Raw genomic sequence first — 57,671 nt, forward strand, 5'->3', positions numbered from 1 at the left:
TTTCATGTCAGGGCCCAGGCTTTTACCGGGAGAGTAAGTGAGGAGGCGGTATTTTCCTTTGTGGTCCTTCCGCCTTGGTATGCCACCTGGTGGGCGTATCTGATCTATGCCCTGTTAATCTTTGCGGTGATTACTGCCATCGTGAAGTGGCGCTCCCGAAAGCTGAAAGCGGAAAACCGCATCCTGGAAGAGCGTGTAAACGAACGCACGGCTGCTCTGGAAAAATCCATTGAAGATCTCAAATCCACCCAAGCCCAACTGATCCAATCCGAAAAGATGGCTTCACTCGGTGAACTTACAGCAGGCATCGCCCACGAGATCCAGAATCCGCTGAATTTTGTGAATAACTTCTCCGAACTCAGTGCTGAATTGATCGACGAGATGACTGAGGAAATCGAAAATGGGGATCTGCAGGAAGTAAAGGCAATAGCCGCAGATCTAAAAGATAACCTCATCAAAATCAACCACCATGGCAACCGGGCCGGCTCCATCGTCAAAGGAATGCTCGCTCACAGTAGGAAAAACACTTCCGAAAAAGAAGAAACCGATGTCAATGCACTTGCGGATGAATGCCTGAGGCTCAGCTATCACGGACTTCGGGCAAAGGACAAATCCTTTACTGCAGAATTTAGGACAGATTTGGACCCTGCACTCCCTAAAGTCATGTTGGTATCTCAGGACATGGGAAGAGTTTTGCTGAACCTGATCAATAATGCCTTCTATGCGGTAAGCGATAAGTCAAAAAATACCGGATCGGATTACACGCCCACCGTCGTGGTGGCTACAGAATCTTCCTCAGAAGGAATTATAATATCCGTCCAAGACAACGGCTCGGGAATTCCCGAATCTATCCGGGAAAAAATCTTCCAGCCCTTCTTCACGACCAAGCCAGCCGGCTCGGGAACGGGATTAGGTTTGAGTATGAGCTATGATATTGTAAAAGCGCATGGAGGAGAGCTAAAGGTTGATTCAGAAGTCGGAAAAGGGACCACTTTTCGAATTCACCTTCCGGCATAAATGACCTGCGTCTTAATTCCGGTTTAAACTCCCGAAAAATCAATTTTAAGGAATAGGAATTTCAATTCCATTTTCTCAACTTGAGACAATAGAATTAACCCTAAACCCTAAACCTATGAAAAATAACCGTCGCGAATTTTTACAAAAAATCGGACTAGGCACTGCCGGACTCGCCGCGGTACCCTTTGCCGGAAATGCAAGCTCAATTCCCACTCAGAAAACCGATGCTGATGAGGATCAATTTCTCCAGATTGGAGATGACGTTGCCATTGCACAAACTGCCTATGGAAAAATCCAAGGCTATATCCTGAATGGAGTCTACACCTTCTTGGGAGTCCCCTATGGAGCAGACACTGCCGGAAAAAATAGATTTATGCCTCCACAAAAACCAAGCCCTTGGACAGATATAAAACCAACGCTCTGGTGGGGAAATACGGCTCCTCAAATCATGGATAATCGGTATGCAAATCCACATTATTCCTTTGCTGATCACTGGAACTATGACGATGTCAGCGAAGACTGCCTCAAGCTCAATGTGTGGACCAATGGTTTGGCAGACGGGAAAAAGCGGCCTGTCTTGGTTTGGCTACACGGTGGCGGATTTACCAATGGCAACGGAATCGAACAGGATGGCTACCATGGAGAGAATTTTGCAAAAAGTAAAGACGTAGTTTTTGTCTCCATCAATCATCGACTTGGTCCGATCGGATTTACAGACCTGTCAGGAGTGGGTGGGGCCAAGTATGCTTCCTCCGGCAATGTCAGCCAACTGGATATCATCGCTTCCCTAGAATGGGTCCGCGACAACATCGCCAACTTCGGTGGAGATCCCGGCAATGTCACCATCATGGGTCAATCCGGTGGCGGAGCTAAAGTCACTTGCACCATGGCAATGCCCGCTTCCAAAGGCCTGGTTCACAAAGGCGTGGCACTCAGCGGAACCATGCTGAAAGCAAATGATCAGAAGTATAGCCGAAAGCTCGGTCAATATGTCCTTGAAACAGCCGGACTGACTCCTGCTGAGGTGGACAAACTCCAGGAAATCCCCTGGAGAGCGTACATTGATATCGCCAACAAGGCCTTGGATCGTTTGCGAAAGGAAAATCCTCAACCCGGATTCAGAGGCGGTTTTGGACCTGTTGCCGATGGGGTACATGTACCAAAAGGGGAGTTTTTCAGCGATCCAAATGACCATACTGCAGAAATGCCGCTGATGATCTGCACCACCTTCCATGAGTGGGGTGCGACTCGCGCCAATCCACAGCTGGACGCTGCCGGAGAAGCTGAAATCATCGAAGCGATGAAACAGCGATTTGGGGATAAAGCAGGAGAAGTCTATCGTGCCTATGCTGCCAGTTTCCCCGGAAAAAAACCGGCTGAAATCATGACACTAGCAGCATCCAACCGGGCAAATGCCGTCGCCTGCGGCAATGCCAAAGCCAAACAAAAAGCCCCGGTTTACATGGCTTGGTTTGGCTGGGAGCCCAATCTTTACAATGGAAGAATGCGGGCATTCCACTGCCTCGACATTTGCTTTTGGTACGACAATACCGACCGTATGTACACGCACACCGGTGGAGGGAAGCGGCCTCGGGTTCTTTCTGAAAAAATGTCTTCCTCGCTTTTGGCATTTATGAAAACCGGAAATCCAAATGCCGGAACTCTTCCATCCTGGCCTGAATTCACTGCCGAAAATGGTGAAGTTATGGTCCTAACCGATACGCCAGCGGTCAAAAATGATCCGGACAGAGCCGCACGAAAGGCACTTGGATAGATCCAAAAACGGTAACCCACGCACATTTAATCCGTTTGGAATTTGGAAAAGTCAGTGAGCTTTAGCTTTTTGACATTCGAATTCCAAACTGATTATTTATGATCCAAAAGAAACATTTGCCTTCAATTGCACTTGGATTTGTGGTCGGAGCGATCGGCTATTGGACGGCTGATTTTTCTGAAAAGGGTGAATTTTCAAGAGTGATCTATTCTATTTTGGGTCCCGGAGCATTTATTTGCTCTGTTATTTCATTTTCCCTTCGAAAAAAGTCTCCCGGATTTATTGCCCTTTTGATCAGTTTTGGAATCTTATTGGGTATGCTTTCCAAAATTCTCTTTGACATAGTTCGAGATTCTTCCTCGCACAATTTACTGCCATTTGAGCTATTGCTTGGGTTGGTGATTGTCCTTCCTGCTGCGTTTTTGGGATCTTTTTTGGTTTGGGGGATTTTTCAGATTGCTGGAAAAAATTAGTGTTCCCCTTTTTCCATTTTTCGTTTTAAGTAAGACTTATCTGAGCATTTGGTTAACTTATCGCTCTCAAAATTTCAAACTATGACCGACTTTAGAAACTATAAAGTTCCCTATGAACTTGCGTCTGAATACTCAAAATCTGTGGCTTACTTCTCTATGGAATTCGCTATACATCAACCGCTAAAAATCTACAGTGGCGGATTAGGCTTCCTATCCGGATCACATTTGCGGAGCGCCTTTGAGCTCAGACAAAATCTGATCGGGATCGGAATTCTCTGGAAATACGGGTATTACGATCAGGGAAGAAATCAAGATCAAACGCTAAAACCCGAATGGTATGAAAAAACCTACAGCTTCCTCGAAGACACCGGTATCAAGTTTACGGTTCCAGTCCATGATCAGCCAGTTTGGGTAAAAGCCTGGTACCTACCTCCGACTACATTCAAAAGTGCCCCGCTTTTCCTCTTGAGTACAGACCTGCCTGAAAATGACTACCTCAGTCAGACCATTACCCATCGTCTCTACGACGCAGATACGGCTGCCAAGATCGCACAATCGATGATTCTCGGTTTGGGAGGAGCCAAACTGATTGACGAGCTCAATTTCAACCCTGATGTCTATCATCTCAATGAAGCTCATGGAGTGAGCAGTGTGTTCTACTTAATGAAAAAATTTGGCAGCAAAGCCGAGGTTCAAAAACGACTCGTCTTCACCACGCACACTCCTGAGGAAGCCGGCAATGAGAAGCACGACTATAACCTGCTCAACAAAATGAGCTTTTTCTACGGGCATTCCATTTCAGAAGTGCAAAAATTAACAGAAATGGATGGCGCTACTTTCAATCACAGTCTGGCAGCACTGCGATTTGCCAGAAAAGCAAACGGCGTGAGTAAACTTCACGGCGAAGTCAGTCGAAAAATGTGGGGTAGCTATCCAAACATCCCTGAAATTCGCTCGATCACCAATGCTCAAAACTGGAATTATTGGGCAGATAAGAAGCTCTTTAGATTCATGGAGGAGGCAGATAATCTCGGGTTTGATGATCGCAAGCGCTACCTGAAAAAACGGGCTTTTGAAATTGTTGCCGATCAAACCGGTAAGCTGCTTGATCCGGATGTCTTGACCATTGTCTGGGCACGAAGATTTGCAGCATACAAAAGGCCGGAGCTGATCACCCGGAACCTGAGAAGATTTGACGCACTCATGCGAAATGCGGATCAGCCGATACAGATTATCTGGGCAGGTAAGCCGTATCCCATGGACTATGGCGCGATCAGTGTCTTCAACCAACTGGTGCATTTGAGCAAAAACTACAAGAACGTCGCGGTCTGTGTGGATTATGAACTGACCTTAAGCAAGAGATTAAAACAAGCTTCAGACGTTTGGTTAAACAATCCCCGGGTACCTCGCGAAGCCTCAGGCACCAGCGGGATGACTGCTTCGATGAACGGCGCTGTCAACTTCAGTACCTATGATGGATGGATTTGTGAGTTTGCCCGCCATGGAGAAAATTGCTTTATCATTCCTCAGGTGGATTATCAGAATCTGAGCGTCCAGGATCAAGATGAGGAGGATTTGGAACACCTGTATGATATCCTTGAAAATCAGATCATCCCAATGTACTATGATAACAAGCGCAAGTGGAGAGATATGGTACAGGCCGGAATGCACGACGTTCGCTTCGAATTTGAAAGCAATCGAATGGCGAAGGAATATTATAAATTGATGTATTCTGAGTAAATGCGTTCTTTCTGAAAAATAGAAGTCCGGGCTGATAACCTGGACTTTTCTGCTTTTGGCTAGTTAGAAAAAGCCTGCCACTGTTCTTTTAAACCTTCCGAATTAAATAGTAATAAGGCGTCATCAGTAATGTCTGATATCAATGCCATGAAAACTTCTTTGTAAGTCAACCCTTTCCACGGGGTCTTTACCCCATCAAATTCAATTCGGATATTTCCTACTTCAGACATTTCCCAAAAAATTTCAGTTTCAGAATCTGGAGTCCTAAATAATCCCTGCCCATCATGGTGAAAGTAAAAATAAGGAAGCTCCTCTCCTTCATTTCCAAAAAGAAACCAAATATTCGAACAAAGAATTGATTCCGAAACCGGTGTGCCATAATTAATCAATAGATCTAAAAGCTCATGATGTTGTTCTTTCATAGACTTGCTACTAATCCTCAATCCTGTAAATTTTTCCCTCCGTTTTACTCATCATGTAGACATTCTTTTCTGCATCGATCCCAAACTTCAAATCCACGCGGTCATGATTGACCAAGGTCTGCAGGGAGACTTCTTGGCCTTCAAAAGTAACCCCCCAAGTCTTAGCCACCGGACTGGAAGATTCATTAAGATCTGCAAAAAATAACCTTCCTGAAGGAATATCTCCAAATATGAATTTTCCTTTGAGTGGTCCCTCCGGCATGATATATCCCCCAATGATCGCTACCGTTTCGTCATGCTCGAGTTGGATGAGCGGATAGCTGGCTCCGTATTTAGAATCATCAACAGGTAAGGGATAGAGGGTTCGGAAACTACCAAAAGGATTGATACTGAAAGTCCCCTCCCGGATAGGCCAACCGTAGAATTTTCCGGGTTCGATTCGGTTGATTTCTTCAATGCTATGCTGACCTATGTCTGTGGCGTGAAGCTGTCCCTTTTCATCCCAAAAGATCCGATTGGGGTTTCTGAATCCATAAGCCATGATTTCTCCGGCTTTACCCGGAATTCCGGCAAATGGATTGATTTTCGGGATACCGTATTGGCCATTCACCCCATCTTTTCCCGCGGGGTCAATTCTCAGAATACTACTGTAAATTCCTGCGCCTTGATGATTGGAAATAGCCGCAAAGCGCTTTTCTGCCGTTCCTCCATCTCCATAACCGATGTAAAGTAATCCATAATCAGGGTCTCCCTTTTGAGAAAATGGATTGAAGGTAAGTTCCTGCATGCCATGGGCCTGAGAGGCATTGTCTATGCGAAGCACTTCCCGATCTGTACCTTGGAAGACGGCAGCACTTGGATTTTCCGCTTTCCACTCAGTCAAAACCCACTGCATAAACACGCCCAAACTATCCGTATAGCCAAAGTCAGAAGGGGCCGTGCCTCCCGGTTCGGTATGCGAAGTATAAAAAAGACCGTTGGTTTCAAAATCCGGATGAAAGGCAAAATTTCCTACCCCAGTCGCCCATCCGGGCTTGCTGACCATTGCCGGCCTTTTTTCCAAGACATTCAGGTACAAAACCGGCTTTTGGTTTTCAATTTCGTAAAGTCCGATTCGCTGATCGTTGATAAAAAGACGCTGAGTACCGGGAATAGGCTCCATTTTGGTCATTTTGGCCAAAGGTGGAACTGTGTCAGAAGCCGGAAGCTGAGCATACAATTCCAGTTCAAGCCGGATGCCCGAGTCTTTAATTTTCTCCGGAATCAAATTGGAAGTGGTGTCTCCACTGATGGGAATAGGCACCGTCTCAAACGTGTGCATGTAGCTCAACAATGCCTCGATATCCTGATCGGTCAAGGCTGGAAATCCGGGCATTTGGGTTTTATACTTTGCCAGAAGATCTACAGCCCTTGAATCTTTGTTTTCGATAGCTGCTGCCGGGTTTTTGATAAATTCCCGAATCCATTGGGTCTCGATCTGCCGGGTAAGTCCACTTAGATTGGGACCAATCGCATCCTCATTGAAGTTGTGACAGGTGGAGCATTGTTGCTCAAAGAGGGTTTTTCCTTTCAGGATTTGGCTGGCGTCAGTGGAAATGTCCAATCCAAACTCCTTTTTATCAGGTGAGCAGGAGAAGATCAAAAAAAGAGCGAATGAGCAGGTTGCAAGTGTATAATTCATCTCTACTAAATTGGGCCTTTTGTCGATTGTAAAAAACTTAATTGGGCGGAATTAAGTCAAAATCCTTCATTTTTTGCGAAATGGATTTCGAACTCATAAAAAAGCCTCCAATTGAAAATACAATCAGAGGCTAGAAAAGCTGTTAATCGGTTGTTTAGAAAGGATACTTCCCTTCGGCGATCATGTAATCCGCCACCTGTCTTCTCAGCTCTTTGGTATTGACCAGTTCAGCTTTAGTATAGCGCTTCAATCCCATCAGCATTACTTTTTGCTCGTCTCCTTTGGTAAAGGAAGCGATGGCCTCTTTAGCTGCGTCATTAATTTTATTCACGGCTTCAGAAAGGTAAACTTTAGCCATTGCAATCTGATTGGCGCAAGCGGCCTCTCCCTTGATGCTGACCAGTTTTTCGGTTCGGAGAATGGCTGATTCCGCAGCATAGATTTCGATCATCAAATCCGCCAGGTTCATCATGATCTCCTGCTCGTCTTCGATGCGATCCTGAAGGGCCATGGCCGCTTTTCCACCTACCATTAGGAAGATTTTTTTCAGGTTTTTTAAAACTGCCTTTTCACCTGCTAAAAGTTCAGAAGTATCAATAGTTTCGAAAGAAGGAACAGAAGTCAATTCTGCCGACACAGCCATTGCCGGTTCGAATAGGTTGACTTCACCTTTCATCGCCCGCTTCAATAGCATACCAACCATCAGCATTCGGTTGATTTCGTTGGTCCCTTCATAGATTCGGGAAATTCGGGCATCCCGGTAGGCTCTTTCCATGGGAGCTTCAGCGGAATAGCCCATTCCTCCATAGATTTGCACACCTTGATCAACCACATAATCAAGCACTTCCGAACCATGGATTTTGGCAATTGCACATTCCATTGCAAATGCTTCCACGCCTTTCAATTTCGCCTCTGCATCATCCATTCCCTCAGAAATCAAAGCGTTGATTCGGTCCTCGATGTCCTGCCCGGCGCGATAACAAAGCGACTCTGTAACGTAAGTTCGAATCGCCATTTCGGCCAGTTTGGATTTGATGGCTCCAAAGGTATTGATGCTTACTCCAAACTGCTTTCGGGTCGTGGAATAGTCAATGCAAAGCGAAATGACGCCTCTCACACCACCCAAGACTCCGGCACCAAGTTTAATACGGCCGATATTCAGGATATTTACTGCAATCTTGAAGCCATTTTGGCGATCAGAGAGCATATTTTCCACAGGGACAGGGCAGTCATTGAAAAAAACTTGTCGGGTAGAAGACCCTTTGATTCCCATCTTTTTTTCCTCTTCATTCATCGTGATTCCCCCGAAGGTCTTTTCTACGATAAAAGCAGTGAGGTTTTTGTCATCTTCGATCTTTGCGAATACGATAAAAAGATCTGCAAATCCTGCGTTGGAAATCCACATTTTCTGCCCATTGAGCAGGTAGAATTTACCATCGGCAGAAAGGGTCGCCTTGGTTTTTCCGCTGTTGGCATCCGATCCGGCATCCGGTTCGGTGAGGCAATAACATGCTGCCCATTCGCCTGTGGCAAGTTTTGGTAGGTATTTTCGTTTTTGTTCCTCTGTGCCGTAATACAAAATTGGTAAAGTTCCAATTCCTGTATGAGCTCCATATGTTGTGGAAAAAGAGCCCGCCGAACCGATAATATCGGCAATCAACATGGAAGTATTGAAACTCATGCCCATTCCACCGTATTCCTCGGGTACGGAAATTCCCAACAGTCCCAGCTCTCCTGCTTTCTTGAAAATCGAAGGAACCAAGTTTGGATTCTTCATGCTGTCGATTTCTTCGATATTGGGAAGAATCTCCGTATCGATGAAATCCTGGCAGGCCTGAGCCATCATTTTTTGCTCTTCTGTAAACTGCTCAGGGATAAAAATATCCTGCGCCGGAGTCTCCCTGATGAGGAATTCGCCTCCTTGGATTGCTTTTGATATAGTGTTCATATGGTTTTATTATTCTAAGTCTTCATTATTCTTAGTTCTACATTCTGCGTTCGATATTTTTAATAATGAATATCGAATGATGAACATCGAACGCCGAAGTAGTATTATTTCAACAACTCATAAATCCCCGCAACTCCCTGACCGCCGCCAACGCATGCGGTTACCAAGCCATACTTTTTATTCTGACGTCGTAGTTCGTTAAAAATCTGAACTGACAACTTCGCGCCTGTACATCCCAATGGATGTCCCAAAGCGACCGCCCCGCCGTTTACATTTACCATATCAGGGTTCAAGTCCAGTGCCTTCATCACTGCCAAACCTTGAGCCGCAAAGGCTTCATTCAACTCGATCAGATCGATGTCATTTAAGGTTAATCCTGCCTGCTTCAAAGCTTTAGGAACCGCCTCTTTTGGACCAATTCCCATAATTCGAGGATCCACTCCCGCAACGGAATAAGACATCAATCTCGCAACCGGCTCCAGGCCAAGCGACTTCATCAGTCTTTCAGACATTACTACGACAAAAGCTGCTCCATCAGAAGTCTGGGAAGAGTTACCTGCAGTGACCTGCCCGCCATTCTTGAAGGCAGGCTTCAAACCGGCCAATGCTTCCATGGTGGTACCTGCCCTTGGACCTTCGTCTGTATCGACGGTGAACTTTCGGGTTTTCTTTTTTCCTTTTTCATCCAGGTAGGTTTCTTCTACTTCCACCGGAACGATTTCTTCCTTGAATTTGCCGGCTGTTATTGCTGCCAAGGCCTTTTCATGGGATCGAACCGAAAAAGCATCCGCTTCCTCGCGTGTGATGCTGTACTCGCGCGCCAATTCCTCAGCGGTCAGACCCATACTGATGTAATAGGATGGATGTTGGGTTGCAATTTTGTAGTTAAGCACAGTTTTATAGCCCATCATGGGGACCAGGGACATTGACTCTGTCCCACCTGCAATGATGCAATCGGCCATTCCGGCTTTGATTTTACCCACAGCCAATGCAATCGCCTCAAGACCTGAGCCGCAATATCTGTTAATGATAAAACCGGGATTTTCTATTCCCAAGGCTAAAAGTGAGATCATTCGACCCATTTGCATGCCCTGCTCGGCTTCCGGCACGGCATTGCCGACGATGAGGTCGTCGACTAGTTTGGTCTCCAAGCCGGGTGTATTTGCCACCAAGTGCTTAATGACATCTGCGGCCAGGTCATCCGGTCGGTAAAACCGAAAGCCTCCCTTTTTTGCTTTTCCTACTGCTGATCTATATCCGTTGATTATGAATGCTTCCATTTGTGTTTCGTTATTTGTTTTGGGTTATTGGTTTAGAGTATCAAGTAGCTAGAATCAAGTATCAAGATTTTGCCTCTAGTGAAGTTTTTAGCCCCATTATCATACGCTGTATTTCAGAAAGATCTGTTTCCATTTCTTTTCCAATTTCAGGATCAAGAATTCCTACCCTTTCAGAAATTATCAGTTGGGTTTCAAATTCAAAGCTTTCGTCCAAACTCACTTTGAGAGAATTGACAAATGATTTTGAGGAGGTTTTAGCACAACCTTCCGCTATGTTTGAAGAAATCGAAACACCTGCTCTTCTCATCTGAGAAAAGAGCCCGAATTTTTCCTTTACAGGAAACGATTTGGTGACGGTGTAAATCTTAACAGCTAAATCAACAGCTTTCTGCCATACTTTTAATTCCTTGAAGTTGTGCATAACCAGTGTGTTTAATGTCTTGATACTTATGTCTTGATACTTGATACTATTCCTTAGTTTCTAAGCGGTTTTCCTTTGAACAAAATGCTGTGAATACGCTCCAGGGTCTTTTTCTCACCCGTCAAGCTCAAGAAAGCCTCCCGCTCCAAGTCAAGTAAATATTGCTCTGTGACCTCAGTGGGTGAAGACAAATCTCCCCCTGACATGACCCAAGCCAATTTTCTGGCGATTTTGGCATCGTGCTCAGAGATGTAAGCTCCATACTGCATTCCGGTGATTCCCGCTTCGAAAAGTGCCAAGGAAGTTTTACCCAATACCCTTACATTAGTTTGCTGCAGCGGCTGGGTATAGCCTGCTTCATGAATTCTCAAAACATGGGACTTTGCATCCGCCAATTGACGTTTTCTATTCAGGGAAATTCCGTCACTTACTCTCAGATACCCAAGTCCTCGGGCCTCTTGAGCTGAGGTAGAAACTTTCGCAGTAGCGATATTCATGAAATATTCCTGTAGCTGATTGAGCTCCACATCGCCATTGATGACACCATTGGAAAATCTAAGAGTCATTTCCTTGGTTCCCCCACCGGCAGGGATTAATCCCACACCCACTTCCACCAAGCCCATGTACAGTTCGGCATGGGCCTGAATGTGATCGGAATGAAGTGAAAGCTCACAGCCACCTCCCAAGGCCATATTGTGCGGTGCCACCACCACCGGAATCGAAGAATATCTCGCCCGCATCATCGTATTCTGAAACTGGGCGATCATCATATTGATCTCATCAAAGTCCTGATCACCGGCAAACATGAAAAGCATTCCCAGATTTGCTCCGGCTGAGAAATTCGCTCCTTCATTACCAATGACTAGACCTTTGTAAGACTTTTCGGCCATACCGATTGCTGTGTTAATTCCTTCGATTACTTCGGCTCCCATGGAGTTCATTTTGGTATGAAATTCCAGGCCGATCACCTCATCGCCCATGTCATAAACAGAGGTACCGGTATTTCCCCAAATTTTCTTCCCCGCAGATTTCAGCGTATCCAGAATGATAAAATCTCCGATTCCTGGGATTTCGAGGTAGGATTTGCTAGGAATGTCGTAGTAGCATTTTTTGCCTCCCTCTACTTTATAAAAGTTTTCATGACCTGCCGAAAGCATCTCATGAACCCAAGCGGCAGCTTTTTCACCAGCTGCTTCCATTTTTTCAACCGTTTCCTTTACACCTAGGATATCCCAAGTTTCAAAAGGGCCCAATTCCCACCCAAATCCTGCCGAAACAGCCTGATCAATCCGATACAATTCGTCAGATATCTCAGGTATCCGGTTGGAGCAATATTTGAAAAGGTCGTAGAATGAAGTGCGATAAAATTCACCGGCACGATCGTCAAAATTGACCAAAAACTTGATTCGCTTCTTTAGATCCTCGATTTCCTTGGATGCTTCCAATGCCTTGAACTTTGGCTTTTCTACATCTTTGTATTCGAAAGTTTTCAGGTCAAGCTCCTTCAGTTCTTTGGTTCCGTCTTTATGACGGATCATTTTAAAATAGCCTTGGCCGGTTTTGTCTCCAAACCATTTGTTGTTGTAGAGCACCTCGACGATCTGTGGCAATTTGAATTTGTCCCGGGATTCGTCGTGTGAAAGGGCTTTGTAAAGGTTATTTGCCACATTTACGGTGGTATCAAGTCCCACCACATCCATGGTACGGAAAGTTGCGGACTTTGCACGACCGATAATTGGTCCAGTCAATTTATCCACTTCAGAGACTGACAATCCCATCTTTTCGATGGCATGCATTCCTGAAATGATCGCATAAACTCCAATTCTATTTGCAATAAAAGCCGGCGTGTCTTTACAAAGTACCGTCTCTTTGCCCAAGAATTTATCTCCATAATTCATCAGGAAGTCGATGATGTCCGGATTGGTCTTGGGGCCCGGAATGATCTCTAACAATCTCAAATAACGAGGCGGATTGAAAAAGTGCGTTCCGGCAAAATGGACCTGAAAATCTTCACTTCTTCCCTCGCACATCAGGTGCATCGGAATTCCGGAAGTATTGGAGGTAATCAGTGTGCCGGGTTTCCTGTATTTTTCTACTTTTTCAAAAAGCGATTGTTTGATATCCAATCGCTCCACGACCACTTCCATCACCCAGTCGCAGTCTTTGATTTTTGGAAGGTCATCGTCAAAGTTTCCTGTCGTAATTCTGGAAGCAAAAGACTTATCGTAAATCACGGACGGATTTGACTTCAGCGTATTTTGTAGAGCTGAATTGACAATCCGATTTCGGACAGCAGGATGTTCCTTGGTGAGTCCTTTTTTCTGCTCTTCGTCGTTAAGCTCAAAAGGTACAATGTCCAATAAAAGTACCTGCACGCCAATATTGGCAAAATGGCAGGCAATACGTGATCCCATCACTCCTGAACCTAAAATGGCTACTTTTTTAATGGTTCTGTTCATTTTTTTGGGTTTTTGGTAGTCTATTCCGACTGGCGGAAAATCAGTTTATAATTCAAATATGGGTTTGTTGACTTCGCTTCCATTGACTTGCTCGATGACGAGCTGGATCTTGGCAAATACTCCGAAAAAAATATCCAACTCCTCTTCGCTTACTACTTCACGGACCTGTCGATTGAAATCCATGATGGTATGGATTGATCTTTCTTTCTTTTCCTTCCCTTCATCAGTCAGGAAAATCCTTACTGACCGCTTGTCCACCGGATCTGCTTTCTTATAAATCAGACCTTTTTCTTCCATAGTCTTTAGCATTCTGGTAAGACTTCGCGTTTCCAAGCCGATCAAAGGAGCAATCTTGGTGGCAGGGGTTCCTTCCTTCGAATTGATGTTGATCAGCACAAATCCAATAGCAGTAGTAAACCCCTCTTCAGCAGCTTGCTGATTGTACATGCGCGAGATAGCATGCCATGCGCTTTTGATGTGATAGTCTACGGTTTCTTCTCTTGTCATGGTGCTCAAATGCAGGATTTGAAGTCACCTAAGGTAAAAAAAATTTTGTATGCATGCCTACTATTATTTTTAAAGAGTTATGCATGCATCACAAATAATTCATAGATAATTCACTTTTAATCAAAATTAAATATTAAAATAGAATCATTAAATAATATTTAAAAGAATTAAATATGGTAAAAGCAATCTTGGCCAACAATAATTTTGAGGTGTAATTGTTATCATTTTTTGATTAAAGACAAAAAAACCAGGCGGTTAAGCCTGGTATATCGATTCAATTTCATTTTCAAATTTTTGATGGATGACTTTCCGTTTCAATTTCATGGTCGGAGTCAGCTCACCGGTGTCGATTCCCCATGGCTTATCCAAAAGTTTAAATCGCTTGATTTGTTCCCATTTTCCAAAATATTTGTTTAAGCCGTCAATTTCTTCCTGATATTTTTCAAGGATTTTTGGATTAGCGATCATTTCCGAATCAGACAAATAGGGGATATCTTTTCGTTTGCAATATTCTTTCAATCCTTCAAAACTGGGAACGATTAGCGCAGCTGCATAATTTTTGCCGTCTCCCACCACCATCAACTGCTCGATCAATGCAGATTCTTTGAATTTGTTCTCTATGACTTGGGGCGCGATGTATTTTCCACCGGAGGTTTTGAACATCTCTTTTTTGCGATCGGTGATCTTAAGGTATTCGCCATCAAGTTCACCGATGTCTCCGGTATAAAACCAGCCGTTTTGAAGTACCGCTGCGGTCATTTCAGGTTCCTTGTAGTATCCTTGCATCACATTGGGTCCTTTGACCAAAATTTCGCCGTCTTCTGCGATTTTGACCTGGACGTTTTTAACCACCTTTCCAACATATCCTATTCTAATGCCATCTCGCGTACCTACAGAAGCCGAAACTACCGGAGAAGTCTCCGTTAAGCCGTATCCTTCGCAAACCTTGATGCCTGCTGCCCAAAAAACTCTGGCCAGCCTCGGTTGCAATGCGGAGGCTCCCGAATTAATCTGCATTACATTTCCTCCCAAGGCTTCTCTCCACTTCGAGAAAATAATTTTATTGGCAAGTTTCAGTTGGAAATCGTACCATTTCCCCATCTGAGTAGCAGGATCAAACCGCAATCCCAGATCGAGTGCCCAAAAGAAAAGGTTCTTTTTAATTCCGGTAAGTTCATATCCCTTTGCAACGATTTTGTCATAAACCTTTTCCAGAAGTCTGGGAACAGTATTAAAAATATGTGGCTGAACTTCCTTAAGATTTTCACCGATTTTCTCCATGTTTTCGGCATAATAAATAGAAAACCCGAGGTAAATGAAGCAAAATGAGCCTGTTCGCTCATAAATATGACAGAGTGGTAGAAAGCTGAGAACTTTGGATACTCCAGGAGGTGGAGTCATTGTATTTGCAACAGACAAGACATTTGAAAGTACATTGGAGTGCGTAAGCATTACGCCTTTTGGCTTACCTGTAGTGCCCGAGGTATAAATTATTGTAAAAAGATCCTCTGATTTAACTTGACTTTTTGATTCTTCGAGTTTTGCAAAGTCTCCTGATTCGCCCTTTTTCTCCAAAATTGACCAATGGGCAACTCCCTCCAGCTGATCAAAAGAATAAATGACCCGGTCGCCGGCTACCTCAGAGGCTTTGGTATAAATCTCCTGATCTCCGACGAAAATCATTTTCACTTCAGCGTGTTCGAAAATATAGGCATAATCACCAGACGTAATCGTGGGATACATAGGAACTGAAATGGCGCCAATTTGCTGGAGTGCAAAATCGACAAAATTCCATTCAGGACGATTTTCTGAAATTATGGCCACCTTGTCCCCTGTAGCAATTCCAGCCGAAAGAAATGCCAGACTCAAATTATCAACAATGCGCTTTAGGTCTTTTGAACTGTAAGTTTTCCAGATTCCATCTTCTTTTTTTGAAAGTGCGATTGCTTTATCATAATTGGAAATCTGATGAGGAATCAAATCAAATACCCTAGAGAGGTTCATATTTTTTTGGGTTTATCAAGCTAATATTACCCAAATCAAAAGGAATCACAAAAGCTTTCCACACATTTCTCTTTTTAATAATTATATTATATTATTTAAATAAATAAATTATTAAGGTTATTAAGGCTGTGGATTTGTTAATAAGCCTCTATGAAAAAGTTGACCACAAACTTGAGATACAATCTTTTGCTTTTTTGACAAGTTACCAACGAGTTATCAACTTATAAATACTTGAATTTCTATTCTTTAGTAAAATATACAAGATTTGGTGGATTACCTTAGAAAAGATAAATGTGGGGAAGTGTGGTGTGGATAGCTGTTTCTGCTGTTGTGGATAAAAGCTAAGTTATCACCAAACTGATATCAGCAATTTAAATTTTCTTGTTTTTTGATGATAACTGTACCTTTTTCCAAATGTAAGTGACTTGTTTTCCACCGATTAATCCTTGTTATCCACAGGGATTTTATTTATTCCTGTTTGGGTAATTGCCTGGATATTTTGTTCACTTAGAGACCAACCACTTCTGATGACTAAATCCTCTTTATTTTCATTGTTGACAAAATAAAAGACTCGTTCCGCATTTCTTTTTTCAAAGAAATTCGCCGGATCCCATCGTTTGTTTCCATTGGAATCTTCGATTACGCGAATTTTGAATGTGCCTGCTTCCAATAATTGGAATGAATAAGAATCTGAGTTTGTTAGGAATTGCTCAGCTACCAGTTCACCTTTTGTGTTTAAAAGTTGAATTATAAAGGGAGGTTTTGCTCCAATTATTCTTCCTGAGATTTCGTCTGCCAGATTTTCCCGCTTTAGCTTCCGGTAGTTTGCCGATAATTCTGACTCATTATACTGTCCTTCTACATCATAAAATGTGGAATCACTGGCCTTTATGGTGAATATGTCCTGCTTGAGTGAATCCGGTAATGATATTTTGATTTTTAGAAGATCCATTTTCGTTGAATCCTCAAATAGCAACATGGAAGGTGTTATCGGTATTCTTGACGCTGTGTCGTAAGTGATATATAAGGAGTCAAAATTGATGTCTTTAATGGGTTTGTTGAATTTTAATTCGATTTCCAGGTTATTTAAAAAACTTTTACCTGAGTTTGCGGTAATTTGAAGCTTATCGGGTTTTCGATCTGAGTCTGCAAATTTTGCCCATATCAACGAATCTTGTGTAAATCCAACTGAATCCTGTAAGCTTATCTGGAATGGAATGCTATCTTCTTTGGTCTTGGTAGTATAGATTCTTAGTCTATTTTCTGAAAAGGTATAAAAAAATTCTTTGCCAAGTTCTGGGCTTTCGAGGGTGATTTCTGTTGGATCTCGGTTTAATATGATATCAAAGTTTTTTCCAAATTGGCTGGTCCTTAAGATGCGAATGGGGGTTAAATCAGCTTTTGACAGATTAAATCTTACATTTTCAATATTTTTTTCTATCACTAAAGTGTCCAAAATAAAATCATATTCCTCAGATTTGAATTCTGCCTTGAGTGTTCCGTTGAGGTCTTTCCATGCATATGCTAAGTAATTCCCACTTTTGATGTTAGTGATGTTGAAATTACCTGTGGTATCTGGCTGACTTAGATAATACGGAGGAGCTGTGAAAACGTCTGTGGTATCTCCCAGAGGATAGATTCCCACAATGATATTGGAGAAATCCGGTTTTGAGGGAGGAAAATAGTATCCAACCGTACCTGATATGCCAAGACTGTCAATTGAATTTCCTGTAGAAAAGACCAGTTTGAGATTTTCTGCCGGATTTTCTTCGGATATGTCTACAATTGATTTTTGGAAGTTAAAAACATAGGTGGTGCTGTCTTCCAATTCCTGATTTAGTTTGATGGTCACTATATTTTTTAATGCAGAGAATTCAACTTCATCGTTGTTAATTCTTGGGGTTATGACGATGCCTTTGGATGGATTTTCAAGTTTTACATATTCATCAAATGTCAAAGTAATTTCTTCGGGTTTTACATTTAATGATTGAGTGACAGGGCTTGATTCCAAGAGAACCGGTGGATCTTCGTCCCTTGGACCTCCCATTGGCGTACTCTGTTTTGCACAAGAAGTGAGAAACAGGAGGGATAGGATATATAGTTGTAGTTTTGGATAAGTCACTTCTTTTGAAAAACGAAAATATTGCTGGAATATTCGCCGGATTTTCTGGCAAGTTTATTTGATTTTAGGCCGGAATGGAATGCTTTCCAATACTTGGTCAATAATGAAGTTTGTTTGTCAAGGTATCCTTCTGAAAGTAATGAAACATAAAAACTATCTAATTTCATCGGCTTTACCGAACACAATTCCAGATCAAATTCATTTTTGAAGCTTTCTATTGCAGCAGTATTAAAGTGATAAAGGTGTCTTGGTACATCCCACCCTGCCCAATATTTTCCGTATTTTTTTGCATCATGACTTTCGTAATTTGGCACAGCTATAATAAGGTAACCATCTGATTTTAAATGATTTAATAGTTTTTTAATCGTTTTTCTTAAATCGTGAATATGCTCTAAGACATGGTAAAGCGTGATGATATCAAAGCTTGCTTCCTTTTTTATTTCTTCTAAGGAATATTTTACTTTGTCTTTAAGCTTAAGTCTGGCTTGGTTTCTCGCTTTTTCATTGGGTTCTATACCAGCTATTTTCCAACCTCTACTTTTAGCTTCTTTCAAAAATTCGCCTGTTCCGCATCCATAATCCAAGAGTTTCCCTTTTTTCTTGAATTGTTGTATAAAGTCAACCTTTTTGGAAATGTTGTAATTTCTTGTTTTTTGATAAATCCACTGAGTAAGGTTTTTCGCTTTGTCGGCGTGTGAAAAGTATTCAGGGAAATTATAGTAAGGACCAATTTGAGTTGTACTTGGTCTGGGATTAGTGAACAGTAGTTGGCAGTCTGAGCATTTGCATAGGATAAAGGTTTCCCTGGTCACCGCATGGTCAGTGATTTCTGTATAATTAAGAAAACGCCCACTTTTACAAAGTGGGCATTTACTAAGTCTTTCTAACATTTACCTTCCTAAGTATACGGTTAAGATGGATAGATCGGCAGGTGATACTCCACTTATTCTGGAAGCTTGTCCCAGAGTTTGAGGTCGGATCTTGTTTAATTTTTGTTTGCCTTCGTTTGATAATGCGGTGATAGCGAGAAAATCAAATTGCGATGGGATTTGGTAGTTTTCCATATTCGAGAGTTTAGCTACCAATTGTTGCTCTTTATCGATATAGCTATCGTATTTGATTTGTATTTCTGCTTGTTCCTGGACTTCTTTCGGGTATTTAATTAGATAAGTTTTTAAATCTTCATCAAATAAAGAAAGTTCCTTCATTCCAATATGAGGCCTTTTCAGTAATTTTTCGATGCTTATCTTTTCCTGAATCGGTGCGGTTCCCAATTTTTCTAATTCGGGATTTATAGATTCTGGATTAAGTTTTTTCTGTTTTAAGTCATTGATGAGCTTTGCTGTGAGTGACTTTTTGTTGAGCATTTTTTCCAACCGTTCGTTTGAGGCCAGACCCATGTCATGACCGAGTTGTGTCAATCTCAAATCAGCATTGTCTTGTCTAAGCAACAATCTAAATTCTGCCCTTGAGGTAAACATCCGATAAGGTTCCTCGGTACCTTTGTTGATCAGATCATCTACAAGTACACCTATGTAAGCTTCGGATCTTTTCAGAACGAATGGATCTTTTTCCTGCACTTTTAGGCTCGCATTGATACCCGCTACCAATCCTTGGGATGCGGCTTCTTCATATCCGGTAGTGCCGTTAATTTGGCCTGCGAAATAAAGATTTTCGAGTAATTTGGTTTCTAAAGTATCCTTCAGTTGGGTTGGTGGAAAGAAATCGTATTCAATCGCATATCCTGGACGGAACATTTTCGCATTTTCAAATCCCGGAATTAATCTCAGTGCTTTATATTGTACTTCTTCGGGTAGGGAAGTTGAAAATCCGTTCACATAGATTTCTACGGTGTTCCATCCTTCTGGCTCGACAAATATTTGGTGCCTTTCCCGCTCAGCAAAGCGGTTTATTTTATCTTCTATGCTTGGACAATATCTCGGTCCCAGGCCTTTAATCCTTCCATTAAACATCGGAGAACGGTCAAAACCGGTTTCCAATGACTGATGAACCTCCCTGTTTGTGTAAGTTATCCAACAGGATTTTTGTGTAGTAAGTGGACTTGTAGTGTCCAGATAGGAGAATTTTTCAGGTATTTCGTCTCCCAGCTGTTCTTCCATTTTTGAATAATTCAAGCTTCTTCCATCTACTCTTGGTGGAGTGCCTGTTTTCATTCTTCCTGCTTCGAATCCCAAGGACACCAGTTGTTCTGTGATTCCTTTTGCCGCAGACTCCCCTGTTCTTCCACCGCCAAACTGTTTTTCGCCAATATGAATTATTCCATTCAGGAATGTTCCATTAGTCAAAACAACTGATTTAGCATTGATTTCTATTCCAATTGCTGTTCTTACTCCTGTTACTCTGCCGTTTTTTACTAGAATGCCGGAAATCATTTCTTGCCAAAAATCCACGTTTGGAGTTTGTTCAAGTGCAAGTCGCCACTCTTCGGCAAATCTCATTCTGTCGTTTTGAGATCTGGGAGACCACATCGCGGGACCTTTTGATTTGTTTAGCATCCTAAACTGTATCATTGATTTATCAGAAATAATTCCTGATAGTCCTCCGAGCGCATCAATCTCACGTACTATTTGCCCTTTTGCTACACCTCCCATGGCTGGGTTGCATGACATTTGAGCAATGGTATTCATGTTCATCGTACAAAGAAGCACCTTTGATCCCATGCTTGCTGCAGCATGAGCTGCTTCACAACCGGCGTGCCCCGCCCCTACTACTATTACATCATAAATTGGAAACATGATAATTTATTTGATGTTTCACGTGAAACATAACAGGCAAAACCTGAATTTTTCACGAAGTGTTTCACGTGAAACAGTTATACAGTTTGGAATAGTTCGATCGCAAATTCTTCTTTTGCGCGCATCGTAACTGATTGGCTTTTTGATTTGTCTTTGTAGCCCATCAAATGGAAAAGACCATGACTGATTACCCGACTTAATTCAGTTTCTTCAGAGACATCATGCAACAGTGCGTTTTCTCTCACGCGATCAATGCTGATGAAAATATCTCCCTCAATTTTTGCCTTTTCCTCCGAATTATCGAAGGTAATGATATCAGTGTAGGTATGATGTGCCAGATATTCCACATTCATTTGATACAAGTGTTCGTCAGAGCAAAATATGTAATTTAGCTCCTTGATTTTAAAATTTTCCGAATCGGCAATTTGATTCAGCCAATTTTTTCTTTTAAGTTTTTGGGGAAGCTGAAATGTAATTTCTTCCGAGAAAAAATTAATCGCCATATCTCAATCTAAATAGAAAGACAGGATAGTCTTTTTCCCCCCAGCTTCGAATTTGACATCGTCACTTAAGTGTCTTATTAGGAATATCCCCCTCCCTCCCGGCTTTTGAATGTTTTCAGGAGCGGTTGGATCCTGTAGTGATTCGAGATCAAATCCTTCCCCTTCATCCTCAATAATGAAATTTAACTGATTTCCATCCATGTTTAATTCCAGGTGTACCAATTTGTTCTTATCATTTTGGTTTCCGTGAATTATAGCGTTACTGATGCACTCAGTAACCGAGATCATAATATTTCCATAGATGTCATCATTTATTTCGAAATTATCTTTAGCATTATCGATAAAACTCTCGATGATTTTAATATTCTCTATTAGAGATGGGATTGAAATTTTGATAGACTTCATCTTGGAAATATTCTATAATTCAGAGCTATTTGTTATTTTCTTATTCAATTTCAAGAACTATCGGACAATGATCCGAGTGTTTTATCTCCTGCAAAATTACAGCACTTTTCAGTCTGTTTTGCAATTCCCTGCTAGCCATGTGATAATCTATTCTCCACCCCAGATTTTTGGACCGGGAGTTGGCTCTAAAGCTCCACCAAGAATATTGATGTGGGCTTGAATTGAAGTGCCTGAAGGTATCAATGAATCCATTCTCTGTAAATTTGTCCATCCAGGCCCTTTCTTCAGGAAGAAAGCCTGAGGAATTTTTATTTGAAATTGGATTATGGATATCAATTGGTTTATGGCAAATGTTGTAATCGCCACTGATAATTAAATTAGGATTGGACTGCTTCAAATCCTGTACATATCCATAGAGATCATCGAGAAACTCGTACTTGAATTGCTGTCGAAAATCTCCGGTCGTCCCTGATGGGAAATAGGAAGAAATGAACGAAAAGTCGTCAAAATCAGCCTGCAATACCCTACCCTCATCGTCATATTTGGTGAGACCCATGCCATATTTAATGGCCTTAGGCTTAACCTTGGTAAAAATTGCTACCCCACTGTATCCCTTTTTTACTGCAGGATTCCAGAATAATTCATATCCAAGGTCTTGGAAAATGGAACGGTCAAGGTCCTTTTCCTGTGCTTTAATCTCCTGTAAACCAATGATATCCGGATTTTCTTCCTTAAGCCAATCCACAAATCCTTTGTTGATTGCAGACCGGATTCCGTTTACATTATACGATATAAGCTTCATTTAAATTTCTATTTGATATTCTTTCTCAAAATATTCCAAGACTTGAATTTTAAGTAGTTTTTCCTGGTCCAGAAGATCAAAATGAGGTAATTCTTTAATCAACTTCCAATGGGGCCAACCTTCCTGATCGACAAAATCCAATTCATAAAATCCGGCGTAGCTGAGTACTTTGCACACGGCGATATGCATTAGATCCTGTTTTTGTTCTTTCGAGAAGGTCTTGGTTCCCTTTCCCAGTTCTTGAACACCTATCAGAAAGAGTACGCCATTCAGATCGTTTGGTTTTTTTCCAATCGTATCTTTCAGTCCATCCAATAATTTAGACCAGCGTTTTTCAAGATCCAGATCCCGTTTAAAAATAGTTAAGTTGTTGATTAGTAAGTTCTTCCCAGTATTCTACGGCCCTTCTCAAGTGAGGGATCACAATCGATCCACCGATCACTAGTGCGATGGAAAAAACTTCAAAAATCTCTTCTTTTTTCAATCCGGCGTCATAGCTTTTTCCCAAATGATACTTTATGCAATCATCGCAACGCAATACCATTGAACAGGCCAATCCAATCATTTCTTTCGTTTTTACGTCCAGTTCACCGGAAGCGTAGGTATTGGTATCAAGGTTGAAAAACCGCTTGATTACTTTGTTGTCTTCGCCCAGGATTTTATCATTCATCTTGGCACGGTAAGCATTGAATTCTTCTATTAGATTCATTAACTTAAGGATTAAAGTAAGTCGAAAGGGTAAATATATGTCATATTATACCTCAAGCAGTAAAAACAGAACTTTTTAGCCATGCGTTTGGATTTTTGGAAAGATTTTTTGGATCTCATTTTCCCAAGAAACTGTCCACAATGTGGTCGGACCCTCTTTGATTTCGAGCCTTGCCTATGCACAATCTGTCAGGGAAGCTTGCCTGTGGCAAATTTTCATCTGAGACCCCTTGACAACGAACTGACATCCAAAATCCGCGGCTTAACCCAAGTCAATCGGGCAATGGCGTACCTGAGATTTTCAAAAAAAGGAAAAAGCCAAAAGCTACTTCACCTACTCAAATACAAAAACAAACCGGAAATAGGTGAAGAAATGGGAAGGTTGTATGGCCTGCTTTTAGCCCAAAATGGCTATTTGAATGAATGGGATGTCATAGTACCGGTACCCTTGCATCCCATGAAGCAAAAAAGAAGGGGCTATAATCAAAGCGAGAAATTTGCGGATGGCCTCTCAAAGTCATTGAGCATCAGGGTTCAAAATCTTTTGGAACGGAGGAAATTTACAGAAACGCAAACAAAGAAAACGCGATTGCAGCGGTTGGAGAATGTGGACGAGGTTTTTGATCTGAAAAAAGGTGAATCGGTCACAGGACAACGAATAGTTCTGGTTGATGATGTGATTACCACAGGAGCGACTCTCTGTGCTTGTGCAAATGTGCTCTTGGCCAATGGCGCAAAACACGTAGATTTGGTTACTATCGCCGCAGGAGGCTAATACATTTATGAACATTGACATAGAATTTCTAAAATACCCTATCGGAAAATTCAAACTTCCCGAACTGGTATCGCCGGCAATGATTGATGAGGCCATTGTCCAAATCAAATCTTTTCCTTCCCATTTATTTAAAGCGGTGAGTCCGCGTTCTATCGGTCAGCTGGATACGCCCTATCGACCGGGTGGATGGACAGTCCGCCAACTTATTCATCATTGTGCCGACAGCCACATGAATGCGTTTATCCGTTATAAACTAGCCTTGACGGAGGAAAATCCCACGATAAAACCCTACGATGAAGCAGCCTGGGCCAATTTATCAGATGCAACCCTTCCCATCGAGTCCTCTCTTGCCATAATTCAGGCAATTCATTTCAAATGGGGAATTTTACTTGACTCCATGAAACCGGAGGACTTCAAAAAGACTTATTTTCACCCAGAGAAAAACCGAAATCAAGAACTGGAAGAAGTCACGCTCATGTACGCCTGGCATTCTCAGCACCATTTAGCCCACATCCTGCATTTAGGAATGCGGGAAAAGTGGTAACCTTTGTCCCTTATTCATGAACATTTCCCTAGTAAATCAGCGGATCCTCGTAACAGGTGCCTCCCGAGGAATCGGAAGAGCCATAGCAAGGCAGCTTTCAGATTCAGGTGCTGAGGTGATCATTCATTATAATTCCAATAAGGCAGAAGCGGAAAGTCTTCAAAATCAGCTCAAAAATCCCGCGCACATCGAGGCCTGTGACCTTGCCCAAGCTGCTGAAGTAGTAGGATTTATACCCAAATTGGCACAAAAATACGGCCCATTGACTGCTTTGGTCAATAACGCTGGGATTTCTCCCCCGGCAGCCGACACCTTGCCAACTGCCGAATGGCTTGATATCTGGAACAAAGTCATGGCAGTGAATGCAACTGCGGTTGGCATTCTTACAAAGGAATTTGTGGATCAGGCAAAAGTTCAAGAAAACGGCCGCATTGTTATGATTTCTTCCCGAGCAGCATTCCGGGGAGATACACCTGACTATTTGGCCTATGCCGCATCCAAGGGTGCGTTGGTGAGCTTGACCCGATCGATAGCAAGGCACTATGGCAAAATCGGAATCAAAGCCTTTTTAATTGCTCCTGGATTTACCCGGACAGCTATGGCTAAAGGCATTTTGGCCGAGTATGGAGAAGATTTTGCGCTCAAGGATATCGCGCTCAAGGAATTGACCCTCCCAGAGGATATCGCTCCTATGGTGACGCTGCTATGTTCAGGATTGGCAGATCATGCTACAGGTACCTCTATTGACATGAATGCCGGTTCTTATGTAAGGTGATTCGTAAATTTCCCTTTGCAAAACCCTTGCTTGCATTTGGGTGTTTTAAAGGGGAAGTTTCCTTGATGAAAAATGACCAAAAGAGATCCTATCCTTACTCCAGAGTTGGTTAAAATTCTGAAGATCTTTATTTTTTCTTCCTTGGGATTGGTTTTGGTTTTTTCATTTTTCAATGGCTATCGGGCAAATAATTCGGGAGATGACCGCACCTTTCGGATAAATGACTCCAATCGGCTCTATTTTTTGAATGTCAGATCGATTCATTATGACAAGGAAATTCGCAGAGATGCAGGCATGAATTTGTATCGGCATGGAAAGCGGCTGGTAAATGATTCTGAACCGACTTTGGATCTGGTAATCCTATTGAACTCCGCAAAAGAGGAAGCTTACATCTATTTTGAACTGAAAAACGCGGATTGGCCCATCCGAATTTCAGCCAAATCAGCCGAGGAATCCCAAACCTTTGAATTTGCAAATGGAAATAACCTGGAGCATTTCGCCATGATTCAAAGGCTCAGATACTTGATTGAGGAAAATGCCGAATTTGAGCTTATTGTCAATGAAAAACCTTTTCCACTCTGGTCCAATGATAGGGAGAAAGAAGCTGTAAAATCCGTTTTAGAGGACTATTTTAGGCTTCTGAATCAAACCAACTAAAAATGAGCGATAGTAAAAATACAGGATTAGAATTTTTTAAAACTCAACTGGGGAAAACATTGGATAAAACCCCCTCTGCTGCTGGAAATTGGCTTGGAGGCACACTTTTGGAAATAGACTTACACTACATCAAGGTGTCCTATGTGGTCCGGCCAGATATGTGTAATCCCGGTCAAATTCTCCATGGAGGCATCGCTTCGCTTATGCTGGACGATGTGATTGGGATGGGAAATTTTGTTGCGGGATCGGAATACCTGATGACGAGTATCAATCTGAATGTGGATTTTCTCTCAGCAGCACAAATAGGAGAGAAACTTGAAGTAACGGCAAAACTAATTCGATCCGGATCAAACCTAAATCATTGGGAAGCCGTAATCAAAAAAGAATCAGGGAAATTTGTTGCCAAAGCAAGCTCTAATCTCATTAAAACGCATGTGAAGCTCAGTGAACTTGGTTTTTAATTTTTATCCAACTAAACCTTCAAAAAATGAAAAAAATTCTTTTTTTAGCCTTTTTTGGCTTGATTTCCACCGCTTCATTTGCACAATGGACCGTTTCCTATCATCAAAGTAATCTTCCCTTTTTAGGTGTGAATAAGCAATTGGGAGAAAAATGGCTCCCGGAATTCCGTGTGGGAACTGACAATTTCATTGATAATGTTTCACTGGAATTGGTGATTAATCACATTTTCTACAAAAATGACCGCATCGATTTCTATGGAGGACTTGGAGGTCGAATTCAAAGTTTCGAAGGATTGGTTATTCCTGTTGGTTTAAATATTTACCCATTCGAGCGTAAGGATTTTGGATTACATATCGAAGCTGCCCAATTTATCGGAGAAGGAAATATTTTCCGGGGTTCATTCGGAATTAGATATCGATTTCTCAAAGAATAGGTGAAAAACTACAATGCATGGATTAATTAGTTCATGCATTTTTTTCTTAAAATCGCTCCAGTTTTACCATTAAATCCCACACGGCAATGCCCAATGTCACCGAAATATTGAGTGAATGTTTTGTGCCAAGTTGGGGGATTTCCAGCACCTGATCGCAGGATTTTAATACTTCCTCTTCTACTCCAAACACCTCATTTCCAAATATCAGGGCATATTTTATCTCCTTTTCCGGTGAAAAATCATTGAGCTTTACCGAGTTTTCTACCTGCTCTAATGCACAAAGTAGGTAATCAGAGGCCTTCAGCTTTTCAATGGCTTGCAGGGTGTTTGGGCAGTATTCCCATTCGACAGATTCAGTGGCTCCCAGGGCGGTTTTTTGAATGTCCCGATGAGGAGGAGTGCCGGTGATTCCGCAAAGAAAAATTTTCTCGATTCGAAACGCATCAGCTGTTCGAAAAGCCGAACCCACGTTGTTCAGACTACGGACATTATCCAAAACCAACACAATGGGTGACTTCTCGGTTAGCTTAAATTCCTCAATCGAAAGGCGATCGAGTTCTTCCATGCTTAATTTCTTCATCTTTTTTGATCTCCTTACCTAATCGGCTATTTTCAGGCTTTCTTTCCGATTCAAAAGTACTACAATTCCCTTTTTATCCCCATGAGTAAATCCAAAGACGGGCAGGAAACTCCCCTGATGAAGCAATACAATGCGATCAAAGCCAAGCATCCCGGGGCGTTGTTGCTTTTTAGGGTTGGGGATTTCTATGAGACATTTGGGGAAGATGCGATCGTTGCCAGTAAAGTTTTGGACATCGTGTTGACCAAGCGGGCCAACGGAGCCGCTTCACACATTGAGTTGGCAGGGTTTCCCCATCACTCCCTGGACCATTACCTTCCAAAGCTGGTGAGAGCAGGCAATAGGGTGGCAATCTGTGATCAGCTGGAGGATCCAAAGTCTGTCAAAGGGATTGTGAAGCGGGGAGTTACTGAACTGGTCACACCTGGATTATCCTACAATGATCAAGTCCTTGACACGCGCAAAAACAATTACCTTGCCTCCATTCATTTTGGAAAGGACATCCATGGGATTGCTTTTTTGGACGTTTCCACGGGAGAGTTTATGTGTGCTCAGGGCAATTCCTCTTACTTGGAAAAGTTGCTGCAAAGCTTTGCACCATCAGAGGTCATTTTTTCGAAAGCTGCCAAAAAAATTGCTGCCGAAATCATCAAAAATGAATACATCACTTTTTATTGCGAGGATTGGGTTTTTCAATATGATTTCACCTACGAAAAGTTAAAGAGTCACTTCGGCACGGCTAATTTGAAGGGTTTTGGAATCGAAGAATTGGAATTCGGGATCGTAGCGGCAGGAGGAATCCTCTATTACCTCGAGGAGACAGAGCATCGGGAAGTACAGCATATTTCTTCCATTTCCAGAATAGCTGAGGAGAAGTACGTATGGCTGGACAAATTCACCATCCGCAATCTTGAACTGGTATTTCCTCAGCATGATGGAGGTGTGCCATTGATTCAGATTCTTGATCAGACCGTTACTCCGATGGGCTCCAGGATGATGAAAAAGTGGATGGTACTGCCGCTTAAGGAAAAAGAACCGATCGAAGAGCGACTGAATGTGGTCGATTTTTTCTACCAAAATTCTGCCCTGATTGAGGAAATCCTTGCCTCTTTGCGCCTGATTGGGGACTTGGAGCGTTTGATTTCAAAGGTCGTCGTGGGTCGGGCTAATCCACGGGAGATGAACCAGATCAAGCGTGCGTTGAAGTTCACGCTTCCAATCAAGGAACTGTTGAAAGTGCAGAAAAATCCTTCGCTCAAACGTCTTTCGGATCAGATTCATCCCTGCGAATATTTATTGGATAAAATTGAGCGGGAACTCAAAGAAGATGCGCCCATGCTGATTCATCAAGGGGGAGTCATCAAGGATGGTGTGGATCCGGAGTTGGACGAATACCGAGGATTGGCAAATTCAGGGAAGGACTTTTTGGTAAAAATTCAACAGCGAGAAGTACAGAATACAGGAATTTCCTCACTGAAAATCAGCTATAACAAGGTTTTTGGATATTATCTTGAAGTGACGCATGCGCACCGGGACAAAGTACCACCGCAATGGATCCGAAAACAGACCTTGGTCAATGCAGAACGGTATATCACCCCAGAGCTAAAAGATTATGAGGAAAAAATCCTTCATGCAGAGGACAGGATGCAGGGAATAGAGCAGCGGTATTTTGTGGCGTTGATTCAGGAAGCGGCTCAGTTTGTTACCCAGATCCAACAAAATGCGCGGATTTTGGGAACCTTGGATGCGTTGCTTTCCTTTGCGCAGGTAGCATTAACCAACAGCTACTCTCGTCCCAAGATCTCCGATACGGAAACGCTCGAAATCAAGGACGGCCGTCATCCGGTGATCGAAAGGCAGCTTCCTCCCGGAGAAAATTATGTTCCTAATGATATTTATCTTGATCATGACAGTCAGCAGATTATGATTATCACCGGACCGAATATGGCCGGGAAGTCAGCGCTGTTGAGGCAGACCGCACTGATTGTTTTGATGGCACAGATGGGAAGCTTTGTTCCGGCATCATTTGCACGGATTGGAATTATTGACAAAGTATTTACCCGAGTGGGTGCTTCAGACAATCTATCCAAAGGGGAATCCACTTTTATGGTGGAGATGACCGAGACGGCCAGTATCCTGAACAACCTCTCGGACCGCAGTCTGGTCTTGATGGATGAGATTGGGAGGGGTACGTCCACCTATGATGGAATTTCAATCGCCTGGTCGATAGTGGAGTTTCTCCATAACCATCCCACATTCAAAGCAAAGACCCTTTTTGCTACGCATTACCACGAGCTCAATCAGCTTTCGGGGGATTTTGCACGGATCAAAAATTTCAATGTGTCGGTCAAAGAAGTGGGAAACAAAGTCATTTTCATGAGAAAACTAAAAGAAGGAGGCAGTGAGCATAGCTTTGGTATTCATGTGGCCCAGATGGCCGGTATGCCAAATCCTGTGGTACTTCGTGCAGCAGAAATAATGGGTCACCTTGAGAAGGATAAAGCCTTAAAAGAGAAAAAGGATCATTTCAAATCTATCCCTAAAAATAATTTTCAGCTCAGTTTGTTTGAAATGGATCCTAAATTCACAGAGGCCAAACAACTTCTTGATCAAATTGATATTAATGCAATCTCCCCGATTGAAGCGCTATTGAAGCTTCATGAAATAAAAAAGAAATTGGATTGATTGGATTGGATTTGTATATTTTATTCTGATTGAAACTAACACGCACTTTTAAAAAATGGATAAGGTATTACTCAAGGACCTTAAAAAACAGGAAAAGTATACCAAGTTTTTCAAAGATTGGAAAGACCAGGAGTTTAAAGGTGAAATCGATGAGCAAAAGCTCAAAGATGAGTTGGCCTCTATCAGTAAGACTATTGGAATGCAGGAAAGTCTTGTCATTGCCTGTTTTGACTATCGAAACTTAAATCTTGCTTTTTTTACAGGAAATGTGGAAAAACTGACGGGTTATCCTGAATCCATGTTTCGAAATAAAGGAATGGAGACCTCCTTTACCATGATTCACCCGGAAGACCGACCGGAGCTTTTCCGATTCCAAAAGATCGTTTTTGATGCATTTCATAGCCTTTCGATTCCGGAGAGGCACACATTTGAGTTTTCTTATACTACGCGTTGGGTGCATCGGACTACAGGAGAAGTCATTTGGATGACTTCGAAAGTCCGACCTTATGTTATTGACGAGGCGGGCAATTTCATTATGGACTTGCACATTATCATACAGCTTTTTACTCCTCCCAAGTTAAAAAGCTACGATTGGAGTTATACTTACACCAAAGATGACGGGACAAAAATTTTTGTAAGTAAAAATTCTCCCAAGGATAAAGCCGTCAAACTGACTAACAAAGAGCGTGAGATTGTCAAGCTGGTGTTGGAGGGAAAAGAATCCAAAGTAATCAGCGAAATATTAAACATTTCAATTTTTACGGTGGCAACTCACCGGAAAAATATTCTCCGAAAGCTGGGGGCAAGAAATGTGGGCGAAATGGTAAAGATATTGGCTTCTTACGATTTTTGAAATCATTGTAAATCAGCTGTAAATGAACATTTGGCTCAGGAAAGAAAAAAAATTATCGCATTCTGCCTTGTAAAATTATTTTGTGGGCTTACCTTTGCATCCACAATCGCTCAAAGAACGTTTTGAGCAATGACAATAAGCGAGAGTAGCTCAGCTGGTAGAGCACGACCTTGCCAAGGTCGGGGTCGCGAGTTCGAATCTCGTCTCCCGCTCCATGAAGCCCTTGAAAAAGGGCTTTGTCATTTCAGGGCATTTTAATAGAATGTGACTGAGGCTCTACAGAAGAGTAGAGTAAGCCGGGATGGTGGAATAGGTAGACACGCAAGACTTAAAATCTTGTGAGAGCAATCTCGTACGGGTTCGATTCCCGTTCCTGGTACGAAAGCCTCGCCTCGATACCCATCGGGGTGGGGCTTTTTGCTTTTTAAACAAAAAAACCAGGTTAATCACTCAAATCGGTTCTGCTTCGTCCTAAGGTTGGTCTTTTATTTTTCCAATATCCCTTTTAAATCCGCGGGAGAGTAGCCGACAGATTTTAGCGTCTTATGATCCCCTTCTCGGAATACTAAGTACAAATCTCCTTCTTTTTCATAAAAACAGGGAGTCCCCTTACTCTCGTAATGCTTGACTGTGGCCGTTGCTTCTTCCTCGGAAGTGCAGGCCTTGCTCATATTGGATCGCTGAACTTCATCAAAAAGTGCTTTGAATTTCTCACCCAGTCCAAATTCCAAGATCGCTCCGGATAGTACATATTGCAGGTCGCATAGGGCATCTGCGATTTCGACAAGATCCTTGTTCTCGATAGCATCCTCCAGTTCTTTCAGTTCTTCGGCCAAAAGTGAAATCCGAAGGTTACATCTTGTTTCTGAGGGGATTGTGGGTGTTGGTAATACCGGGTGCTTAAACGTCTCATGAAATAATGCAACTGAGGTAAGCGACTTAGGATCCTGCATAGCAATAGTGATTCTGAATTTAAACCTGAAATAAATGAAAAAGGCCGGATTTTCCGGCCTTTTGGAGTTCAATATTCGCAATATTACCTTTTTCGAAGACTCACTGCAGTTTCTAGGTTTGACTCTATTTTTGAAAAAATTGCAGCGTTCCCATCAGGACTGTTGGGACTGATTTCTATTCTTCCATCATTATTGGAATCGAGAGCGCTTGAGAAGTCTACTCCTGCAAATAGTTTGTCCATTTCAAATACCAGAACGATCTCTGTGTTCTGATCCACCTCTACACCAGTGGAAGTGGAAGATGCTGCGCGAATTACTTTTTCTGATTCGGTCCAGAACTGAGTAATTTTTCCATCAATTTCACCCGCAATCAAAATGGATTTTTGAGACATCGGATCATTTGCATTTGCAGCTGTGTTTTTATACAGCCTGAAAGTCGCTTCAGTGTAATTTCCCTCCGGAGTATTTCCTTCACCAATCAAACTAAATTTTGATTCACCTCCACTGATGAGTACGTTGGATTTCTTGGCGGAGGCTGAATTCTGAAGACCTGCATTCAGGATTGTTTTTAGCGTGAGGTTTCCCAGACTGATTCCGGCTGACAAGTCAGCTTTGGCATAATACTTCATTTCGACGTCCTGTGTGCCTACTGTTAATTGTGAGACAGTAAATGCCCCAACTGTTACTCTTGCATTGGAGAGTGATTCTGATGAATTGGAGGCGGTGGCGGATAGTTTGGCTTGGGTTTGTGGATCTGTGATGATTTCTTCTTCTTTTTCTGAACACGAACTCAAGTAAATTCCTGCTGTCAATGCCAAACTCATTGCAATGACATTTTTCCATACTTTTTTCATAAAACTTCTATTTGGTTTTGCTATAGGTGTTCAATAGCGGTGCCATAAGCCAAAACGGGATTAGAAGTTGAAATTCCATGATGAAAAATAGTAGAAGGGATGTGAACAGTAAAAAAGCGGTAGTTTCAAAGGCAACAAAAAAAACAGGGAATCGACGGATCCCCTGCTTTCCTTATAAAGCGCTGAAAATTAAGAGTTATACTAGTTTTTCATACCGGTCCGACACCGCTTTCCAGTTTACAACATTCCAAAAGGCCGAAACATAATCAGGTCTTCTGTTCTGGTAATTTAAATAATATGCATGTTCCCATACGTCTAATCCCAGGATCGGAGTTCCTTTTACTTCCGCCACATCCATCAAGGGATTGTCCTGATTTGGGGTAGAACTTACCACCAACTTGTTGCTAGAGTCAACAACCAACCAAGCCCAGCCTGAACCGAATCGGGTTTTTGCTGCATTTTCAAATTGGGTCACAAAAGCTTCATAGCTCCCAAAAGAAGCAACAATAGCCGTTAATAACTTTCCTTCAGGTTTTCCTCCCCCTGTTGGTGACATGATGCTCCAGAACAGTTCGTGGTTGTAATGTCCTCCACCGTTGTTTCGCATTTTGACGGAGTATTTTGATATGGAAGATAAAACATCCTCAAGCGGCTTTGAAGTATCCACTCCTTCTTCTTTTGCAGCATCGGCTAGATTGGATGCGTAAGCGGCCGCATGCTTGGTGTAGTGAATTTCCATAGTTTTGGCATCAATAGTTGGTGCCAATGCCGAAAAGGGGTACGGTAAGGGACTTTGGCCAAATCCGGTTGACGAAGAAAACGCAGCAAGATTTCTTGTGTTTTTTGCAAGAAGTTCAGTTACTGAAGCGCCGACTATTCCCATCGTCAAGCCAGCTTTTGCAGTCTGAGCAATGAATGTTCGTCTAGTTAAATTGTAGTTTTTCATCTTTTATAATTTGTTTTCCAGTGGTCACATCTCGCAGCACTTATAAGTATGTGAGGTTTTCCCCCGTGCTCGATTTCATCATTTATAGTTTGTTATCAAATGGTCAGACCTGATGGCTGTCAGGTAGTAGGATTGCTTATGAAATCAATTCCATGTTTCAGAAACCAGGTTTGAGGGCATCTCACTTGATATCATTTGCATCTACAAACAAAATCGTCTGGCCCTAAGTATCGATAATCGTCCGGCTGGATTTTTCCAATATCCATTCGGATTTCTTTATAATCATCTACTTACAAGAATTGAACCAGTTAAATTGCAATTTAGTTGCTCAAAATAAGCATTATCTGACGAAAACGGACTTAGCCATAAGACAATAAGTCTGAATATGTGACAACTTGGTTAAGTTTGTGGCCATGGAGAAGTTTTTGAAAAGGAACTGTAAGAGTTAAACTCATGGAACTTACATTTCATAAATATCAGGGTACCGGTAATGATTTTGTCATGATCGATGACCGTACCGAAGCAGTCGATTTGAGAAATCTTGATCTGGTCAGAAAGCTGTGTGATCGCAAATTTGGAATTGGAGCAGATGGATTGATTGTGATCAGAAATCATGCGGATTTTGACTTTGAAATGATCTATTTCAATGCAGACGGAAGTCAAAGTATGTGTGGAAACGGGGCACGTTGTGCTGTTGCTTTTTCCTCTTATCTGGGAATGATAAACGGAAAAACAAGATTTCTTGCAATTGATGGGCCTCATGAGGCGGTACTGACTGGGGATCAAGTCGAGCTATTGATGGGAGATGTCAAAGAAATCTCTCCGAAGGCGAACGACTTCTTTGTGAATACCGGTTCACCGCATCACATCCGTTTTGTTGACAAGGCAAAGGAATATCCTGTCTTTGAAGAAGGAAAAGCCATCCGAAATGATATAGATTATGCTCCGGGTGGCACAAATGTCAATTTTGTAGAATCGGTGAGCCCAGATGAGATTTTTGTGAGGACTTACGAGCGTGGCGTGGAGGATGAGACACTTTCATGTGGTACGGGAGTGACTGCCGCTGCCCTGGTTTATGGCAACAAACAACAAAAGAGTCACATAAAAATTAATACCCCCGGAGGAAAATTGTCCGTTAAATTTAATTCCAATCCTGATGGCACATTTAGCAAAATTTGGCTAATTGGGCCCGCAGAGCAGGTCTTTTCAGGAAAAATTAACCTTTAATAACCTTATTCAGAATCTGTTTCCGGAGAAGGACCAATTATCAATTCTAACAAAAACGGCTTATTTTTAAGCCCCCAAATGGGAATTTATAGAGAGACATGCTAGATTTTATTGCAAAAGGAATAGCCAAAGTTTTTGGCACCAAGTCCGACCGAGATATTAAAGAATTACTCCCCAAAGTCACCACGATCAATCAAGCTTACAGTGCTTTGAAGGATCTAAGTGATGACGAGCTGAGAGCTAAGACTCAGGAAATTAAGACCATAATCAATGATCGACTCAAACCAATCGATGATAAGATTATTGATATCAAAAGCCAGATAGATGCCCTGCCCACCCAGGCAATTCATCAAAAAGATCAGCTGTTTAATGAAATTGACAAGCTGGAGAAGGAGCGCGATGAGGACTTGGAGAAAGTTCTTGATGAAGTACTTCCGCAGGCGTTTGCCGTGGTGAAAGAAACGGCCAGAAGATTCAAGGAAAATGGTAAACTGGTCGTGTCGGCTACCATGCATGACCGGGAGTTGGCCGCTGTTAAGAAAAATGTGGAAATCCAGGGTGAAAAGGCCATCTGGCATAATAAATGGCTGGCCGCTGGAACAGAAGTCGTATGGGATATGGTACACTACGATGTGCAGCTCATCGGTGGGATGGTGCTTCATAAAGGAAAAATCGCCGAAATGGCTACCGGTGAAGGTAAAACACTGGTTTCCACACTTCCTGCTTTTCTAAATGCACTTGCCGGTCGTGGGGTACATATCGTCACGGTCAATGATTACCTGGCAAAGCGTGACTCCGAATGGAATGCCCCGCTTTTTGAATTCCATGGCTTGACGGTGGATTGCATCGATAAATACCAGCCAAATTCACCCGGAAGAAAGAAAGCCTACGCTTCGGATATTGTCTACGGTACCAATAATGAATTCGGCTTTGATTACCTCAGAGACAATATGGCCCGTGAAGTGGGAGACTTGGTTCAGGGTAAGCACCACTTTGCCATGGTGGATGAGGTTGACTCCGTGTTGATTGATGATGCGAGGACACCCTTGATTATATCCGGTCCGGTGCCGAGGGGTGATGTGCATGAATTCGAGGGAATGAAGCCAAGGGTAGCTGCATTGGTAGATGAGCAGCGAAAACTGGTTCAGGGATTTTTATCGGCTGCCAAAAAGCTGATAGCCGAAGGAAATGAAAAAGAGGGGGGGCTTGCTCTTTTCAGGGCTTTCCGGGGAATGCCCAAGTATAAGCCAACGATCAAATATCTGTCTGAGCCTGGTATTCGGGTGATTCTTCAGAAAACAGAGAATTTTTACCTTCAGGATAATAAGAAAAACATGCCTGAAGCGGACGAGCCGCTACTTTTTACCATTGACGAAAAAACCAACGTTGTCGATTTGACCGATCGTGGTATCGAGACAATGACGACCAAAAATGAAGATCCTACATTCTTTATCCTTCCTGACATCGGTGTCGCAATCGCAGAGTTGGAAAAGTCAGCGGATCTTGATGACAAAGAAAAGCTGATTCGAAAAGAAGAGATTATTAAAGACTATGGTGTTAAAGCCCAGCGGATTCATACGGTAAATCAACTGCTCAAGGCCTATTGCATGTTTGAGCGGGATACAGAATACATTCTGGTTGATGGAAAGGTTAAGATCGTCGATGAGCAAACAGGTCGTGTGATGGAAGGCCGTCGCTACTCCGATGGCTTACACCAGGCAATTGAGGCAAAGGAAAATGTAAAAGTGGAGGACGCTACACAGACCTACGCCACGATTACGCTACAGAACTACTTTAGAATGTACCACAAGCTGGCGGGTATGACTGGCACAGCGGAAACAGAAGCCGGTGAATTTTGGGAAATCTATAAGCTTGACGTAGTTGTCATTCCGACAAATAAACCAATTGTCAGAAAAGACAGCGAGGACATGGTCTACAAGACTGTCCGCGAAAAATTCAATGCGGTCACGGACGAGATCAATAAATTGGTCGCGGCCGGAAGACCGGTTTTGGTGGGTACCACTTCGGTAGAAATCTCCGAAGTACTCAGCAGAATGTTGACCCTCAAAAAGATTCCTCACCAGGTATTGAATGCCAAGCAGCACGCCAGAGAGGCAGATATTGTGGCCGAAGCGGGTAAATCCGGAACCGTGACCATTGCTACTAATATGGCAGGCCGTGGTACGGATATAAAGTTGACGCCAGAATCAAGAAAAGCAGGTGGATTGGCTATTATCGGTACCGAACGTCACGAATCCCGACGTGTGGATCGGCAGCTTCGTGGACGATCCGGTCGTCAGGGGGATGTGGGTTCTTCCCAGTTTTTTGTGTCCTTGGAAGACAGTTTGATGCGACTTTTCGGATCAGAGCGAATCGCAAAACTGATGGACCGAATGGGTCTGGAAGAAGGCGAAGTGATTCAGCACAGTATGATCACCAAGTCCATCGAACGTGCACAGCGCAAAGTCGAGGAAAATAACTTTGGTACTCGAAAGCGACTCCTTGAATACGATGACGTGATGAATTCACAGCGTGAAGTAGTCTACAAGCGAAGAAGAAATGCGCTTAAAGGGGATCGATTGGAATTGGATATCCTAAACATTCTGTTTGATGTCTGTGAAGGTTTGGTGGATATGGGTAAGTCGACCGAAGACGTTGAAAATCTCAGAATGAACATCTTTACCACACTTGGAGTAGATTATCCTATTTCTGAAAATGACCTTAAATCCAAAGATGCAGGTAAGTTGACGCAGGAGCTTTATGCGGTAGCTTTTGAAAACTACACTAAGAAGAACAACCAGATCGCCCAAACAGCCCTTCCCATTCTCAAAAGAGTCTATGAAGAACGAGGAGCAACTGTCAAAGAAATCATGGTTCCGATCTCAGATGGCATCAAACAAATCGGAGTAGTCTGCAATCTTGAAAACACGATACAAACCGAAGGGAGAGAACTAATCCGCTCCATCGAAAAAAATGTCACCCTAGCCATCATCGACCAAAACTGGAAAGAACATCTCCGTGACATGGACGACTTGAAGCAGTCCGTTCAGAATGCTGTTTACGAGCAGAAGGATCCGCTTTTGATCTATAAGTTTGAAGCCTTTGAGATGTTCAAACGTTTTATTGGTAAACTGAACGAGGACATGATTTCCTTCCTTTCCCGAGCAGATCTTCCAAAGCAGGATCCAGCTCAAGTTCAGCAAGCCCAGACGCACCGTGCGCCTGAACCAAAACTTCAGACTTCCAAAGCAGAAGTGGCAAGCTCTTTGAACCCGGGAGCTAATAGAGCTGCTGCCGCAGCTGTCCATGCAGGAAGATCGGCTCAGCAGGTGGTTGCGCCGAGAAAAGTGGAAAAAACCTTCGGTCGAAATGACAAAGTCTCTGTTCAATATACCGACGGGACCAAAAAAAGCGACGTGAAATTTAAAAGTGTAGAGCAGGATATCGCGGAAGGAAAGTGTGTCCTTATTGAAAATTGATATAAAATCGAGCATGACTAAAAAGTCACACACTGGGATGATTATAAACCATGCGAGATTCTCCCGAAGAAAAATCGGGACAGGCTATCTGACCTTTGAAAAAAAAATTATAAACAGATGAAATCGAGACTATTAAAGCAAGACATTGAAAATTAATAGGTTATCCCTTTTATTGATTTATCGCATACGAGATGGGTCTTGTGACCGAGATTTATAATATTAATCAGATGACATGAGAAAAATTTGGGTGATTAGTTTTTTGGTGATCATCAGCAGTTGCAAGATCATTAAACCGAGCGGTGATGGGGGGGCAAGTGCTTATGCCACTTATCAGGAGGATCTGAGTGAATCATTGCCTCAGTATCCGGACTTTCGGGCAGTAACTGAAGATGTCAGCACCCCAAGTTCATCCAGCGCCGTTCAGCCTGTCGATACACAGCTTGACTTGGTTCAAAAAAGACTCGCCGAAAAGAATAAATCAGAACCCTACTTTAGCGGATATACGGTATTGGTTTTTTCAGGAATTGATCGCGATAAAGCCTTTAAAACACAAGATGACCTCAAACTCTATTACCCGGATCTTGCACCTGAAATGCAATATCAACAACCGCGGTATCTGGTAAAAATCGGTCAATTCACCTATAAAATCGAAGCTCAAAAGATCTTTTCGCAGCTTAAGGAACAGTTTCCCACCGCCCGTATCATCCAAGATAGATTTCAGCGGAAAGAATATGCCGCACCAACATCCGATCCAAATGCTCCTAACCAAAATTAAGGCCTTGGCCCAAGCCTATAAAGCAGAAGTTATTGCCAACCGTCGTCATCTTCACGCCAATCCAGAGCTTTCTTTTAAGGAATATAACACTGCGGAATTTGTAGCCGGAAAGCTCCGGGAAATAGGAATCACCGAAATCGAGCAAAAAGCCACTACGGGCTGGTCTGCGCTGATAAAGGGTAAAAATCCTGAGAAAAAGGTAATCGCCCTTCGCGCCGACATGGATGCCTTGCCTATTATCGAGACAAATGATGTGCCTTACAAATCTCAGAATCCAGGTGTAATGCATGCCTGCGGACATGATGCGCACACTGCCTCACTTTTAGGCGCTGCTAAAATTCTTCATGAGGTCAGGGATCAGTTTGAAGGTACGATCAAACTTATATTTCAACCGGGAGAAGAGTTGGTGCCTGGAGGGGCGTCTCTGATGATCAAAGATAAAGTACTGGAAAACCCCCGTCCAAATGGAATCCTGGGACAACATGTCATGCCCTTGATTCCCGCTGGCAAGGTTGGTTTTAGACCGGGTCTCTACATGGCCAGTACGGACGAACTCTATGTGACTGTCAAAGGCAAAGGTGGGCATGGTGCCATGCCGGAGACTTTTATCGATCCGATATTGATCGCAGCTCACATGATCGTGGCCTTACAGCAGATTGTTAGTCGAGTGGCAAATCCAAAAATCCCCTCGGTGCTTTCCTTTGGAAGAGTCGAGGCCCTCGGAGCTACCAATGTAATTCCGAATGAAGTAAAAATCCAGGGAACTTTTAGGACACTGGACGAACCTTGGAGAGCAAAAGCACATGAGAAAATGCTGAAAATTGCACACGGAATCGTAGAAGGTATGGGTGGAGAGCTTGATTTTGAAATTCGAAAAGGGTATCCCTTTCTAAAGAATAATCCCGAACTCACTGCCAGATCTATGGACGCCGCCCGAGAGTACCTGGGCGAAGAGAATGTACTGGACTTGGATATCTGGATGGCTGCTGAGGATTTTGCGTTTTATTCTCAGGAAATTGAAGGGTGCTTTTACCGGCTAGGAACAAGAAATGAGGCCCGGGGAATTACCTCAGGTGTCCATACACCCACCTTCGACATTGAAGAAGATTCGCTGGAGATTGGAGCAGGTTTGATGGCTTGGTTGGCAGTATCTGAGCTTTCTAAAGATTAATGTTTGCATAACGTACCTTTACAAGCGAAGCCCTATCTTCGCTTTTTTAATACCAAAAAATGAAAAATCTTAAATCATTTACCTTCACACTTCTATTTAGTTTGATGATTTCTCAGGCATTTGCCTGGGGTCAGATTGGTCACTACCTCATTGGCTTTATGGCAGAAAAGCAAATGAAAAAGTCCACCAAAAAGAAAGTGGAGGCAGTGCTCTATCCCATGTCTCTGGGACGTAGCGGAACCTGGATGGATGAAATCAGGTCCGACAGAAATTATGATTATGTGAATTCTTGGCATTACTTAAATTCCAAAAACGGAGAATATGACCCGGCGACTCAGGAAGAAGGAGGAGATGCCTTTGAAGCGATCCAACGACTCAAAGCAGAACTGAAAGCTGGGGGACTGGACCCAAAAACCGAATCGGAAAAACTTAAAATGCTTATTCATATGGTGGAGGATATCCATCAGCCCCTGCATGTCGGTACTGGAGACGATCGCGGCGGGAACGACGTGAAAATTGAATTTTTCAACCAACCCACTAATCTTCACGCCCTTTGGGATAGCGGCATGATCGCACGTCAAGGGATGAGCTATACTGAGATTGGGACTGAACTCTATCGAAGGTTGAACCGTGAAATGAAAACCAAATACCGTTCTGCCACTATGGAAGATTGGCTAAAAGAAGCAGTAAGCTATCGCCCGATGGTCTATAATCTACCGGAGAATAAGCGAATCGGCTATCCGTACATGTATGAAAATTACAAAATAGCCGAGGAACGATTGATTGCCGCCAGTGTGAGACTTGCCCAAATTCTGGAAGAGATTTATTAAAACAATGAAATCGAGCATGACGAAGATCGTCACACACTGGGATGATTATAACGCATGCGAGATTCTCCCGAAGAAAAATCGGGACAGGCTATCTGACCATTGAAAAATAAATTATAAACAGATGAAAGGACGCGCTTTTCAGCGCTATTTCGGTCAAGATTAAAGGTTCTCTATAATTATTACTTTGGGAAAAGTGCCAACGGCACAATCCGTAATACCCCGGAATGCAATTCTGGGTTTCAAATGAAATCATTATTTTCAGAGTGCCAACGGCACGATCTGTATCCATTTTTTTACCCCGAAAAGTAGCATTTATGTCAATTCCAAAATCAAAAAAAAATCCATTGGATATCCTACTTGAAATCACCGGCATGATTGTAATCTTGGGTTGTTTTGTTTTTATCGCCTCTAATTATCAAGATTTACCAGATTCTCTTCCTAGGCATTATGGATTAGATGGAGTGCCGGATGCTTATAGTGCAAAGGGAATAATCTGGGTCTTACCAATTGTTGGCTTAATACTTTATATGGTTATTGGGCTAGTAAGTAATGTTCCCAGTATGATCAACATCCCATTCAAGCCAAATCCTGAAAAAGTTGAATTTTACCAAAAAAAGTACTGTAGAATGATTCGTGTACTGAATGTGGTTATGGTATGTATTTTTGCTTTTTTGACCTACCAATCTATACAAATCGGCATCGGAGCTAAATCCCAACTTCCCCAATATTTTTCTTTGGTTGCTATCACATTGCTGTTAGGTATTCCTTTGATTTTTGTAATTCCAGATTTGATAAAAGCCAGGAAACAAAATTGAAATAGTTCGATTTGGATTTTTTGTAATTCTGATGATTTGCCTGCCTCCGCATTTTCGCCTAATTTTCCTGCTATGAAAAAACTCACCGTTTACCTGATTTTGGCTTTTGCGCCAATCTTGACTTTTGCGCAGCAGAAGCTCACCAAAGAGGAACAAAAACTCATCGAACAGATCGATAAAAACTATCAGGAAACCCTAGCACTGCTGGAGGAAGTGATCAACATCAACTCCGGTTCGCTCAACAAAGAAGGCGTTCGGGAGGTCGGTCGGGTATTCGAACGGGAATTTCAAAAAATCGGATTCCAAACCGAATGGGTAGAACTACCAGCCGAGGTCAATCGTGCCGGCCATTTCGTGGCTACGCGAAAGGGAACCAAAGGGAAAAAGCTATTTCTGATCGGGCATTTGGATACCGTATTTGAAAAGGACATGCCCTTTACACCATTCACTTACCTCAATGACAGTACCGCCACTGGACAAGGTGCCAATGACATGAAAGGTGGGGATGTGTTGGTCTTTGCCAGTTTGAAAGCCCTTCATGAGTTGGGATTACTGGATGACCGAACCGTTACGGTGTATTTTATGGGTGATGAAGAAAGTTCTGGAGATAATGTGCTTTCCAGAAAAGACTTTATCGAGCGATCCAAAGCACACGATATTGCTCTAGGTTACGAGACTGCACAAGGATTCAATTCCGTCACTGTTGCACGCCGTGGTGCAAGTGGTTGGACCCTGAAAACTACTGGAAAGCAGAGTCATTCCAGTGGAGTTTTCGGCCAAAATGCAGGCTATGGAGCGATCTATGAAGCCTCTAGAATTCTTGATGAGTTTCGGGAAGCACTGGCTGGAGAAAAATATTTGACCTTCAATCCTGGCCAATTTATAGGTGGCTCGGATATTTCCTATGATCCAATTACCGGTAAAGGGGAGTCACTTGGCAAGACCAATATCGTCGCACGTGAAGCCTTCGTGACCGGAGATCTCCGCTTCCTTGGCGAAGCTCAAAAAGAAGCCGCCCGTGAAAAAATGCGTGAAATCGTATCCAAAAACCTTCACCAAACTGATGCGGAAATAACCTTTACAGACGGAATTCCATCCATGTCTCCTACCGAAAAAAATTACGCACTGGCCAAGATCCTAAATCAAGTCAGCTTGGATATGAATCTTGGTGAAGTGAAACCCGGCGATCCGGGTAGTCGAGGAGCTGCCGATATCGCCTACGTCGCGGATATTCTGCCGGGATTGGATGGATTGGGGGCTTCAGGCACAGGTGCTCATGCTCCTGGAGAGACGATCAACATGAAGCAATTTCCGGATCTCATCAAAAGAAACACGATTTTGCTTTACCGATTGATCCGATAATCTGATGAAGAAATTTTTAACTGCCGCGATTTTGGCAACTTCGGCTTTTTCCTGTCAAGCGCCAAAGCCACAAGAATCAGAGCCTATGAAACCCCAAAAAATAGTTGTTTATCAGGTGTTTACCCGTCTCTTCGGAAATACGAATACCACCAACAAACCCTGGGGAACCAAGGAAGAAAATGGCGTCGGCAAGTTCAACGACTTTACGGATACCGCTTTGGAAGAGATCAAAAAGCTGGGGGTATCGCACATCTGGTATACAGGGGTGCCGCACCATGGCGTGATCGGATCTTTTCCTGAAATCGGAGTCAAATCGGATGATCCCGATGTAATCAAAGGCCGTGCGGGTTCGCCCTATGCCGTACGGGATTACTATCAGGTCAATCCGGATTTGGCGGTGGATGTGACCAAGCGGATGGAAGAGTTTGAGGCGTTGATTGAGCGAACTCACCAACATGGAATGAAGGTGATCATTGATATTGTACCCAACCACGTTTCCAGACATTATGAGGGAAAAAACAATCCGGAAGGAGTTTCTGATTTTGGGGCCAAAGATGACAAATCGGTCGTCTACGCCCGGAACAATAACTTTTACTACATCCCGGGACAAAGTTTTAAAGTGCCTGAAGCTAAGAACAACTATAAGCCACTCGGTGGAGAAAAGCATCCATTTGCCGATGGGAAATTTGAAGAAAATCCAGCCAAATGGACTGGAAATGGTTCAAGAATGTCCCAACCTGATTTCTACGATTGGTATGAGACCGTCAAGATCAACTATGGTGTCAGCCCCGACGGTCAAAAAGATTTTGACGAATTGCCTGCCGATGCAGATTCTTTGGATTGGAAGGCGCACTATGATTTTTGGCAGGGAAAAGATGTACCGGATTCATGGAAAAAATTCCAGGACATCACCCAGTTTTGGTTAGGTAAAGGCATAGATGGGTTTCGGTTTGATATGGCCGAGATGGTGCCGGTAGAATTTTGGTCCTACCTCAATTCCCATATCAAAAACACCAATCCGGAGGCTTTTCTTTTGGCTGAAGTGTACAACCCGACACTTTACCGGGACTATATCCGCAAGGGAAAAATGGATTACCTCTACGACAAGGTGGAGCTTTATGATACCCTGAAGCACATCATCCAAGGTACCGGATCAACAGACCATCTTGTTCCGATTCAGGCCGGAAAAGCGGATATCGAGGAACACATGTTGCACTTTTTGGAAAATCACGACGAACAGCGAATTGCCAGTCCGGAGTTTGCCGGCAATCCCTGGAAAGCCCTACCTGCGATGGTAGTCTCCGCGACGGTCAGCACAGCGCCAATTATGATTTATTTCGGGCAGGAAGTGGGCGAACCCGGAGCTGAAAAGGCCGGATTTGGGGAGCCGAGCCGCACGTCCATTTTTGACTATATTGGAGTACCGCAGCATCAGAAGTGGATGAACGGGGGAAAATTTGACGGAGGACAGCTTTCGGAAAATGAAAAAGCGCTGCGGAACTACTACTCTGAGGTGCTGAACTTCACCCGAAACAGTTCTGCCCTGATGGGTGAATATCTGGAGCTGCACACCTTCAATCGCCATGAAAACTCGGATTATACGGACAAAGTCTTCGCTTTTGCCCGCTGGGACGAAAGCCAAAAGCTAATTGTGGTTACCAACTTCGACCAATTAAAATCGGTGAAAACGACGCTTAAACTTTCCCCGGAACTGCTGAAAGCTTGGAATCTGCAAGTTGGAGAGCGGGAAATTCAGGAAGTGATGTTTGGAAAAAAGAAAACCAAGTTGCGGGTGACTGAGTCTGATGCGGAGATCGATCTGGACTTTGGGCCGCTGGAGTCGGCGGTGTTTGAGATACGATGAGTTTTTCCCGCAGATTTCCGCAGAAAAAGTCACAGATTTTCGCAGATTTCGTTGAAAGGACCCTAGTCAGCGGTTCTGTATTTATTGTTTTTAAGAGGAAATTTGAAAGGGTTTAGAAAATTAAGAAGAAAGGATAAATGCCCCGAAAGAAAAGATCCAATGCTTGGATTTGGATCGCGTTTTTGATTTTTATGGTGGCCATGGGTTCAGGGTATTTGGTTTTTAAATTCCGAAATCAAATTGAGCGTACGATGGGCGACTTCACCAGAAAGGCCCCACCATTCACAGAAGCTTTGAAGTTTGAGCATGTTTTCTCGAATAATCCTGAGGGAATTTTGGGCATCGACGTGTCTGAATATCAGGGGAAAATTGACTTCGCTGGTCTGCAGCTTCAAATTCAAAATAGAAGAATCGACTTTGTCTTCATCCGGGCTACTATGGGAAAAGATGGAATAGATTCGCGGTTTAAGCAGTATTGGGAAGGGTTTCGTCCACTTCCGGTTAAGCGAGGTGCCTATCACTATTATCGTCCCAATGAGAACAGTACCCTGCAGGCCCAGAATTTTATCCAAACAGCCCAACTAAATTCCGGTGACATGATTCCTGTACTGGATATCGAAAAGCACAGCACTATTCAATCCAAGGACAAACTTCGGGAAGGATTGAAAAACTGGTTGAAAATAGTTGAGGCCCACTATGGCCTCAAGCCGATGATTTACACCGGAGATCGGTTTTTCTGGGATGTCCTGCATGATCATGGATTTGATGAATATCCAATATGGGTGGCCAATTACAACCAAATCGTGGAACCGGAAACCGAAGATTGGACCATCTGGCAATTTTCGGAAAAAGGCAGTTTGCCGGGAATTGGAGAGAAAATTGATTTGAATGTGTTGGTCGGGGGAAAAAATAGATTGAATGAGCTTTTGATTCAGTAGGCTAGTTCGTTGCTTGAGGTTTGCAAACTCGAGAAATTATTTAGACAATCTGACCTTAAACCCAAAGTGTATTTTATAGTTTAACCAAGTAGGAGATTATTCAGTTGATTCCAATGCTTTTAAAGAAAAAGATTTTTTTAATCGATCACTTATAAATGTGTTCATTTTAAATTCAAGAATTCCATCACTGTCTCATTACCATTTAATGCCTGTAATGGAATTGGGTTTCTATCATTAAAAACCCGGAGTTCCTCCGCCGAAAGTAAGGTCACAAAACGCTCATCAAATCCGTCCTGATAGGGAATGCGACCGGCATTGAGCCCAAGATAATGTCCAAAGAAATTATAGACCGCTGCCCGTTTGTTTTTCCCATAATCATGACGCTCACCTGGTAGGTGAACATTAGCTGTTCTACTATCTGCCTCATAGGCGGCATACACATTTTGTACATAGGGAAACTCAATTCTTGGCGTGTTCTTAGTCCAATCTCCCCCATCCGAAACCAACAGCATGGGCCTTGGAGCTGCCAAAGCTGCGATTTCCACATTGTTGGTTTGGTGGCTTGCGCTTTTGTGAATCGGCATTCCGCTTTCGCAAGTACAGCCTCCGAAGAAGTAGGCAGAAACCATCACCACGGGAGCGGAAACGGTAATTCTTGGATCCAAAGCAGTAATCAGGATGGTCTGTGTACCTCCTCCGGATTCACCGGTCACGCCGATTCGCTTCGAATCCACATCTGGCCGCGAAATCAGGTAATCGATCACCCGTTGGGAATTGAAGGTTTGGAGCGTGAGGGCGATCGGAATTTTATGGTCCACTTGTTTGGAATCCCCGTAGCCAATCATGTCAAAGGCAAATACCACGGCACCCATTCGGGCAAAAGTAGCACTTCGCTTTTGCATGCTTTCCCCAAAGCGAAGATCCGGACCATGTCCATGCACACTTAGGATTGCAGGACTTTTGGTGAACGGAGCCGGATTAAGCGGGCGGTATAGGTTGCCAGTGATGAAAAATCCGGGGAAGCTTTCGATCGCTATGTTTTCTACGATGTATCCATCCATTTCCCGGGTACTGTGGATGATGGTGTTGAAAGAAGCTGTTCGGGCTGGCATTTGCTCGAGTTTCATGCCATCGATGATGCCCTTTCGGATCACTTTGGCTCGCTTTTCCCAATCTGCTTGGGTGGTCCATTCCAAGGCAGTCTTTTTCATAAAAATGGCTGCCTCATCCTCAGACCAATAGGCACCTTGACACAGTAGGTTTTCCTGAGCAAAAACTCCGCTAATCAACCAAAAGAGAAAATAGAGACTCAAGATTCTTTTCATAAGTATTGGTTTTAAAATTATGGGATGATCATTGCCATTTCATTAGGTTCAGAGTCGGTCTGGTGAGCCTTCTCATGGAGGAAGTCCTCTGAGTTGGCTTCAATGAGTTTCAATAGATCTCTCCAATCCTCACTCACGATTAAAGGAATTATTTCTAACTAAAAGATAGAATTTATTTTAAAAAAATCTGACCTGTCATCAGATTTGTGAAATTTTTGATTTTGGGCCAATCTGCATTGCCTTCCTGGAGGGAGGTTTCCTATTCTCCACTCCCTTCATTTTGTACAAAATGTTTAAAGAAAAGCAAGTCAACTAATTTCAGTTGTATAAAATAACATTAAAATGGAACTGATTTTCAGGCAAATCTGTCATAGGTAAGCCTATGAACTTTTCGATAGGTCAAATACTATAAATTTTAAATCAAAATTGCATGAAAAAAGTAGGCGTTTTAGGGTCGGGTGTTGTGGGAAGAACATTGGCTGATGGATTTGAAAAACGGGGCTATGAGGTAATGCTGGGAACCGGAAACCCGAAAAAACTTTTGGATTGGCAGTCTGGAACGAACGGAAAAGTGGGAAGTTTTGAGAAAGCTGCGGATTTTGGAGATGTCATTGTTCTTGCCGTCAAGGGAACTGCAGCACTTACAATCGTGGAGCAAGTCAAGGTGGGGATCAGTGACAAATTGGTTTTGGATGTGACTAACCCGATCTCTGACGAAAAACCCAAAGATGGTGTGCGTAAATTTTTTACCGGTCCTGATGAATCATTGATGGAAAAACTTCAGGAACTGGTTCCTGAAGCACATTTTGTAAAGGCCTTTAATTACATGGATAGCAAATCCATGGTAAACTCAGCCAAATCCAAGGCGCAGGTCATGAATATCTGTGGAAATGAAGATGCCGCAAAAGCAGAAGCAAAGGAGGTTTTAGCCCAATTTGGATTCAAATCCAAAGACCTTGGAAAAGCTGAATTAGCCCGAGAAATTGAGCAAATGGCCATCGCGCTTTGATTGAGATTCAATCCCGCTGTGTTGAATTTTTAAATCCAGACCTCCAAGTCTGGTTTTTTTATTCCTGCCAATAAATCAGGTTGCTGACGCAATGAGCAGGAAAAATTGATAGATCAACGCAAAAATACAGTTATTTTTTAATGTTAGCTTTGAGGCTTGGATCAAGCAAATGATTCGGGCGATGTTGAATTTCTTTTACTCATACCTATGATTTTACAGATAGTCCTATTGGTTGGCGGATTGATTTTATTGGTCAAAGGAGCCGATTGGTTGGTAGATGGTGCATCCGTTTTAGCCAAGAAAAATAACATTTCTGATTTGGCGATTGGCCTTACCATTGTAGCATTTGGAACCTCAGCGCCGGAGTTGGTGGTCAATGCAGTGGCCGCCTCAGGTAATTATCCCGAGATAGTCTTCGGCAATGTAATCGGTTCCAATAACTTCAATCTATTGGCCATTCTTGGGATTGCAGGGTTGATCACACCCTTGGCAGTTCAATCCAGCACGGTGTGGAAAGAGATTCCATTTTCATTTCTGGCTGCAATTGTCCTGTTCTTTTTGGCAAATAATTACTTTTTAGCAGATCCTGCCCATCTTTCACGCTACGATGGGTTTGTTTTGCTCGGGTTTTTCGGTGCATTTCTATACTATGTAGCTACTCAACTAAAGGTTGATCCAAATACGGATGTCGTTGGGAACAAAGATTATTCTACGTTAAAAATCTGGTTTTTAATTATCGGGGGACTTGTTGGACTGGTAGGCGGAGGAAAACTGGTCGTGGACAATGCTGTTTCTATTGCCCAGGCCTTGGGAGTCAGTGAAAAAATCATCGGACTTACCATCATTGCGGCCGGGACCTCCCTCCCTGAGTTGGCGACTTCGGTGGTAGCAGCGATGAAAAAGAATGCGGATATCGCAATTGGAAACATCGTCGGTTCAAATATTTTCAACATCTTGTTGGTACTTGGAGTAAGTGCTTTGGTTCGTCCACTTGATTTCAACCCGGCATTCAACACGGACCTTTATTTACTTTCTGCAGGCACTATCTTCTTGTTTCTTTCCATGTTTATCGGGAAAAAACAACGTCTCGATAGATGGCAGGCGGCACTTATGTTGGTGATTTTTGTCTCTTATACCACATATTTAGTCATGCTGGAACTTTGATCCCTCAGGTTTGTCTTTTTTAAAAGGTTTCGTAGCTGAAACCTTTTTTTTTGCCATTTGTAAAAATCAGGATGGTTTCGAAGGGCAGAGGTTCTAAATTTCAGGCGGTTGGATTAAAATAATTTTTGATTTAGCCCAGAAACCCAAACCTATGAAGCCTATTTTTAAAAAGAACATCCTGATTCTTTTGTTGTTTTTTCTAAGTATTGCTAATTCCCACGCACAGCAAAATAGAGGAAGAATCAAGGGATCTATCATTGATAAATCAAGCTCAGAACCTCTTCCATTCACCACAATAGGTGTTTTTTCACAAAAAGACAGCTTGGTTGGAGGCGGAATTTCGGATGAAAACGGAAAATTTTCCATCGATTTACCTTTTGGAAGATTCTATGCCTTGATCGAATTTATGGGCTTTGAGGCTCAAAAAACGAATGTTTTCACCCTTAGCAGGGAAAATCAAAACTTGGATCTTGGAGAAATCGGACTTTCCACCACTGCTTCGGACCTCAGTGAAGTGGTGGTCCAAGGTGAAAAAACAATCATGGAGCTTTCCCTGGATAAGCGAATCTTCAATGTCGGTAAAGACTTGGCTAATGCCGGGGGAAATGCCTCGGATATCTTGATGAACTTACCTTCAGTAGCAGTAGACCCCGAAGGAAATGTCCGCCTTCGTGGCTCCGCCAATGTGCGGATTCTGATTGATGGTAAGCCCTCCGGTTTGGTGAGTTTCAAAGGTAGCAGCGGGCTTCGCCAACTTCCTGCCAATATGGTCGAGCGTGTGGAGGTCATCACCAATCCATCAGCACGCTACGAGGCCGAAGGTATGGCTGGGGTGATCAATATCATTCTAAAAAAAGACAGCAAGCAGGGGTTCAATGGTTCCTTTGAGCTGATTGCGGGTTATCCTGTGAATACGGGTTTCACGACCAATCTCAATTACCGACATAAACGAATCAACTGGTTTATCAATTACGGGTTGGCCTATAGACGGACACCGGGTATCAGCGAGCTTTACCAAGAAGTGTACAATCAGGACGGCACCACTTCCATCCTGAGTCAAAACAATTCCATTAGGGTTACTGGCCTGAATAATAACCTACGGGGTGGATTGGATTATTATTTCAATGAAAACAGCATTCTGACGGGCTCTTATCTCTGGAGAAGAAGTGATGTCAGAAGGATCACCGATATACGGTACGAGGATTATCTGAATAGCTTTAATGATTATTTGGGCTACTCGCTGAGACGTCAGGATGAAACAGAAGCAGAGCCCAATAAAGAAGCGATAATTAACTACAAGCGGACTTTTGCGGAGAAAGGGCATGAGTTTGTAGCCTCATTTACCTACCTCAATTATTGGGAGCGATCAGATCAGCTTTTTACGGAAAATGAGTTTTCTACCCAAGGAGAAGAGATTCCTGAAGGATCTTTAGTCCAAACTTCACTGAATGACGAATATGAAAACCAGTATTTGCTTCAAATGGACTATGTAAAACCCTATGCGTCCAAAGGTAAATTGGAGACAGGGTTAAGAACCAGTTTTCGGGAAATGGAAAACGATTACCTCGTCCAGGAACAAAATGAGTCAGGAGATTTTGTGACTCTTCCCGGATTGGATAATATCTTTTTATACAATGAAAACATCTTGGCTGCTTATGGAATCGTAGGGAACGAAACCGGAAAATGGAGTTATCAGGGTGGCTTTCGGGCAGAATACACCGATGTGGAGACCATCTTGGTAGAAACCAACGAAAATAATCCTCGGTCTTACACGAATCTGTTTCCATCGGCTCACTTGACTTACAATTTCACTGAAGAAAATGCTTTTCAACTTAGCTATTCCAAGCGAGTCAGAAGACCGGTCTACAATGACTTGAGTCCCTATGTTACCTTTTCTGATCAGCGGAATTTTTTTAGCGGAAATCCGGATTTGGATCCGGAGTTTACCGATGCTTTTGAACTGGGACATATCAAGTATTTTGAAAAAGCAACCCTGTTTTCCACTGTTTATTTCAGAAATACGGTGGAAAAAATAGAGAGAATCAGAGAGGTTTTAGACAATGGCTTCTCAGTTACAGCTCCGGTTAATTTAACCGGTGAAAAATCCTACGGGGTAGAGTTTAGTGGAGATTATCGGGTTAAAGACTGGTGGAAACTGGATTTTAACGCCAATTTCTTTCACGCAAGAATTGATGCCAGTAACATCGGACGGACAGAATTGATCACGACGTATTCTTGGCTCTTTAGGCAAACTTCAAGATTCACCTTCGGTAAAGGCTGGGACGTCCAAGCCAGAGCCAATTATGAAGCTCGCCAAAAAACTGCACAGGGTACCCGAAAGGGAATTTTCTTTATGGATCTCTCTGCCAGCAAACGAATTCTGCAAGACCGGGGAACCTTGGTTTTGAATGTAACAGATGTATTTAATACCAGAATTAACCGGGAAATCATAGAGGGCTTCAACTTCTTCACAGATAGGGAGGCTCAAATGATCCGAAGACAAACAAACCTTACCTTCGCTTATCGAATCAAGCAATAAACCCTCAATTGAAGCAAAAGAGAACCATATCTTGTGATTTTCTTTCGTTTTTACACCCTTCGCTATGCGTTTCCGTATCCTTTTTGTTCTGTTCAGCTTTGGCTTGACGACTTCTCTTTTCTCCCAAAAAATCAATGCGGATTACCGGCTTGCTATTCAAAAGGCAAGTTCAGCCATTATCATTGACGGAGTATTGGATGAGAAAGCCTGGGAAGATGCTGCCGTTGCTACGGATTTTTTCATGATTACGCCGATGGACACGAGCTTTGCCCGAGTCAAGACGGATGTGAGAATGAGCTATGACGAGGAGCATTTGTATCTGATTGTAGTCAATCATCATGCGGTCGAAGGACCCTATATGGTTGAGTCGCTGCGGAGGGATTTCAATTTTGGGAAAAATGACAACTTCCTGCTCTTCATGGATCCCTTTGATGACTTGACGAATGGATTCTCATTTGGTGCAAATGCAGCCGGAGCACAGTGGGATGGGCAAATGTTCAACGGTGGAAGTGTGGATCTCAGTTGGGATAATAAGTGGGTGTCAAAAGTCAAAAACTACGAGGACAAATGGATTTTTGAGGCAGCAATTCCCTTCAAATCCATTCGCTACAAAAAAGGGATTTCTGAATGGGGGATCAATTTTTCACGACTTGACCTTAAAACCACTGAAAAGTCAGGTTGGGCGCCGGTTCCACGCCAATTTCCTTCAGCATCCCTTGCCTACACCGGCACACTCGTTTGGGATAATCCACCTCCTGATGCAGGCGCTAATATTTCCATCATTCCTTATGTTTTGGGCGGAGTAAGCAAGGATTTCCAATCCGAAGGCTCAAATCAATATCGAAGGGATGTGGGAGTAGATGCCAAAATATCGCTAACCTCGTCCCTTAATCTGGACTTGACCGTGAATCCTGATTTCTCTCAGGTGGAGGTGGATCGGCAAGTGACCAATCTGGATCGGTTTGAGCTCTTTTTCCCGGAGCGGAGGCAGTTTTTTCTCGAAAATGGAGACTTGTTCGCTGGATTTGGGTACACTACGATTCGGCCATTTTTCTCCAGAAGAATAGGACTCAATGCGCCTATTCAATTCGGGGCAAGACTGAGTGGTAAGCTAAATAAACACTGGAGAATCGGGGCGATGAACATGCAAACCGGAGAAGTGGAAGAGCAAGCCTTGCCATCGCAAAACTTCACCGTGATGGCCTTGCAGCGACAAATTGGGGCAAGGTCCAACATCGGGGCAATTTTTGTCAATAAACAATCCCTCAATTACAACCCGGATCCAAGCTCAGAGCAACCTGTTTATTCCCAATTCAACCGAAATGCAGGCTTGGAATACAATCTTGCTTCTTCCAACAATCTTTGGACAGGCAAAGCGATGGTCTTACAGTCTTTTGGACCGGACAATGTAGGAAATGGATTTGTCCATGCTGCGAATCTCCGGTATTCCAGTGGAAACCTGACCTGGAATTGGCAGCATGAATACGTTTCCGAAAATTATACGGCGGAGGTAGGTTTTGTCCCCAGAAATGGATTTTACCGCATTAATCCTATGATAGGCTATCGCTGGTTTCCGAAAAGTGAGAAAATCTTAAGTCACGGCCCGGACTTCAATACGTCCTTGTTTTTCAACATGGACGGTGAGCAAACGGACAATACCAGTTATGCCGCTTACAATGTTCGATTTCGAAGTCAAAGTAATCTAATGGCTTGGCTTGCCTATGATTTTGTGAAGCTTCAGCGGCCCTTTGACCCCACCAATTTTTCCGGGATGACGTTGGATTCCGGGACGGAGCACCGTTGGAAAGCGCTCGGAATTGAATATGCGTCCAAGCCTCAAAGTGTCTTTACTTATGCATTTACGACTCGATTGGGCGGATATTATGCAGGAGGAGATCGGTATAATTTTACCGCAGATATGGGTTATCGCTTTCAGCCTTATGTGAGTTTGGCCTTGAGCACCAACTTCAATCAGATCAATTTGCCAGAGCCTTGGGGAGAGACCCGTTTTTGGCTGGTAGGACCCAGAGTAGACGTCACGATGACCAATACGGTCTTTTTTACGGCTTTTGTGCAATACAATGAGCAGATTAAAAACATCAACCTGAATACCCGCTTCCAGTGGCGGTTCAAGCCTGCTTCGGATCTTTTCATTGTTTACACCGACAACTATCTGCCTGCACCTTTCAATGTGAAAAACCGGTCTATCGTTTTGAAATTTACTTATTGGTGGAACGTTTAAAGTTCATGAAACAAAATTTTGTCAGCCTTTAAAAAAGATGTTTGAGCCTTTTACGTGTAATTATTAATTTTTATACGTATAAACAAGAAGTTAACGCTTTCCCTTAACGAGACTGTGATCGAAAAGGCAAAAATCTACGCTGAAGAGACAGGAAAAACCCTTTCTGGTTTAGTGGAGAATTTCTTTGAAAGTTTGACTGAAAAGTCAAATGATTCTGGGGTTTCGGAGCGAATTAGGAGGATTTCGGGAAAAATTGAATTTCCAGCGGACTTTGACTATAAGGAAGAACTTAGAAAAAACCTTGAAGCAAAACACCTCAAATGAAGGTTTTCCTTGACACCAATATTTTAATTGATTTTTTAAGTAATCGACCTCCATTTACACAGGAATCAGTTTAACTTTTCCAACTTTCAGAAGATAAGAAAATCCAACTTTTCACTTCAACTCATGTCCTTGCGACGGCTCATTATGTCTTGAAAAAGTTTGTGGCTGATAGAGAATTGAGGCAAACTCTATCTGAAATTGCAGAAATCCTCACAGTAGTAGATGTGACTGCATCGGCATTAAAAACTGGTTTAAAATCTTCGCATAAAGAATTTGAGGACGCAATACAAATTGCAACTGCACAGGAAATAAAAAGCCTTGATTACATCATAACCCGTAATCTCAAGGACTTCAAAACTTCTGCTATCCCTGCTATTTCTATACTTGAGCTTTTAGTAAAAGTAAATTGATTGGAATCAACACCGACTTTAAGGCACCAACCACTGACCTTCCCAGTTTTCTTTTTCAGTGAATAAAATCCTTAAATGCCGCAATCCATTCAATTGTAATGCTTCAACCGTTTTGGGGATAAATTTCAAAACAGCAAAAAATCTATCATCACTCATTTCCGGCCAATCAAATCCCTGATTTGGATCTGATATTGGAGTACTAGGAGCCAAAGTTGAAGTATAAGCTTTCTGCGCATCTCCCTGAACTTTTGACCAAAATGCTTCACTCAGGTCATTTTGGCGGTGAATTTCAGCTTTAGCTTTGATTCTTATTTGGGCTCGTTTTCCGGGATGATAAAAATGAAGCGTAGCGGAAGGATTGGCAGTAATTTCGGCGACCTTCTCCGAGCGGGAGTCTGTGAAAATGTAGAATTCAAAATTCTTATTTATCGACCGAACGACCACTGTTCGGATCTCTGGACCGAATTTTCCAATTGTTGCTAGGTTCGAATAACGAAAGGGATGCTTGGAATCCAAAGACCCTCGGTGGAGTTCATGGACGAGCGATTGCCAGATTTCTGAAGGGAGTTCTTTTTCGGAGAAAAGCATGAAATCAATTTTTTAGAATAACCCAAAGCTAGAAATAGGGTTTGAAAGTGCGTTAACTAACGGAATTTACATTAACTGAGTCAGTTGATTGAGGAAATTACTGCAAATTCCGTCAATTAAACATTTCTTTCACACCCCGAGAAGTTAAAAACCTCAATAATCAGACTTCTAAAATCTCCCGGTGCTTGGGCCAAGGCCTATCCGGATGTCGGTTTTGATATGATCCATTCAGGTGATTACCTTAAATCGATTGGTGGATAAAAAATGAACCCCCTGGGATTTGAAAATCACAGGGGGTTGGAGCTTATTTGAGTTGAGGATTAAACCTCCACCACTGTATTCACATTCTTGAAATATACTTGCTTATCAGCATCCAAGTCCACTAAGACTGCAGAGTCATTTTTGATATAGCCTGATAGAATCTGCTTGGAAAGCTCATTCAGCACCAAGCGCTGCATGGTTCGCTTCAGTGGTCTAGCACCAAAGTTTGGATCAAAACCCACCTCGCCAAGATAATCCAAAACCTCGGTTGTGGCGTCAATCTCGATATTAGCCTCAGCAAGACGTTTCTGAATCTCTCTCCACTGAATGTCCACGATCTTTCGGATGATGTCTTTGCTCAATGGCTCAAACATGATCGTTTCATCGATTCGGTTGAGGAATTCTGGACGCACGGCTTTTTTCAGCATTTCGTACAACTCAACTTTGGTCTTCTCCAAGATCTCTTCCCTATTCCAATCTTCCATCTCTGCAAATCGCTCCTGAATCAGGTGCGAACCAATATTGGTCGTCAGGATAATGATCGTATTCTTGAAATTGGCCAATCGACCTTTGTTGTCAGTCAGACGCCCGTCATCCAATACCTGAAGCAGAATGTTGAATACGTCCGGATGTGCTTTCTCAATCTCATCGAGCAAGATCACAGAATAGGGCTTTCTCCGTACGGCTTCGGTCAATTGCCCGCCTTCATCGTACCCAACATAGCCTGGAGGTGCTCCCACGAGTCGGCTGACTGCATGACGCTCCTGGTATTCTGACATGTCGATTCGGACCATGGCATTGTCATCGTTGAAGAGGTATTCTGCCAGTGCTTTTGCCAGCTCAGTCTTACCCACACCTGTGGTACCCATGAAAATGAAACTTCCAATCGGACGCTTTGGATCTTGCAAACCAGCTCGACTTCTGCGAACAGCGTCTGAAAGAGCAACAATCGCTTCTCTTTGGCCAGCTACTCGCTTTCCTAATTCTTCCTCCAAGTGCAGGAGCTTCTCCCGCTCGGATTGGATCATTTTGGAAACCGGAATTCCGGTCCATTTTGAGACTACCGAGGCGATGTCTTCCTGGTCAACTTCTTCTTTCAGAAGTGGGGATCCAGCCTGCATCACCTCCAATTGGCGTTTGAAGGATTCCAGTTTTGTTTCCGCCTCCACGATTTTTCCGTATCGGATTTCGGCCACTTTACCAAAATCTCCGGCTCGCTCGGCCTGCTCGGCTTCCAGTTTCAGCTTGTCAATTGCCTCTTTTTCTCTTCGAATGCCCATGATGACCGCTTTTTCGCTTTCCCATTTGGCTTTCACGTTTTGACGCTTTTCCGAGAGTTCGGCGATTTCCTTGCTTAGGACAGTTTCTTTGTCCCGATTATTTTCCCTTCGAATGGCTTCCCGCTCGATCTCGAGTTGCATAATCCGCCTGTTCAACTCGTCCAGTTCCTGAGGCAAAGAGTCAATCTCCATTCGCAGTTTGGCCGCGGCTTCGTCCATCAAGTCAATGGCTTTGTCCGGTAAGAAGCGGTCAGAGATGTATCGCTGCGAAAGCTCCACAGCGGCAATCACCGCATCATCCTTGATTCGGACACCGTGGTGCAACTCGTATTTATCTTTGATCCCACGAAGGATGGATATCGCATCTGCGGTATCCGGTTCATCCACGATTACGGCCTGGAATCTTCGCTCCAGAGCTTTGTCTTTCTCGATGTATTTCTGGTATTCCTTGAGGGTGGTTGCTCCTATTGCGTGGAGTTCTCCACGTGCCAAAGCCGGTTTAAGCAAGTTTGCAGCATCCATGGCACCT

The 57,671-nt window shown here is 43.0% G+C and carries 49 protein-coding genes, 2 tRNA genes and 1 pseudogene (1 of these 52 running past the window's edge); 29 read left to right on the forward strand and 23 right to left on the reverse strand.

From position 1 onward, the window contains the following. The 4 genes from C4S61_RS15645 to glgP all read left to right on the forward strand — a co-directional run. Positions 1-1,017 (forward strand): sensor histidine kinase (locus C4S61_RS15645; RefSeq protein WP_103925748.1); only part of this gene is annotated, 1,017 nt, incomplete at its 5' end. Between the two features lie 115 nt (positions 1,018-1,132). After that, positions 1,133-2,791 carry a carboxylesterase/lipase family protein gene (locus tag C4S61_RS15650; RefSeq protein ID WP_103925749.1) on the forward strand — a complete coding sequence of 553 codons (1,659 nt, stop codon included), beginning with the start codon at positions 1,133-1,135 and terminating at the stop codon, positions 2,789-2,791. A 98-nt stretch (positions 2,792-2,889) separates the two neighbouring features. Then, on the forward strand, positions 2,890-3,264 hold the full coding sequence (locus tag C4S61_RS15655; RefSeq protein ID WP_103925750.1) for a hypothetical protein: 375 nt from the start codon (positions 2,890-2,892) through the stop codon (positions 3,262-3,264). An 81-nt stretch (positions 3,265-3,345) separates the two neighbouring features. Further along, positions 3,346-5,004 (forward strand): alpha-glucan family phosphorylase, encoded by a 1,659-nt coding sequence (gene glgP / locus C4S61_RS15660; RefSeq protein ID WP_103925751.1) that lies wholly within the window; start codon positions 3,346-3,348, stop codon positions 5,002-5,004. A gap of 59 nt (positions 5,005-5,063) precedes the next feature. On the opposite strand, the gene C4S61_RS15665 is transcribed toward glgP, so the two are convergent. From C4S61_RS15665 to C4S61_RS15740, 16 genes are all read right to left on the reverse strand, one after another. Beyond that, on the reverse strand, positions 5,064-5,426 hold the full coding sequence (locus C4S61_RS15665) for a hypothetical protein (protein WP_103925752.1): 363 nt from the start codon (positions 5,424-5,426) through the stop codon (positions 5,064-5,066). Between the two features lie 10 nt (positions 5,427-5,436). Then, positions 5,437-7,107 carry a PQQ-dependent sugar dehydrogenase gene (locus C4S61_RS15670; protein ID WP_103925753.1) on the reverse strand — a complete coding sequence of 557 codons (1,671 nt, stop codon included), beginning with the start codon at positions 7,105-7,107 and terminating at the stop codon, positions 5,437-5,439. 154 nt (positions 7,108-7,261) lie between these two features. Further along, a complete protein-coding gene (locus tag C4S61_RS15675; RefSeq protein WP_103925754.1) occupies positions 7,262-9,055 on the reverse strand; it encodes an acyl-CoA dehydrogenase family protein in 1,794 nt (597 codons plus the stop codon). Between the two features lie 104 nt (positions 9,056-9,159). Further along, positions 9,160-10,335 (reverse strand): thiolase family protein, encoded by a 1,176-nt coding sequence (locus tag C4S61_RS15680; protein WP_103925755.1) that lies wholly within the window; start codon positions 10,333-10,335, stop codon positions 9,160-9,162. A gap of 61 nt (positions 10,336-10,396) precedes the next feature. Beyond that, positions 10,397-10,756, reverse strand: coding sequence for a four helix bundle protein (locus C4S61_RS15685; RefSeq protein ID WP_103925756.1), 360 nt, complete (start codon positions 10,754-10,756; stop codon positions 10,397-10,399). 53 nt (positions 10,757-10,809) lie between these two features. After that, positions 10,810-13,215 (reverse strand): 3-hydroxyacyl-CoA dehydrogenase/enoyl-CoA hydratase family protein, encoded by a 2,406-nt coding sequence (locus C4S61_RS15690; protein ID WP_103925757.1) that lies wholly within the window; start codon positions 13,213-13,215, stop codon positions 10,810-10,812. A 45-nt stretch (positions 13,216-13,260) separates the two neighbouring features. Further along, the gene (locus tag C4S61_RS15695; protein ID WP_103925758.1) at positions 13,261-13,722 is read right to left on the reverse strand and encodes a MarR family winged helix-turn-helix transcriptional regulator; all 462 of its coding nucleotides are present in this window, start codon (positions 13,720-13,722) and stop codon (positions 13,261-13,263) included. A 255-nt stretch (positions 13,723-13,977) separates the two neighbouring features. Beyond that, on the reverse strand, positions 13,978-15,726 hold the full coding sequence (locus C4S61_RS15700; RefSeq protein ID WP_103925759.1) for an AMP-dependent synthetase/ligase: 1,749 nt from the start codon (positions 15,724-15,726) through the stop codon (positions 13,978-13,980). A 439-nt stretch (positions 15,727-16,165) separates the two neighbouring features. Next, positions 16,166-17,773, reverse strand: coding sequence for an Ig-like domain-containing domain (locus C4S61_RS15705; protein ID WP_103925760.1), 1,608 nt, complete (start codon positions 17,771-17,773; stop codon positions 16,166-16,168). 71 nt (positions 17,774-17,844) lie between these two features. After that, positions 17,845-18,738 (reverse strand): class I SAM-dependent methyltransferase, encoded by an 894-nt coding sequence (locus C4S61_RS15710; protein WP_103925761.1) that lies wholly within the window; start codon positions 18,736-18,738, stop codon positions 17,845-17,847. Continuing rightward, positions 18,739-20,604, reverse strand: a complete 1,866-nt coding sequence (gene mnmG / locus C4S61_RS15715) for a tRNA uridine-5-carboxymethylaminomethyl(34) synthesis enzyme MnmG (protein WP_103925762.1) — start codon at positions 20,602-20,604, stop codon at positions 18,739-18,741. It lies immediately after the preceding gene. A gap of 77 nt (positions 20,605-20,681) precedes the next feature. Further along, positions 20,682-21,107, reverse strand: a complete 426-nt coding sequence (gene ybeY, locus C4S61_RS15720; RefSeq protein ID WP_103925763.1) for an rRNA maturation RNase YbeY — start codon at positions 21,105-21,107, stop codon at positions 20,682-20,684. Positions 21,108-21,110: 3 nt separating this feature from the next. Continuing rightward, positions 21,111-21,512: an ATP-binding protein gene (locus C4S61_RS15725; RefSeq protein ID WP_103925764.1), complete on the reverse strand. Its 402-nt coding sequence runs from the start codon at positions 21,510-21,512 to the stop codon at positions 21,111-21,113. 40 nt (positions 21,513-21,552) lie between these two features. Next, positions 21,553-22,314 (reverse strand): exodeoxyribonuclease III, encoded by a 762-nt coding sequence (locus C4S61_RS15730; RefSeq protein WP_103925765.1) that lies wholly within the window; start codon positions 22,312-22,314, stop codon positions 21,553-21,555. Next, positions 22,315-22,674 carry a hypothetical protein gene (locus C4S61_RS15735; RefSeq protein ID WP_103925766.1) on the reverse strand — a complete coding sequence of 120 codons (360 nt, stop codon included), beginning with the start codon at positions 22,672-22,674 and terminating at the stop codon, positions 22,315-22,317. Further along, positions 22,667-23,023 (reverse strand): carboxymuconolactone decarboxylase family protein, encoded by a 357-nt coding sequence (locus C4S61_RS15740; protein ID WP_103925767.1) that lies wholly within the window; start codon positions 23,021-23,023, stop codon positions 22,667-22,669. Before C4S61_RS15740 ends, C4S61_RS15735 begins: the two co-directional genes overlap by 8 nt. 204 nt (positions 23,024-23,227) lie before the next feature. Between C4S61_RS15740 and C4S61_RS15745 the strand changes: the two genes are divergently transcribed. The 6 genes from C4S61_RS15745 (at position 23,228) to C4S61_RS15770 (ending at position 26,668) form a co-directional block, all read left to right on the forward strand. After that, positions 23,228-23,797 carry a phosphoribosyltransferase family protein gene (locus C4S61_RS15745; RefSeq protein WP_317046061.1) on the forward strand — a complete coding sequence of 190 codons (570 nt, stop codon included), beginning with the start codon at positions 23,228-23,230 and terminating at the stop codon, positions 23,795-23,797. A 7-nt stretch (positions 23,798-23,804) separates the two neighbouring features. After that, positions 23,805-24,341, forward strand: a complete 537-nt coding sequence (locus tag C4S61_RS15750) for a YfiT family bacillithiol transferase (RefSeq protein WP_103925769.1) — start codon at positions 23,805-23,807, stop codon at positions 24,339-24,341. 16 nt (positions 24,342-24,357) lie between these two features. Next, complete coding sequence (locus C4S61_RS15755; RefSeq protein WP_103925770.1) at positions 24,358-25,116, forward strand: SDR family NAD(P)-dependent oxidoreductase; 759 nt, start codon at positions 24,358-24,360, stop codon at positions 25,114-25,116. 72 nt (positions 25,117-25,188) lie between these two features. Beyond that, positions 25,189-25,773: a hypothetical protein gene (locus C4S61_RS15760; RefSeq protein WP_103925771.1), complete on the forward strand. Its 585-nt coding sequence runs from the start codon at positions 25,189-25,191 to the stop codon at positions 25,771-25,773. Between the two features lie 2 nt (positions 25,774-25,775). Then, positions 25,776-26,234 (forward strand): PaaI family thioesterase, encoded by a 459-nt coding sequence (locus tag C4S61_RS15765; protein ID WP_103925772.1) that lies wholly within the window; start codon positions 25,776-25,778, stop codon positions 26,232-26,234. Between the two features lie 26 nt (positions 26,235-26,260). Then, entirely contained in the window at positions 26,261-26,668 is a 408-nt protein-coding gene (locus tag C4S61_RS15770; protein WP_103925773.1) for a hypothetical protein, read from the forward strand. Between the two features lie 46 nt (positions 26,669-26,714). Here the strand turns inward: C4S61_RS15770 and C4S61_RS15775 are convergent, their stop codons facing one another. Continuing rightward, positions 26,715-27,248, reverse strand: coding sequence for an RNA methyltransferase (locus tag C4S61_RS15775; protein WP_103925774.1), 534 nt, complete (start codon positions 27,246-27,248; stop codon positions 26,715-26,717). Between the two features lie 81 nt (positions 27,249-27,329). Here C4S61_RS15775 and mutS point away from each other — a divergent pair, with 81 nt between their 5' ends. From mutS to C4S61_RS15795, 4 genes are all read left to right on the forward strand, one after another. Next, on the forward strand, positions 27,330-29,933 hold the full coding sequence (mutS, locus tag C4S61_RS15780; RefSeq protein ID WP_103925775.1) for a DNA mismatch repair protein MutS: 2,604 nt from the start codon (positions 27,330-27,332) through the stop codon (positions 29,931-29,933). 55 nt (positions 29,934-29,988) lie between these two features. After that, positions 29,989-30,786, forward strand: coding sequence for a LuxR C-terminal-related transcriptional regulator (locus C4S61_RS15785; RefSeq protein ID WP_103925776.1), 798 nt, complete (start codon positions 29,989-29,991; stop codon positions 30,784-30,786). 139 nt (positions 30,787-30,925) lie between these two features. After that, positions 30,926-31,001, forward strand: a tRNA-Gly gene (locus tag C4S61_RS15790). Positions 31,002-31,081: 80 nt separating this feature from the next. Further along, positions 31,082-31,165, forward strand: a tRNA-Leu gene (locus tag C4S61_RS15795). Positions 31,166-31,271: 106 nt separating this feature from the next. Here C4S61_RS15795 and C4S61_RS15800 read toward each other — a convergent pair. The 3 genes from C4S61_RS15800 to C4S61_RS15810 form a co-directional block, all read right to left on the reverse strand. Further along, complete coding sequence (locus C4S61_RS15800) at positions 31,272-31,739, reverse strand: pyrophosphohydrolase domain-containing protein (RefSeq protein ID WP_103925808.1); 468 nt, start codon at positions 31,737-31,739, stop codon at positions 31,272-31,274. An 83-nt stretch (positions 31,740-31,822) separates the two neighbouring features. Next, on the reverse strand, positions 31,823-32,593 hold the full coding sequence (locus tag C4S61_RS15805; protein WP_103925777.1) for a hypothetical protein: 771 nt from the start codon (positions 32,591-32,593) through the stop codon (positions 31,823-31,825). 196 nt (positions 32,594-32,789) lie between these two features. Then, positions 32,790-33,539, reverse strand: a complete 750-nt coding sequence (locus tag C4S61_RS15810) for a superoxide dismutase (protein ID WP_103925778.1) — start codon at positions 33,537-33,539, stop codon at positions 32,790-32,792. A gap of 453 nt (positions 33,540-33,992) precedes the next feature. Here C4S61_RS15810 and dapF point away from each other — a divergent pair, with 453 nt between their 5' ends. The 9 genes from dapF to C4S61_RS15855 all read left to right on the forward strand — a co-directional run bounded on the left by dapF (position 33,993) and on the right by C4S61_RS15855 (position 46,000). After that, positions 33,993-34,766 (forward strand): diaminopimelate epimerase, encoded by a 774-nt coding sequence (gene dapF, locus C4S61_RS15815; protein ID WP_103925779.1) that lies wholly within the window; start codon positions 33,993-33,995, stop codon positions 34,764-34,766. 98 nt (positions 34,767-34,864) lie between these two features. Then, a complete protein-coding gene (gene secA / locus C4S61_RS15820; protein WP_103925780.1) occupies positions 34,865-38,245 on the forward strand; it encodes a preprotein translocase subunit SecA in 3,381 nt (1,126 codons plus the stop codon). 232 nt (positions 38,246-38,477) lie between these two features. Continuing rightward, the gene (locus tag C4S61_RS15825; RefSeq protein WP_103925781.1) at positions 38,478-39,020 is read left to right on the forward strand and encodes a hypothetical protein; all 543 of its coding nucleotides are present in this window, start codon (positions 38,478-38,480) and stop codon (positions 39,018-39,020) included. Then, complete coding sequence (locus C4S61_RS15830; protein ID WP_103925782.1) at positions 39,001-40,191, forward strand: M20 metallopeptidase family protein; 1,191 nt, start codon at positions 39,001-39,003, stop codon at positions 40,189-40,191. Before C4S61_RS15825 ends, C4S61_RS15830 begins: the two co-directional genes overlap by 20 nt. Positions 40,192-40,250: 59 nt before the next feature. Beyond that, positions 40,251-41,021, forward strand: a complete 771-nt coding sequence (locus tag C4S61_RS15835; RefSeq protein WP_103925783.1) for a S1/P1 nuclease — start codon at positions 40,251-40,253, stop codon at positions 41,019-41,021. Between the two features lie 224 nt (positions 41,022-41,245). Next, the gene (locus C4S61_RS15840) at positions 41,246-41,836 is read left to right on the forward strand and encodes a DUF1648 domain-containing protein (RefSeq protein ID WP_103925784.1); all 591 of its coding nucleotides are present in this window, start codon (positions 41,246-41,248) and stop codon (positions 41,834-41,836) included. Between the two features lie 72 nt (positions 41,837-41,908). Further along, positions 41,909-43,198 (forward strand): M20/M25/M40 family metallo-hydrolase, encoded by a 1,290-nt coding sequence (locus C4S61_RS15845; RefSeq protein ID WP_103925809.1) that lies wholly within the window; start codon positions 41,909-41,911, stop codon positions 43,196-43,198. Between the two features lie 4 nt (positions 43,199-43,202). Next, the gene (locus C4S61_RS15850; protein ID WP_103925785.1) at positions 43,203-45,062 is read left to right on the forward strand and encodes an alpha-amylase family glycosyl hydrolase; all 1,860 of its coding nucleotides are present in this window, start codon (positions 43,203-43,205) and stop codon (positions 45,060-45,062) included. 137 nt (positions 45,063-45,199) lie between these two features. Next, positions 45,200-46,000 carry a GH25 family lysozyme gene (locus tag C4S61_RS15855; protein WP_103925786.1) on the forward strand — a complete coding sequence of 267 codons (801 nt, stop codon included), beginning with the start codon at positions 45,200-45,202 and terminating at the stop codon, positions 45,998-46,000. A 161-nt stretch (positions 46,001-46,161) separates the two neighbouring features. Here the strand turns inward: C4S61_RS15855 and C4S61_RS15860 are convergent, their stop codons facing one another. Then, a complete protein-coding gene (locus C4S61_RS15860) occupies positions 46,162-47,325 on the reverse strand; it encodes an alpha/beta hydrolase family protein (protein ID WP_103925787.1) in 1,164 nt (387 codons plus the stop codon). A gap of 430 nt (positions 47,326-47,755) precedes the next feature. Between C4S61_RS15860 and C4S61_RS15865 the strand changes: the two genes are divergently transcribed. The 6 genes and pseudogenes from C4S61_RS15865 to C4S61_RS22085 form a co-directional block, all read left to right on the forward strand. Beyond that, a complete protein-coding gene (locus tag C4S61_RS15865; protein WP_103925788.1) occupies positions 47,756-48,334 on the forward strand; it encodes an NADPH-dependent F420 reductase in 579 nt (192 codons plus the stop codon). Positions 48,335-48,541: 207 nt separating this feature from the next. Next, positions 48,542-49,498 (forward strand): calcium/sodium antiporter, encoded by a 957-nt coding sequence (locus tag C4S61_RS15870; protein ID WP_103925810.1) that lies wholly within the window; start codon positions 48,542-48,544, stop codon positions 49,496-49,498. A gap of 151 nt (positions 49,499-49,649) precedes the next feature. Next, complete coding sequence (locus C4S61_RS15875) at positions 49,650-52,037, forward strand: outer membrane beta-barrel family protein (protein WP_103925789.1); 2,388 nt, start codon at positions 49,650-49,652, stop codon at positions 52,035-52,037. A gap of 64 nt (positions 52,038-52,101) precedes the next feature. After that, the gene (locus C4S61_RS15880) at positions 52,102-54,279 is read left to right on the forward strand and encodes a DUF5916 domain-containing protein (RefSeq protein WP_103925790.1); all 2,178 of its coding nucleotides are present in this window, start codon (positions 52,102-52,104) and stop codon (positions 54,277-54,279) included. Positions 54,280-54,357: 78 nt separating this feature from the next. Next, positions 54,358-54,603 (forward strand): DUF6364 family protein, encoded by a 246-nt coding sequence (locus tag C4S61_RS22355; protein ID WP_103925791.1) that lies wholly within the window; start codon positions 54,358-54,360, stop codon positions 54,601-54,603. 86 nt (positions 54,604-54,689) lie between these two features. Beyond that, positions 54,690-55,013, forward strand: a pseudogene (locus C4S61_RS22085) (type II toxin-antitoxin system VapC family toxin); the annotation flags it as partial. An 18-nt stretch (positions 55,014-55,031) separates the two neighbouring features. On the opposite strand, the gene C4S61_RS15895 reads toward C4S61_RS22085, so the two are convergent. Together C4S61_RS15895 and clpB are read right to left on the reverse strand one after the other, a co-directional pair. Then, positions 55,032-55,601, reverse strand: coding sequence for a pyridoxamine 5'-phosphate oxidase family protein (locus C4S61_RS15895; protein WP_103925792.1), 570 nt, complete (start codon positions 55,599-55,601; stop codon positions 55,032-55,034). A 320-nt stretch (positions 55,602-55,921) separates the two neighbouring features. Continuing rightward, positions 55,922-57,671, reverse strand: the 3' portion of a protein-coding gene (clpB, locus tag C4S61_RS15900) for an ATP-dependent chaperone ClpB (RefSeq protein WP_103925793.1). It continues 872 nt past the right edge of the window; the window shows 1,750 of its 2,622 coding nt (coding positions 873-2,622); its start codon lies off the right edge, out of view; it ends in the stop codon at positions 55,922-55,924.

The organism is Algoriphagus boritolerans DSM 17298 = JCM 18970, from assembly GCF_900108085.1.
Lineage (GTDB): Bacteria > Bacteroidota > Bacteroidia > Cytophagales > Cyclobacteriaceae > Algoriphagus > Algoriphagus boritolerans.

Coding starts and splice junctions, on each gene's coding strand:
- C4S61_RS15810 (WP_103925778.1), bottom strand. CDS start 33,539: ATGAAAAACTACAATTTAACTAGACGAACATTCATTGCTCAGACTGCA.
- ybeY (WP_103925763.1), bottom strand. CDS start 21,107: ATGGCGATTAATTTTTTCTCGGAAGAAATTACATTTCAGCTTCCCCAA.
- C4S61_RS15685 (WP_103925756.1), bottom strand. CDS start 10,756: ATGCACAACTTCAAGGAATTAAAAGTATGGCAGAAAGCTGTTGATTTA.
- C4S61_RS15740 (WP_103925767.1), bottom strand. CDS start 23,023: ATGAATCTAATAGAAGAATTCAATGCTTACCGTGCCAAGATGAATGAT.
- C4S61_RS15695 (WP_103925758.1), bottom strand. CDS start 13,722: ATGACAAGAGAAGAAACCGTAGACTATCACATCAAAAGCGCATGGCAT.
- C4S61_RS15835 (WP_103925783.1), top strand. CDS start 40,251: ATGAAAAATCTTAAATCATTTACCTTCACACTTCTATTTAGTTTGATG.
- C4S61_RS15825 (WP_103925781.1), top strand. CDS start 38,478: ATGAGAAAAATTTGGGTGATTAGTTTTTTGGTGATCATCAGCAGTTGC.
- C4S61_RS15805 (WP_103925777.1), bottom strand. CDS start 32,593: ATGAAAAAAGTATGGAAAAATGTCATTGCAATGAGTTTGGCATTGACA.
- C4S61_RS15705 (WP_103925760.1), bottom strand. CDS start 17,773: ATGGGAGGTCCAAGGGACGAAGATCCACCGGTTCTCTTGGAATCAAGC.
- C4S61_RS15895 (WP_103925792.1), bottom strand. CDS start 55,601: ATGCTTTTCTCCGAAAAAGAACTCCCTTCAGAAATCTGGCAATCGCTC.
- C4S61_RS15700 (WP_103925759.1), bottom strand. CDS start 15,726: ATGAACCTCTCTAGGGTATTTGATTTGATTCCTCATCAGATTTCCAAT.
- mnmG (WP_103925762.1), bottom strand. CDS start 20,604: ATGTTTCCAATTTATGATGTAATAGTAGTAGGGGCGGGGCACGCCGGT.
- C4S61_RS15675 (WP_103925754.1), bottom strand. CDS start 9,055: ATGAACACTATATCAAAAGCAATCCAAGGAGGCGAATTCCTCATCAGG.
- C4S61_RS15775 (WP_103925774.1), bottom strand. CDS start 27,248: ATGAAGAAATTAAGCATGGAAGAACTCGATCGCCTTTCGATTGAGGAA.
- C4S61_RS15870 (WP_103925810.1), top strand. CDS start 48,542: ATGATTTTACAGATAGTCCTATTGGTTGGCGGATTGATTTTATTGGTC.
- C4S61_RS15770 (WP_103925773.1), top strand. CDS start 26,261: ATGAAAAAAATTCTTTTTTTAGCCTTTTTTGGCTTGATTTCCACCGCT.
- C4S61_RS15760 (WP_103925771.1), top strand. CDS start 25,189: ATGACCAAAAGAGATCCTATCCTTACTCCAGAGTTGGTTAAAATTCTG.
- C4S61_RS15725 (WP_103925764.1), bottom strand. CDS start 21,512: ATGAAGTCTATCAAAATTTCAATCCCATCTCTAATAGAGAATATTAAA.
- C4S61_RS15650 (WP_103925749.1), top strand. CDS start 1,133: ATGAAAAATAACCGTCGCGAATTTTTACAAAAAATCGGACTAGGCACT.
- C4S61_RS15850 (WP_103925785.1), top strand. CDS start 43,203: ATGAAGAAATTTTTAACTGCCGCGATTTTGGCAACTTCGGCTTTTTCC.
- C4S61_RS15860 (WP_103925787.1), bottom strand. CDS start 47,325: ATGAAAAGAATCTTGAGTCTCTATTTTCTCTTTTGGTTGATTAGCGGA.
- C4S61_RS15875 (WP_103925789.1), top strand. CDS start 49,650: ATGAAGCCTATTTTTAAAAAGAACATCCTGATTCTTTTGTTGTTTTTT.
- C4S61_RS15680 (WP_103925755.1), bottom strand. CDS start 10,335: ATGGAAGCATTCATAATCAACGGATATAGATCAGCAGTAGGAAAAGCA.
- mutS (WP_103925775.1), top strand. CDS start 27,330: ATGAGTAAATCCAAAGACGGGCAGGAAACTCCCCTGATGAAGCAATAC.
- C4S61_RS15840 (WP_103925784.1), top strand. CDS start 41,246: ATGCAATTCTGGGTTTCAAATGAAATCATTATTTTCAGAGTGCCAACG.
- C4S61_RS15730 (WP_103925765.1), bottom strand. CDS start 22,314: ATGAAGCTTATATCGTATAATGTAAACGGAATCCGGTCTGCAATCAAC.
- C4S61_RS15755 (WP_103925770.1), top strand. CDS start 24,358: ATGAACATTTCCCTAGTAAATCAGCGGATCCTCGTAACAGGTGCCTCC.
- C4S61_RS15865 (WP_103925788.1), top strand. CDS start 47,756: ATGAAAAAAGTAGGCGTTTTAGGGTCGGGTGTTGTGGGAAGAACATTG.
- C4S61_RS15750 (WP_103925769.1), top strand. CDS start 23,805: ATGAACATTGACATAGAATTTCTAAAATACCCTATCGGAAAATTCAAA.
- C4S61_RS15665 (WP_103925752.1), bottom strand. CDS start 5,426: ATGAAAGAACAACATCATGAGCTTTTAGATCTATTGATTAATTATGGC.
- C4S61_RS15800 (WP_103925808.1), bottom strand. CDS start 31,739: ATGCAGGATCCTAAGTCGCTTACCTCAGTTGCATTATTTCATGAGACG.
- C4S61_RS15880 (WP_103925790.1), top strand. CDS start 52,102: ATGCGTTTCCGTATCCTTTTTGTTCTGTTCAGCTTTGGCTTGACGACT.
- glgP (WP_103925751.1), top strand. CDS start 3,346: ATGACCGACTTTAGAAACTATAAAGTTCCCTATGAACTTGCGTCTGAA.
- C4S61_RS15785 (WP_103925776.1), top strand. CDS start 29,989: ATGGATAAGGTATTACTCAAGGACCTTAAAAAACAGGAAAAGTATACC.
- C4S61_RS15830 (WP_103925782.1), top strand. CDS start 39,001: ATGCTCCTAACCAAAATTAAGGCCTTGGCCCAAGCCTATAAAGCAGAA.
- C4S61_RS15670 (WP_103925753.1), bottom strand. CDS start 7,107: ATGAATTATACACTTGCAACCTGCTCATTCGCTCTTTTTTTGATCTTC.
- C4S61_RS15655 (WP_103925750.1), top strand. CDS start 2,890: ATGATCCAAAAGAAACATTTGCCTTCAATTGCACTTGGATTTGTGGTC.
- C4S61_RS15710 (WP_103925761.1), bottom strand. CDS start 18,738: ATGTTAGAAAGACTTAGTAAATGCCCACTTTGTAAAAGTGGGCGTTTT.
- C4S61_RS15855 (WP_103925786.1), top strand. CDS start 45,200: ATGCCCCGAAAGAAAAGATCCAATGCTTGGATTTGGATCGCGTTTTTG.
- dapF (WP_103925779.1), top strand. CDS start 33,993: ATGGAACTTACATTTCATAAATATCAGGGTACCGGTAATGATTTTGTC.
- C4S61_RS15845 (WP_103925809.1), top strand. CDS start 41,909: ATGAAAAAACTCACCGTTTACCTGATTTTGGCTTTTGCGCCAATCTTG.
- C4S61_RS15690 (WP_103925757.1), bottom strand. CDS start 13,215: ATGAACAGAACCATTAAAAAAGTAGCCATTTTAGGTTCAGGAGTGATG.
- C4S61_RS15765 (WP_103925772.1), top strand. CDS start 25,776: ATGAGCGATAGTAAAAATACAGGATTAGAATTTTTTAAAACTCAACTG.
- secA (WP_103925780.1), top strand. CDS start 34,865: ATGCTAGATTTTATTGCAAAAGGAATAGCCAAAGTTTTTGGCACCAAG.